Genomic DNA, 54,086 nt, shown 5'->3' with positions numbered 1-54,086 from the left:
CCCGGAGTCGCTGGCCGCGCCGATCGCCTGAAACGAGCGAACCGGTGCGCTGGATGCGAGCCGTGCCCCAGGGATGGGCGGCGTGTGTGTGCATCCAGCGCACCGGTTCGTCGGTTCACACCCCCGCTCGCGGACGTGACCCCGCTCGCGGGTAACCGCTGGCTTCCCGGCACAGCCCCTCGACGTGCCGGGAAGCCCGCGGTTCAGGCGCGCTCTCGGTACTGCGAGACCTCGCTCGGCGCGGTGAGCGAGGACTCCCGGAGCGCGCCCGGTGTGGGTCCCGGCGTCGCGGGGGCAGCGCGACGCCGGGACCGGGATCCGACCCGGCCGGGCGCGGTCGGCCGGTCGGAAAGACTGTGTGGTTCGGAAACGCGGTGGTTTCGCATGGTTTTCGCCCCTGGGGTACGTCGGACGCGCGCGAGGGCGTCACGAGACGTGAAAGAGCCACGGATTACGTACTGGAGCAGGGGATTCGCGGCGTGCGCGAGCGTCCAGTTGATCTTGTTTTGGACGCAGTTCTCCCCGGCTGCCCGGTCGGGGGTCAGTCGGGGGAGGTGGTGGGCAGGGCTGCTTCCCTGCCCGCGCCGTCGACCTCGTGGTCGCGGCTGGCGCCGATGAGCTTCAGCTGGGTGGTGGTGACGTCGTCGGTGTGGACGGCGAACGGGTGGCGGGCACCGCCCGGGCCGTCGTGCCCGGGGGCCGCGCTGGGCGCCGGCGCGCTCGGGGCGCTGGTGCCGCCGGGCAGGCCCGGCGTCGAGTCGCCGCCGCCACCCGAGGCGTGGACGCCCGAGTCGCGCGGCTGCTCCTGCTTGGCGGGCAGCGTGTTCTGGTGCTCGACCAGGTGCACCACCGCGACCCGCGAGGTCTGCTGCGGCGGCTGGGCCGCGGGCTGCTGGACCGGCGCGGTCTCGGTGGCGGCGGGCGTGGTCTGCGTGACGGCGGCGGTCGTGGTGGCCGGGAGCGTCACCGTGACGCCGCCGGAGTTCGAGCCGCCGTTGAGGATCGGGTTCAGGATGTCGTCGAGCGGGAGCACGACGGGCGCGTCCGGGTTGTCCGCGGGCGGCTGCGTGAGCGGCGCGAGCACGGTGTGGGACAGCGTGGTCGTGACCGCGCCGACGGTGTGCGTGACCGTGGTCAGGGTGCCGCCGACGACGTTGAGGACGCCGCCGGCGAGCCCGCCGAGCAGGCCGCCGCCGGACTGCGTGGCCTTCGTGGTGGTGGTGGTCTCGCTGTCCGTTGTGGACTTCGTCTTCGCCGTGGACTGCTTCTGGACGCTCTGCTTCTGCGCGGCCGGCTGCTCTTCGGTCGTCGAGGTGGTCGAGGTGGTCGAGGTTTCGGGCTCGTCCTTCGGCTGCTGCGCGCAGGTGGTGTCGCGGTGACCGCGGTGGTGGCCGAGCGACAGCAGGCCCTTGTGCTCCACAGTGGACGCGGCGGTGTGCTGGCACGCGGTGGCCGGCTCGGCGGCGGCCGCGGTGCTGCCGGACAACGCGCCGGTGAGCAGCCAGCCGGCCAGCGTCAGACCACCGGCGACCGCGATCTTGGCGGCGGGCCGCTGCAGCGCCGCGGTCCAGGCGCGTGGAGCGCGTGCTTCACCCGGAGTGAGCGCAGGTCGTGCGGGGGCGCCGCGGCGCACGTTTGCCGTGCTGCTCACCGCCACCACCACCGTCCGCGCCTGAGCCTCTCGCGACGAACGCTCGAGACTGATCTTGCTGGGGTCTTTCTCCGGCCAGGTCGCAGTTCCCCCGGGGCTGCACTCTTTCTAGCACCGCTCGGGAGTCTTTCATCTCTCCCGCTCCCGATCCAGCCCGTAAGGCGGAACGGCCCTACCGGGCAAGGTATCTGCGGCCGACGAGTTGATCACTCTCAGTGCCGTTCGGGCGTTCTGTTGCGGCCATTCGGAGCATTACTGCAACTTGCACTTTTGGCGCTGACCTGATGTTTGCCGGAGCAGCGTCGCGGTGGGTGTTGCCGCGTGCGCGCTCGGTACCGGATGGCCCACGATCACCCGGAAGTCCGGAATGTGGGACGCGGACGGTCGTCAGACGAGTTTGCGCAATCGGGTGATGGCTTCGTCGATGACGTCGTTGCGCTTGCAGAACGCGAAACGCAGCAGGTGTTTCCACTCGTCCGGGTGATCGGTGAACACTTTGACGGGAACCGCGGCGACGCCGACCCGTTCCGGCAGCTCCCACGCGAGGTCGGCGGCGTCGGTGAAGCCGAGCGGCCGGACGTCGGCGCAGACGAAGTACGTGCCCGCCGTCGGCCGCACCGCGAAACCCGCGTCGGCGAGCCCCGCCGAAAGCCTGTCCCGCTTCTCCTGGAGGCTCTCGCGCAGCCCGTCGACCCAGGGCAGCTCGTGGTCGAGCGCGTGCGCGACGGCCGGCTGCAGCGGCCCGCCCGAGACGAACGTGATGAACTGCTTCGCCGCCTTCACCGCCGCGACCAGCTCCGGCGTCGAGCAGACCCAGCCGATCTTCCAGCCGGTGCAGTTGAACGACTTGCCGGCGCTGGAGATGCTGACCGTCCGCTCGCGCATGCCGGGCAGCGTGACGAGGGGGATGTGCGCTGCGTCGTCGAACACCAGGTGCTCGTAGACCTCGTCGCAGATGGCGATCAGGTCGTGCTCGACGCACAGCGCCGCGAGTGCTTCGAGCTCGGCGCGGGTGAACACCGTGCCGGTCGGGTTGTGCGGCGAGTTGACCAGGATCGCCCGGGTCCGCGGCGTGACGGCGGCACGCAGCCCGTCGACGTCGAGGCCGAAGCGGCCGTTCTCGCCTTCGACCAGCCCGACGACCTTCCGCTCGGCGCCCGCCATCGCGACCGCGGCGGCGTAGGAGTCGTAGTAGGGCTCGATGACGATGACCTCGTCGCCGGCCTCGGTCAGCGCGATCAGCGTCGCCGCGATGGCCTCGGTCGCGCCCGCGGTGACGAGGATCTCCGTGTCCGGGTCGTACTCGGTGCCGTAGCGCAGCCGGTGCCGCGCGATCGCCGCCCGCAGCTCGGGCCGCCCGGGCCCCGGCGGGTACTGGTTCGCGCCGCCGAACAGCGCGTTCTTCGCCGCGTCGAGCATGCCGGCCGGGCCGTCGGTGTCCGGGAAGCCCTGGCCGAGGTTCACGGCGTCGTGCCGGACGGCCAGCGCCGTCATCTCGGCGAAGATGGTCGCGGTGAACGGCCGGAGGCGGGGGACGAGAGCAGGTTCGCGCACGATCACCCATCCTCACGGACAATGGTGATGTGGAGCAACTGACCCCCGCCAAGGTGACCCCGGCCGATCCGCCGGGTGGTGCCGCCGGAGAAGCGGAAAAGCGGCGCGCGCTGCGCAAGATGAAGCTGGTCGCGCTGTCGTTCCTGCTCGGCGCGACGCTCGTGTTCCTGCTCACCAGCTGGGCGCAGTCGGCCGGCTGGCCGGGCTGGGTCGGCTACGTGCGCGCCGCCGCCGAAGCCGGCATGGTCGGCGCGCTGGCCGACTGGTTCGCCGTCACGGCGCTGTTCCGGCACCCGCTCGGGCTGAAGATCCCGCACACGGCGATCATCCCGAACAAGAAGGACGCCCTGGGCAACAGCCTCGGCGAGTTCGTCGGGTCGAACTTCCTCTCCGAGGAGGTCATCCGCGACAAGATCCGGCGCGTCGAGATCGCGCGGCGGCTGGGCGGCTGGCTTTCGCAGGAGGAGAACGCGGAGCGCGTGACGTCCGAGGTGGCCACGATGGTCCGGGCGGCGGTGAAGGTGCTCCGCGACGAGGACGTCCAGGCGATCATGGAGCAGGCGGTCGCGCGCCGGATCATCGACAAGCCGTGGGGTCCGCCGCTGGGCAAGATCCTGCAGGGCGTGTTCGCGGACGGCGCGCACCACAAGCTGGTGGACCTGATGTGCGACCGCGCGTACGAGTGGGTCCGCGACAACCACACGGCGATGCTGCGCGTGGTGTCGGACCGGGCGCCGAGCTGGTCGCCGAAGTTCGTCGACGAGATGCTCGCGGACAAGGTGTACGGCGAGGTGCTGTCGTTCGCGTGGGCGGTGAAGACCGACGTGAACCACCCGATGCGGCTGGCGCTGGACAAGTTCCTCGGCGAGTTCGCCCAGGACCTGCAGACCGACCCGGACGTGATGGCCCGCGCCGAGCAGGTCAAGGGGCAGATCGTGCACCACGAGGAGGTCCAGCGCCTGATCGGCTCGGCGTGGAGCACGGCGAAGGAGATGCTGCTGACGGCGGCGGAGGACCCGTCGAGCGAGCTGCGCCGCCGGGTGCGCCTCGGCCTGATGTCCCTGGGCTCCCGCCTGGTTTCGGACGACCAGCTGCGGGCCAAGGCGGACGGCTGGGTCGAGGGCGCGGCGGCGTACCTGGTGAAGAACTACTCGGGCGAGATCACGACGATCATCACCGACACGGTCGAGCGCTGGGACGCCGAGGAGACGTCCCGCAAGATCGAGCTCCAGGTGGGGCGTGACCTGCAGTTCATCCGCATCAACGGCACGGTGGTCGGCGCACTGGCCGGGCTCGTCATCTACGCGGTGGCGGAGCTGCTGTTCTGAGCCTGGGCGTATACCACACCTGGGGGAGCCTGAAACCAGTTGTCCACAGGAAGCTGAGTTATCCCCGGGGTTATCCACAGGTTTTCACGGTGATGGCCTAACGAGTGTCCACAACGTGTGGGGGGTGGGGATGGCTCGGGCGTGGATATGTGGTGATCCGGCGGGGAGTTGTCCACAGCCGTTCGAGGGCCCGCCGCTCGGATGAGAGCGTCCGCCGTCGCGAGGGGTTCAGCCGGTGGCCGCGCGGGCTCGCCAGCCCCGCGCTTTCTCGCGGTTTCCGCACACCCGCATCGAGCACCACGTGCGTGACCGGTTGCGGGACTCGTCGTAGAACGCCCACAGGCACGTGTCGGCCGGGCAGATCTTCAGCCTGATCCAGTCGCCGCGGACCACCAGCCGCGCGCAGGCCGCGAACACCGCGCCCACCACGTCCTCGGCCATCAGTGCCGGGCCGTCGTCGGTCAGGGAGATGCGGGTGCCGACGTCCAGGCTGCCGCCCGGGAGGCGGGGGTCGCCGATCGCCGCGCGCAGGGCGTCGCGGGCCGCGCGGGCTTCGGGCGCCGGGTTGGGCGTCAGTGCGTGCCCCTTCGCCCAGACTCGCCACTGCCCGGGATCTTCGAGCAGGTCAGTGCCCTCTTCGACGTTGACCGTGTTGAGGAACTCCACCACGAGGGACGCGTCGGTGTGCACCGAACCAGTGTACGGCGAAGGGTGGTTGCCCCCGCGTGCGCTAACCCACATAATCAGTTGACTGGTTACTCACGATCGAGAGGAGCGACGATGAGCGCGGTGCCGACCCTGGGTGTGGTGGCCCTCGACTGCCCCGACCCGGTGGCGCTGGCCGGCTTCTACCGGGCGGTGCTCGAGTGGGGCGCGCCCGAAGTCGCCGAGGACGGGCACTGGGTCACCCTCGCGAACCCCGCCGGCGGCGCGGGCATCGCCTTCCAGCGCGTGCCCGACCACCGGCCGCCGGACTGGCCGTCCGCCGAGAACCCGCAGCAGCTGCACCTCGACCTGAACGTCACCGACCTGGAGGCGGCGCACGAGCGCGTCCTCGGCCTCGGCGCGAAACTGCTGGACGACGGGCCGGAGACCTTTCGCGTCTACGCCGATCCCGCGGGCCACCCGTTCTGCCTCTGCGCCTGCTGAGCCGTTTATGCGTAGGCTCTGATGTGTGATTTGTCCGAAGTGTCAGAACCAGATGCGCACCGTCGACAAGAACGGCGTCCACATCGAGCAGTGCGAGGGCTGCCGCGGGATCTTCCTGGACCGCGGTGAGCTCGAAGCGATCGCCGGTGCGGAGAGCTCCTTCTACGGTCACCAGCCGCCGCCCTACCAGGGCGGACACGGCCGTCCCGACTCGCCGCGGCCGTACCGCGGCGGCTACCCGGATTCGCCGAAGGGCTACCGAGGTGGGTACGCCGACTCGCCGCGGCCGCACCGCGGTGGGTACTCGGACTCGCCGAGGCCGTACGGGCACGGCCACCGCAAGCGCGGCTTCCTCGAGAACCTCTTCGACTGAGGTGGTTCTCGACCTGCGGATCTGCCCGGCGTGCGGCGACCGGGCGGACCGCCCGGTCGTCTCCGGCAGCACGCTCGAATGCGTGCGCTGCGGGCACGCGTGGCCGTTCCGGAAGCTGCCGCTGTTCGCGCTGACCGGCCCGAGCGGCGCCGGCAAGTCGACGCTCGGGCCGCTGCTGGCCGCCCGGTTCGGCGGCGAGGTCGTCGTGCTGGAGCAGGACGTCCTGTGGACGGGCGAAGACGTCGAAGGCTTCCGCGCGACCTGGCTGCGGATGGCGGCGATGCTGCACCAGAACGGCCGCCCGGTCGTGCTGTGCGGGACGGTCGCGCCGCCGGAGTTCGAGCCGCTGCCAGAGCGCGCCTTCTTCAGCGACGTCCACTACCTGGCGCTGGTCAGCAGCCCCGAGTCGTTGCGCAAACGCTTGCGGGCGCGCCCGGCGTGGCGGGAGTGGGACGAGCCGCGGATCGAAGAGATGCTGGAGTTCACCGAGTGGCTCCGGAAGTCCGCGCCGGAGCTGGGCGTCGACGTCTTCGACACGACCGAAGCTTCGCCGGAGGCCGCGGCCGACCACGTCGAGAAGTGGATCCGCGCCCGCCTGCCCTGACCCCAAAGCGGCACTTTCATAGGGAAAGTGCCGCTTCTCAGCCGAGGGGCCAGGTGCGGCCGTCCGGGGAGTCGAGCCAGAAGTGCTGGTGCTCGCCGTCCACCGTGACGCCGAAGCGGTCGCGGTCCGGCTTGCCCAGCTCGCACCACTCGACGTACGCCGCCTCCGCCAGCTCCCACAGCGCGCGCGGGCCGCCCTGCGCGACCTCGTCCGCGCCGCCGCGCTTGCGGTGGTGGACCCACGAGCCGTCCGGGTGGAGCAGCGAGACGCTGTCGTCGGCGTGGTCGCGGACCGGGCGGACGCCGGGCAGGGCCAGGCCGGCGAAGAACTCGAACTTCTCGCGGGGCTGCAGGACCGTCGACATCGGCAGCCGCGTCTGCTCCCAGTCGTCGCGGGCCGGGCGGGGCCGGGGCGCCGCGTCCGGCAGCCGGTGGGCGCGCAGCGGCATGAACCGGCCGTCGCGGGCGAGGACGTGGCCCTGGCCGCTGCCGTCTTCGCCGGCCACCAGCCGGACCAGCCCGGCGCCGATCGGCCGGTTCAACGTCGTCACGATCAGGCCGCCCGGCCGGGTCTGCGCCAGCCACGCCGGCGGGATCGACGACACCGAGGCCGTGCACAGCACCCGGTCGAACAGCATGCCGGCCGGGAAGCCGAGCGCGCCGTCGCCGACCGCGCACGCCGGGCGGTAGCCCGCGGCCGCCAGCCGCTCCTGCGCCTGCGCGACGATCGCCGGGTCGATGTCCACTGTGGACACCTGGCCGGCGCCGCAGCGGTGGCACAGCAGCGCGGCGTTGTAGCCGGTGCCGGTGCCGATCTCGAGCACGCGCTGGCCGTCGCGCACGCGCAGCTCCTCCAGCATGATCGCCATGATCGAGGGCATGCTCGACGAGCTCGTCGGCGTGCCCGCGACCGGGCCGGTGCGCCGGGCGAGGTCCCATCGGTCCGGGTCGTCGTCGAGCTGGGTGATGAGGACGTCGCGGGAGTAGACGGTCTCCAGCCAGCCCGGGTCGTCGCGGTCGACCGCCGCCCACAGCCCGCCCGCCGGCGCGAAGAAGCGCGGCAGGAAGACGTGGCGGGGCACCGCGCGGAAGGCGTCGATCCACTCCGGGGCGTGCAGGACGTCCTCGTCGAGCAGGTGCTCGACGAGGCGCCGCCGCAGCCGGGCCGAGCGCGTCATGGGACCAACTTAGCGGGTGAGCACCACCACACCCGATAGTTGCAAGCAGAGTGCTTGCAATAGCTAGCACTCGGGCGTACCGTCGGAATGGTCGCGAGGAGGTGACCGGATGACAGACACCGGTGGGACGCAGCCAGGATCCGGCAGCCCCATGGAGAAGGTCGCGGACATCGCCTCCGACATCGGCGAGTACATCCGCCAGCAGCGCAACACCGCGAAGATTTCGTTGCGCCAGCTGTCGAAGCTCGCCGGAGTGTCCAACCCGTACCTGAGCCAGATCGAGCGCGGGGTGCGCAAGCCCAGCGCGGAGATCCTGCAGCAGATCGCCAAGGGTCTGCGCATTTCGGCGGAAGCGCTGTATGTGCAGGCCGGGATCCTCGATCTGCCGACGGGTGGTCCGGTGGGCGACGCGATTCGCGCCGACGCCGAGCTGACCGAACGGCAGAAGCAGGTCCTGCTCGACGTCTACGAGTCCTTCCGCAGGGAGAACGCCGCGGCACGGCCGGCCGCCGAATCCCCCACCACAGACACCAAGCCAGCCGCAGACACCAAGGAGTCAGCATGACCACGCCCAAGACCGAAGACGTCAAGAAGGCCGTCACCACCGCCCTCGACCAGGTCCGCACCCCGCTGCTCGCCGCGCTCGGCGCCGGCAACCTGGCCGGCCAGGCCGTCACCGACGCCGTGGCGAAGGCCCGCGAGAACGTGACCAAGGGCAGCGAGACCGCCCGCAAGAACCTGCAGGAGCTGCCGACCGACGTCGAGAGCCTCCGCGAGAAGCTGGACCCGGCCGAGCTGCGCAAGGTCATCGACGAGTACACCGAGGCCGCGCTCAAGCTGTACAACAAGCTGGCCGAGTCGGGCGAGCAGGCGTGGGACAAGTTCTCCGCGCAGCCGCAGGTCAAGAAGGCCATCGAGCAGCTCGAGGAGGCCCTGGCCGGCGCGCAGGGTCAGGTCGAGGGCGTCACCAGCGAGGTCCGCGAGCGCGTCGACGGCGTGCTGGGCACCTTCACCAAGCGCACCCGCTCGGTCGGCGAGAAGACCGCCCGCAAGGTGACCGAGGTCGCCGGCGAAGCCGCCGACGCCATCGAGGAGCTGGGTGACGACGTCGCCCACGAGACCCGCTCCGCGAGCCGCAAGGTCGCGAACAAGACCGCGCCGAAGACGGCCACCCCGGCCCGCCGGACGACGACCAGCACCACCAGCGCCGCCGCGAAGAAGCCGGCCGCGCCGAAGACCGACAAGTGAGCAAGCGGGCCGGCTCCCCGAGCGGCCGGTGACCGGAACTTCGAGGTCATCCGGCCGTGACGGTGGCCGGCCCGCCACTCACCGGCACCGCGGCAACGCCGTGCGCACCCCGGCCCCGCCCCCGTACCCCGGTGGCGGGGCCGGGGTCGTGTGGGCGGTTTGCCGTAAGCTGTCGTCGTGCTAGTCGCCATCTGGATCCTCACCGTCATCCACTGGGGCAGCGCGCTGGCAGGCCTCTTCGCCTTCGTGCACGCGCTGCTGCAGCGTGCCGACGCCTACTCGGCCGCCGATCGGAAGACCAAGCCCATCTGGATGTTGATCACCGGCGGCGCGACGCTCGCGATGGTGCTCTTCTACCCGGATCCCTACAGCCCGGGCCTGATCTTCTGGGTGCCCGCGGCCGCGGCCTCGATGGTCTACCTCGTGGACGTCCGGCCGAAGCTCATCGAGGTGCAGCGCGGCGGCTCCACCTGGTAGCTAGGGTGTTGGCGTGACCTGGACGATTGCCGGGAGCCTCACCGTCGTTCCCGCCCCCACCCGCACCGACCTGCTCGCCGAACCCGTCGCCAAGGCGCTCGCCGCCGTCGCCGCCCCGGATGCCGTCGGCGTCACGGAGATCGACCCGGCGCTCGCCGACACCGCCGCCTTCTGCGAGACCTACGGTTCGCCGCTCGAAGCGTCCGCGAACTGCGTTGTCGTCGCCGGCAAGCGCGCCGGTGAAGTCCGCTTCGCCGCCGCCCTCGTGCTCGCGACGACCCGCGCCGACGTCAACGGCGTCATCAAGCGCCGCCTCGACGTCCGCAAGGCGTCGTTCGCGCCGATGGACGAAGCCGTCTCACTGACCGGGATGGAGTACGGCGGCATCACGCCCGTCGGCCTGCCCGCCGACTGGCCGATCCTCATCGACAAGGCCGTCGCCGACGCCCCCGAACTCGTGATCGGCAGCGGGATCCGCGGCAGCAAGCTGCTCATCTCCGGCGCCGCACTGGCCGCGCTGCCCGGCGCCGAGGTCATCGAGGACCTCGCCAAGTGACCTCGGTCTGGCTCCGGTACCTGACCGGTGCCGACATCGACTCGCTCGGCATCACCGACGCCGACATCGTCGGCGCGGTCGAGGCCGTGCTCGCCGACCACGGCCACGGCCGGGTCGTCTTCGAGCCGCGGACGCACCTCGTGCCGGACAACGGCGGCAAGGGCCACTTCAACATCCTTCGCGGCCACCTTTCCTCGAAGCAGGTCAGTGGTGTGAAGGTCGTCGGTGACTTCGTGGGGAACTTCGAACGGGGCCTCCCTTCGGAAATGGCGTTGATCCTGCTGCTGGACCCGGACACGGGCATGCCGCGGGCGATCGTCGACGGCACGATGATCACCGAGGCCCGCACCGGCGCGATGACCGCCGTCGGCGCGAAGCACCTGGCCCGCCCGGACTCCCGGGTGCTCGGCCACATCGGCGCCCGCGGCACCGCCTGGTGGAACGTCGTGCTGCTGGACTCGCTGTTCGACTTCGCCGAGATCCGCGTGACCAGCAAGCGCCCGGAGTCCCGCGAAGACTTCGGCCGCCGGCTGTCGGAACGGCTCGGCAAGGACGTCCGCGTCTGCGCCACGGCCGAGGAGACCCTGGACGGCGCGGACATCCAGGTGGAGGCCTCCCGGCTGACCGAACCCGAAGCGCTGGTGCGCCGCGAGTTCCTCCGGCCGGGCACCTTCCTGGTGCCCTACGGCACGATCAGCGCGCTGGAGCTCACGCTGCTCGACGACATCGACAAGGTCGTGGTCGACGACTGGCGCGAATCGCAGTCCGGCAACCCGCGGTTCGGCGCCCTGCGCCCGCAGCTCAACGCCGGCCTGCTCACCGCGGACGGGGTCCACGCCGAGATCGGCGACGTCGTGGCCGGGAAGAAGCCGGGCCGCGAGCACGACGCCGAACGGATCCTGTTCTGGCACCGCGGACTGTCCACAACGGACTTGGCGGTGGCGGACATGATCCTCGCCCGTGCCGAGGCTTCCGGCGTCGGCACCATGCTGCCGTACCGATGATCGTCACCGGAAGCGAGTTCGCCGACGGTGAACGGTTGGTTCTGGCCAAAGCGCTGGTCACAGCCCTGCGGGAGCGCCGCCAAGCGCTCTTGACGGCGCTCGAAAAGCGCGAGAAGCCGGTCTACGGCGTCAACACCGGCATGGGCCGGCTGGCCGGGATCGCCCTCGACACGCGGCAGCAGGCCGAGCACCAGCGCAACCTGCTGATCGGCCGCGCGGTCGGCGGCCCGCCGTGGCTGCCGCCCGAGGACGTCCGCGCGCTGCTCGTCGTGCGGCTGCGCGACTTCCTGCAGCCGTGGTCCGGCGTCAGCCCGGAGCTGGTGGGCTTCCTGGTCGACCGGATCAACGACGGCTTCACCCCGGCCGTCCCGCGGTCCGGCCTCGGCAGCTCGGGCGAGATCATCCCGCTGGCGCACGCGTTCCAGACCTTCCTCGGCATCGGCACGGTCCTCGAGGACGGCGTCGAGATCCCGGCCGCCGACGCGCTCGCGAAGCGCGGCGTCGACCCGTACGTCCTCGGGCCCAAAGAAGGTGCTTCGCTGCTTCAGGGTTCTCCGCTGGCCGTGACGCACGCGCAGCGCGGGTTCGCGGAAGCCCGGCGGCTCGTCGAGCTGCAGACGCTCACCGAGGCCATGGCCATCGACGTCCTCGGCGCGCCCCGAGCGGTGTTCGACCCGGTGATGGCGGGTGGCGACGACCACCTGCGAACCACGTTGCAGCGCCTGAACGACCTGGTCGGCGCGGGTCCGGTGCGCGACGGAGTCGTGCAGGCGCCGCTCTCGGTCCGGGTCGCGCCGCGGGCGCTGGCCCACGCGGCCCGCGTCACCGGGGAACTGGACGAGGCCCGGCGGCGCTGGCAGACGATGCCCGGCGACTCGCCGTCGTTCGTCGACGGCGACTTCGTCCCGGGCACGGCGTACCACGCGATCGACCTCGGCCTGCGGATGGACGCGGTGACGGCGGCGCTGGTCCACCTCGGCGAGATTTCCGTCCAGCGCCAGCACCGGCTGCTCGACGAGCGCTTCAGCGGGCTCCCAGCCCAGCTCACGACGGATCCCGGCCCGCGCGCCGGGCTGGTCCCGCTGCACAAGCGGGCGGTTGGCGAGCTGCACGCCCTGCGCCGGCTCGCCACGCCCGCGACGCTCGGTTCGATCGACACCTCCGCGGGCCAGGAAGACGTCCAGGCGTTCGCGTGGGCGGCGGGGGAGCAGCTGCGCGAAGCGGCGAAGCACCTCTTCGCGATCACGGCGTGCGAGCTGGTCACGGCGTCCCAGGCGCGGCACCTGGCCGGCGACCGCGGCGCCCTGGACTACGCGTGGGTCCGGGCGGTGGTGCCGCCCGTCGAAGAAGACCGGCCGCTCGGTCCCGAAGTCACCAGACTGATCTCTCGATTGAAGTGACGCAGGTCACATTCGAAGCTGTCGAGAAGCCGTCAACGGCTGCGTCCCCGCTGTGTCATTCCGACCGGCACAAGGGAGAGACCGATGCAGCAGGACAAGATCGACGAGATCCTGAACCACAAGTACAGCCAGGAGCTGCTGGCGCGTGACCTCGGCCGGCTGGCGTTCACCGCCCTTGACGGCACCCCGCGGGTGATCCCGATCGGCATCTACTGGAACGGCGCCGAGATCGTCATGTGCACCTCGAAGAACGCGCGGAAGCTGGAGATGCTGCGCCGCAGCCCGGCGGTCGCGCTGACGATCGACACCGAGGTGCACCCGCCGAAGATCCTGACGCTGCGCGGCGAGGCCGAGCTCGACGTCGTCGACGGCATCCCGCACGAGTACCTCCAGATGAACGGCACCTACCAGATGACGCCGGAGCAGCGGGTCGAGTGGGAGGCCAACGTGCGTGCCCTCTACGACGGCATGGTCCGGATCGTGCTGAAGCCGACCTGGGTCAAGCTGACCGACTTCGAGACCACGTTGCCCGGCAACGTCGCGGAGCTGATCGAACAGCAGGCCGCCGCCGCTAGCCTGGGCGCGTGACGAGCATGCGCATGGAAAACGTCGGCATCGTGGTCGAGGACCTCGACGCGACGGTGGCTTTCTTCCTCGAACTCGGCCTGGAAGAAGAGGGCCGGATGATCGTCGACGGCCAGTGGGCCGCCCGCATCTCCGGGTTCGACGAGATCGACCTCGACGTCGCGATGCTGCGGACGCCGGACGGCGAGAGCCGGCTCGAGCTGATGTCCTTCCGCACCCCGAAGGCCGTCGGCCACCAGCCGGACGCACCCGCGAACACCCACGGCATCCGGCGGATCCTGTTCTCCGTGCCCGACGTCGAGGACGTTCTGGCCCGGCTCCGGAACCACGGCGCCGAGCTCGTCGGCGAGCTGACGAGGATCGACGACAGCTTCCTGATGTGTTACGTCCGCGGTCCCGAGGGGATCATCGTCGCGCTGGCCGAGAAGCTCGGCTGAGAGGGGCATCGAAATGGCCAAGTACTTGCTGCTCAAGCACTACCGAGGCGGTCCGGCGGCGGTCAACGACGTCCCGATGGAGAAGTGGACGCCCGAAGAGATCTCCGCGCACGTCCAGTACATGCAGGACTTCGCGACGCGGCTGCGGGAGACCGGCGAGTTCGTCGAACACCAGGCGCTCGCCCAGACCGGCACGTACGTCCGCAGCGACGGCGAGGGCCGCCCGCCGGTCACCGACGGTCCCTTCGCCGAGACCAAGGACCTCATCGCCGGCTGGACGGTGATCGACGTCGACAGCTACGAGCGCGCCCTCGAGCTGGCCGCGGAGCTGTCCGCCGCGCCCGGGTTCGGGGGGAAGCCGGTGCAGGAATGGCTGGAGCTGCGCCCCTTCTGGGGTCCGATGCCCACCATCACCGAGTGACTGCCCGCCTGGACGAGGCTCTGCTGCGCAGCCTCACCCCGAGCGTGCTCGGCATCCTCGTCCGCCGTGGCGCCGATTTCGCGGCGGCCGAGGACGCCGTGCAGGACGCGCTGGTCGAGGCCGTCCGCACCTGGCCGGCCGACCCGCCGCGCGACCCCAAGGGCTGGCTGGTCACCGTGTCCTGGCGGCGGTTCCTCGACACGACCAGGGCCGAGACGGCCCGCCGCCGGCGCGAGGAAGTCGTCGACGAAGAGCCGGCACCGGTCTCCGGCGTGGACGACACGCTCCAGCTGTACTTCCTGTGCGCGCACCCGTCGCTCAAGCCGTCGGCCGCGGTCGCGCTCACCCTGCGGGCCGTCGGCGGGCTGACCACCCGGCAGATCGCGCACGCCTACCTGGTGCCGGAAGCGACCATGGCGCAACGCATCAGCCGCGCCAAGCGCACGATCGCCGGGGTGCGGTTCGAGCAGCTCGGCGACGTCACGACCGTGCTGCGCGTGCTCTACCTCGTGTTCAACGAGGGCTACTCGGGTGACGTCGACCTCGCGGCCGAGGCCATCCGGCTCACCCGGCAGCTCGCGGCGGCGAGCGACCACCCCGAGATCGCCGGGCTGCTCGCGCTGATGCTGCTGCACCACGCGCGGCGGGCGTCGCGGACCGCGGCCGACGGCAGCCTGGTGCCGCTCGCCGAGCAGGACCGGCAGCGGTGGGACACGAAGGCGATCGAGGAGGGCGTCGAGATTCTCCAGGCGGCGCTCGCCCGCGATCGGCTGGGGGAGTTCCAGGCCCAGGCGGCCATCGCGGCGCTGCACGCCGACGCGCCCACCGCCGAGGAGACCGACTGGGTGCAGATCGTCGAGTGGTACGAAGAGCTGGTGGCGCTGACCGGCAGCCCGGTCGTGCGGCTGAACCGCGCGGTCGCCGTCGGGGAGGCCGACGGGCCGCGCGCCGGGCTGGCGGCCCTGGCGCAGCTGGACGGCTCGCTGCCCCGCCACACCGCGGTGGCGGCCTACTTCCACGAGCGCGACGGCGACCTGACGACGGCGGAGCGGCTCTACGTCGAGGCCGCGGGCCAAGCCGCCAACCTCGCCGAGTCCGACTACCTGACCCGGCAGGCCGCCCGGCTCAACGCGCGACTTCGCTGATGTGGCGCCAGGTTTCGGCGGACACGCTGAGCGTGCCGGAAGTCGGGGCCTTGGAGTCGCGAACCAGGATCGTGCCAGAGGTGAAGGCGACCTCGACGCAGTCGCCCTGCTGTCCATCGCCAGAGCTGTAACTGCTCTTGCGCCAGCGCAGGTCGGGCACGGCCGTTCGCCTCCAGTCAGATTTCGTCGATCACCTGCCGGATCAGCCGGGTCGAGTCCGGCTCGTCGTACGCGAGATCGGCGAGGTGACGGAAAGCCAGCCTAGCAGCGTTGACCTCCTTGGCTTTCTCGAACTGAAGCGAGCCGAAGCCGTGCTCGATGTAGGCGATGTCCGGTTCCTGGAGGCGCGTGTAGCTGAGGATCGTGAAGCTGCCGTTCCGCCCGGAGTGGCTGCCGTGGTTGGTCGGCACGACCTGGACCGTGACGTTCGGCAGCTCCGCACGTTCGACGATGTGCTCGAGCTGTGCGCACTGCTCGTCCGGGAGCAGATCGGGGCGGCGGAGCACGGACTCGTCGATGATGGCGTGGAGCTTGAGCGGCTCCTCGTCGGTGAGCCGGGTCTGGCGGCGCAGGCGGACCGCGATCTCGTTCTCCAAGCGGCGACCGGACATCGGGTCACGCGCGCCGGCGAAGGTGGCGCGCATCCCGGCTTCGGTCTGCAGCAGCCCGGGCACGTAACCGAGCTGGTACGTGCGGACTTCGTCGGCGTCGGCCTCGAGGGAGATGTAGCCCTTGTCGTTGAGGCCGTAGGCGTGCCACCAGCCCTTCTCCCAGGCCCGATCGTACTGGCGGACCCAGTCGTCGTAGTCCGAGACGATCACGCCGTAGCGGTCGAGCAGCCCCAGGAAGCCGTTGTAGTCAGGCAGGTGCCCCATCTCGATGCGGCTCATCTTGTTCTTGTTGAACCGCAGGGGCGCGCCCGCTTCGACCTGGGTGAGTCCCGCGTCTTCACGCAGCCTTCTCAGCTTGTTCGCGAGCAGTCGCTTGCGTGCGTTCGGCTTGTTGCGCTCCACACAACGGATCGTAAGATGTGACTGCGCAGGGTGAGATTCCTACGACCCGCGGGGGGCGTTCTGCAGGGCCAGACCTCGGGGTGTGGCCAAACGGGTGACGAGCGCGAAGGCGCCGTCGCACACCAACGCCAGGATCACCGCGGCCAGACCGCCCGCGAAGATCTGGCCGTAGCCCTGCGCGCCGAGCGCGAAGCCGTCGACGATGTAGCGGCCGAGGCCACCGCCGTCGTTGACGATCGCGCCGATCGCGACCGTCGCGATCAGCTGCAGGAACGACACCCGCGCGCCGGCCAGGATCACCGGCGACGCCAGCGGCAGCTCCAACCGCAGCATGATCTGCCACTCGCGGTAGCCCGTGCCGCGGGCCGCGTCGACCGTCTCCTGCTCCAGGGACACCACGCCCGCGTACGTGTTGGTGAACAACGGCGGCATCGCCAGCGCGACGAGGGCCAGCAGCAGCGGCCAGAACGTCGTGTCCCACTCCCAGCGGCTGGCCAGGAACCAGAACAGGATGATCAGGCCGAAGCTCGGGATCGCGCGGCCGATGTTCACCGCGCTGCTCGCCAGGAACGCGCCCTTGCGGTAGTGGGCGAGCCAGAGCGCGGCCGGGATCGTCAGCACCGCCGCGATCGCCAGCGCGAGCAGGGAGAACCGGAGGTGTTCGAGGGTCCGGTACGGAACGCCGGCCTTGTCGGTCCAGCTCCAGCGGTTCGGGTCCGCGAGCCACGCGTTCAGCTGGTCGAAGAAGCTCATCGCGCCCGCACCTTCCGGGTCCAGGGCGCCAGCAGGCGCTCGCTGAGCCAGAGCAGCAGGTCCACGACCACCGCCAGCACCACCGACAGCCCCACGCCGACGATGATCTCCGTCGGGTTCGGGGTCGCCGTCTGGATGCCGTGGCGGATGAAGTAGCCGAGGCCGCCGAGGCCGAGCATCGACGTCACGGTGACCAGGCCGATGGTCGTCACCGCGGCGACGCGCAGCCCGGCGATCACCACCGGCAGCGCGAGCGGCAGCTCGATCTGCCACAGCAGCCGGCCGCGCGTGTAGCCCATGCCGATGGCGGCTTCGCGGACTTCGTTCGGCACCTGGTCGACGCCGGTGACGATGTTGCGGACCAGGATCAGCAGCGTGTACGTCGCCAGCGGGATCACCGCCGTCACGAACGACAACCCGAAGAACGGCACCAGCACGGCGAAGGCGCCGAGGCTCGGGATGACGTACAGCGCGCCGGCGGCGCTCAGGACGAACCCGTAGGACCAGCGGAAGCGCAGGGAGAGCAGGGCCAGCGCGATCGACACGACCAGGCCGATGCCCAGCGCGACGGCCGTCAGCGAGATGTGTTCACCGAGGCGCTGGACGATGTCGTCCGCGTTCCGGTCCACCCACTTCCACTGGAAGATCGGCGGCCCGCTATCGGCGGCCAGCGGGGTCACGTGCACCGGGCGACCCTACCCCGTTCGGGCGGCCGGATTCCGCAGAATGGGAATTCTGGACCCTTTCTCTCACCATGTGGAAGGTTGTCGGTGGCCGGGGCTAGGGTCCTTTCGTCTGTTGGAGTGACGAGGGAGTGGGATTCGTGCGCTGGTTCCGGAACGCGTCCGTGGTGGCGGTGGCCCTCGCGGCAACGCTCGGCTTGGCCGCCTGTGGCGGCGGGGACGACAAGCCCGCCGCGGCGGGCAAGGGTGGGGCGCCGATCGTCGTCGCGTCCTTCAACTTCACCGACAGCCAGATCCTGGCCGAGATCTACGCGCAGGCGCTGGAAGCCAAGGGCTACCCGGTCACGCGCAAGCTGAACCTGGGGTCGCGGGAGCTGATCTACCCGTCGCTGAAGTCCGGTGAGCTGCAGTTCATCCCGGAGTACCAGGGCGCGGCGATCACCACGGGCTTCGGCAAGGAAGCCGGCAAGACCGCGCAGGAGGAGCACGAGCAGCTGGCCAAGCTGTTCGAGCCGAGCGGGATCTCGCTGCTGAACTTCGCGGCGGCGGAGGACAAGAACACCTACATCATCAAGTCCGACCTGGCCAAGGAAAAGGGCATCGCGTCGATCAGCGACCTGAAGAAGCTCGACAAGGTCGTCATGGCGGGCCCGCCGGAGTGCGAGAAGCGGCTGCCGTGCTTCCAGGGCTTCAAGGACGTGTACAAGCTGACGAACGCGACGTTCCAGACGATCCAGGAAGCGGGCCCGCGGGTCGAGCAGCTGAAGTCGGGCGCGGTCACGGTGATCCCGGTCGACTCGGTCAGCCCGCTGACCGGTGACTCGAACTACACCGTGCTGAAGGACGACCTGAACATCGTCCCGACGGAGAACGTGGTGCCGGCGGTCACGAAGAAGGTCGTCGACGAGCGCGGCGCCGACTTCGCGAACGCGGTGAACGCGGTGAGCGCGAAGCTGACCACGGACGTGATGCGGGACCTGAACAAGCGCGTCGACTCCGACGGCGAGAAGGCCGCCGACGTCGCGAAGGACTGGCTCTCGCAGGCCGGTCTCTAACCTCCTGCCGCAGTGGTCGTGAGTGTTCAGGGCGGTTCTAACCGCCCTGAACACTCACGACCGGCCTTGGACCACCCAGGCTCGGGCCGAGAGCGGGATCGAGCCGTCCGGGCCGGTCGGCAGCCTGCTGCGCAGCAGCTCGCGGACCTGGTCCCGGCGCGCCCCCGGCAACGTCGCGAGGTACGCCGGGGCCGGGCCCTGCGCGCCCAGGAACGGCCGCCAGTAGTCGTCGAAGTTCGCGAACACGGTCGGGATCTTGACCTCGCCCACCGACACCGCGCCGAAGCCCGCCTCCGTCCACAAGCGACCGAGCGGCTCCGGGCGGCACAGCGTGAACTTGCGGCCTTCGTCCAGCTCCGCGACCCGCGCCGGGTCCAGCTCGGCCGCCGCCTCCCAGAAGTGGCGAATCAGCTCCATGCCGTCGGACAGGTCCCAGACGTACGCCGCCGCGACACCGCGCGTCACCCGGGCGATCTCCGCCGCGGCCTTCGTCGTGTCGGGCACGAAGTTCAGCACCAGGCCCGACACCACGACGTCGAAGCTGTCGTCGTCGAAGGGCAGCTCCCGGGCGTCGGCGACTTCGAACGACGCACGCGGGTCGGTCACCGCGGCGCGGGCCGTCGCCAGGAAGCCTTCGGACGGGTCCACACCGACGACCTCGACGGGATCGGCCGCGGCCAGCACCGCCGACGTCAGCGCGCCGGTGCCGCAGCCGACGTCGAGCCAGCGACGGCTCGCCGGGACGTCCAGCTGCCGGACGAACGTCGCCGCGACGCGCCGGCTCCACCGTCCGATGTAGGCCTCGTACGCGTCGCCCGTCTGCCACATGAATGGGAGTACAGCACAAAACTCCCAGGTCAGCCGTTAGCCAGATCACCCGTCGCGACGGCGCCGGCCGCCTTCGCGCGGCGGAGGAAGTCGGTGATCAGCTCCAGCTCGGCTTCGCTGTACTCGTCGCAGATTTCGTCCAGCGCGGCGTTCATCCCCGCGTAGAGCCGGAACAGCTCGGCGTTGCGGCCGCGGACCGCGCGCACGGCGATCGCGCGCCGGTCGGCCGCGTCCGGGTCGCGCTCCCGGACGATCCAGCCGCCCTTCTGGAGCCGGTCGAGGATCCCGGTCATCGTCGCGGGGTGCAGCCCCGCGCTGCGGGCGAGGCTGCTCGGGCTCAGCGGGCCGAGGCGGGCGATCAGCTCGAGGCAGTCGAGGTCGACGTCCTTGAGCGCCAGGTTGCCGCTGACCTGGTGGTTCAGCAGCGAAAGCTGGTTCCGCAGGTCCCGCAGCGACTCCTTGACGGCCAGGGTCGACCGCCGCCGACGACGAGCGTCACCTCGCTCGCCATCTCCTACGGAACTCATATGATATGCTCCTCGTATCATCTGAACTTCAGGCACAAGCGTAACCCGGGGGAAGGGGTTTTCTCATGATCGTGCTCACCGGGGCGACCGGCTTGGTCGGCCGTCTCCTCGTCGCCGAACTCGAGGGCCGGGAAGTCCGCGTCATCACGCGCTCGCCCGGGGAGGCGGGCTTTCCGGCGGAGGTCGAAGTGGTCGAAGGCGACCCGCAACGGCCGGAGTCGCTCGAGAAGGCGTTACGCGGCGCCGATGCGCTGTTCCTCCACTCGCGTGCCGTCGGCGATGCGGCGTACGACGTCGTCGCGCTGGCGCGGGAGCTCGGTGTCGGCCGGGTGGTCGCGCTCGCCGCGGCCAATGTGGACGACCGGCCCGAAGCGCAGCCGTCGCGGTTCCGCGGCGACCGCAACAAGGAGGTCGACGAGGCGGCCGCGACGAGCGGCCTGGAGTGGGTCAGCCTGCGGCCCAGCTCGTTCGCGCTCAACGCGCTCACCGCGTGGGGCGGGCAGATCCGTGCGGGCGATGACGTCCGTTACGTGCACGCGGGGTTCGAGGAGTCGCCACTGCACGAACGCGACCTGGTAGAGGTGCTGGCCAAGGCGCTCGTCGAAGATGACCTGGTCGGGCGGCGCATCGATCTCACCGGCCCGGAGTCGTTGTCCCACCGGGAAATGGTCCAGCAGATCGGCGCCGCGCTGGGCCGGCCCCTGCGGTTCCACGAGATCCCGGCCCCGAGGGCGGCGGAGGGCATGCTGGCCGGCGGTCTCTCCGAACCGTTCGTCACCGCGATGATGGCCCGGTACGCCGCTCATCTCGCGCGACCGCAGTTCCCACCCACGCCGGACCTCGAGAAGATCCTGGGGCGACCGGCGCGCACCTTCGCCGCGTGGGCGGCCGACCACGCCGCCGAGTTCGGGGCGCGACAATGAAGCTCACGCTCGTCGCCGCGTCCGGGCGGACCGGCGGACACGTGCTCGACCAGGCTCTCGGCGCCGGGCACGAGGTCACGGCCGTGGTGCGGAACCCGGATGCCGTCACGGCGCCGGTCCGCATCGTCCGCGCGGACCTGACCGCGCCCGATCCGGTGGCGCTCAAGTCCGCGGTGGACGGTCGCGATGCCGTGGTTTCCGCGCTGGGGCCCCGGCACAACGGCGAGTACGGCGTCGCGTCGCGCGGCACCCGGGCCATCATCGAGGCGATGGTGGCGGCCGGGGTGCGGCGCCTGGTCGTGGTGAGCGTGGCCGGCATCTCGACGATCCCCACGCCGAGCCGCCCGAACCCGCCGAAGCGGGATCCGGGAGTGGGGTTCTTCACGCGGACAGTGCTCTCACCGCTGGCGAACCTGCGGTTGCGGAAGCACTACGAGGACGTGGCCTTGATGGAGCACGAACTCAGGGTGAGTGGCCTCGACTGGACGTCCGTGCAGTTGCCCCTGCTGACCGACAAGCCGCCGACCGGGCACTACCGGATGGCGTACGAGCAGAGCGTCCGCGGTGGCTTCCGGATCGCGCGGGCGGACGCCGCGCAGTTCGTCCTCCGCGTGCTCGGCATGCCCGAAACCGTGCGGCATTCCGTCGCCGTGGCCTACTGAGGGGAGGCCGGTGCGGTCGCTTCCTGGCCGGCGTCGTGCCCGGTTCGGCCTGGCGAACGGGTTTCTCGTGGTGAACGCCGCTGCCCTGGGGTGCGCGCTTGCGGTCTAGGGTCGACGCTGATCGCGTACCCCGGGCAAAGGAGTGAAATGGGAAAGGTCACGGCCACCGCGGAGCGCACCATCGACGCCCCGGCCGACAAGGTCCGCGCGCTCGTCGCCGACTACGCCGAAACGCGCCCGAAGCTGCTCACCGAGCACTACCGCGACTACGAGGTGACCGAGGGCGGCGTCGGCGCCGGGACGAAGGCCGGCTGGAAGCTGCAGGCGACGTCCAAGCGCGTGCGCGACGTCAAGGCGACGGTCAGCGAGCCGAAGCCCGGCACGCTGGTCGAGACCGACGCGAACTCCAGCATGGTCACCACCTGGACCGTCGCCGAAGCCGGGGAGAAGAGCTTGGTCCGCATCGAGACGTCGTGGGACGGCGCGGGCGGCATCGGCGGCTTCTTCGAGAAGACCTTCGCGCCCGGTGGGCTGAAGAAGATCTACGACGGCGTGCTCGGCAAGCTCGCCGAGATCGTGTGACCAGTCACAATCGGAATGCTCGCCCCGGTTAGCTCGTTGTCCCCGGTGGAATGCGGGGCGCTCGCCCCGCTTGAACGACCTCAAGGAGTTCGACGGTGAACGCACAGGCAACCGAAATCCGGCTGGCATCCCGCCCGCACGGCGTCCCGGCGCAGGAGAACTTCGCCATCGTCGACACCGAGATCCCGGCCCCGGGCGAGGGGCAGATCCTGGTGCGCAACCTGGTGATGAGCGTCGACCCGGCAATGCGTGGCCGCATGCGCGACGTGAAGTCCTACGCGCCGCCGTTCGAGGTCGGCGAGGTCATGTCCGGCGGCGCGGTCGGCGAGGTCGTCGAGTCCCATGTGGACGGTGTCGAGCCGGGCGACCACGTGCTGCACCAGGCGGGCTGGCGCACGCACGCCGTCCTCGACGCGAAGCGGTTCGTCAAGGTGGACGCTTCCGCCGCGCCGCTCTCGACGTACCTCGGTGTGCTCGGGATGCCGGGCCTGACCGCGTACGCGGGTCTGCTGGAGTCGGCGGAGTTCAAGCCGGGCGACACGGTGTTCGTCTCGGGCGCGGCCGGCGCGGTCGGCTCGCTGGTCGGGCAGCTCGCGAAGCTGAAGGGCGCCAAGCGCGTCATCGGCTCGGCGGGTTCGGCGGAGAAGGTGCGGCACCTGGTCGAGGACCTCGGCTTCGACGCGGCGTTCAACTACAAGGACGGCCCGGTCGCCGCGCAGCTGCACGAGGCGGCGCCGGAGGGCATCGACGTCTACTTCGACAACGTCGGCGGCGAGCACCTGGAAGCGGCCATCGACGCGATCAACCTGCACGGCCGGATCGCGGTCTGCGGCATGATCTCGCAGTACAACGCGACCGAGCCGACGCCGGCGCCGCGCAACCTCGCGCAGATCATCGCCAAGCGGATCACCATCCGCGGCCTGCTGGTGCTCGACCACTGGGGCCTGCAGCAGCAGTTCGTGAGCGAGATCGCGCCGCTGGTGAAGTCGGGCGAGATCAAGTACTCGGAGACGTTCGTCGACGGCATCCGCAACGCGCCGGAGGCGTTCCTCGGCCTGCTGTCGGGGGCCAACACCGGCAAGATGCTGGTCCGGATCTAAAGCAGTCCGGCCAGCTCCGGCAGCGTCGACGCGGTGTAGGTGGGCGCGGGCGAGCCGGGCAGCGGGCGCACACCGGGACGGGTGAGCAACGCCGTCTCGAGGCCCGCCGCCTGTGCGCCCGCGATGTCCCAGTCGTGCGCGGCGATCATCACGGCGCGTTGGCCGGGGTAGGCGTCGAGGACCTGCCGGTACGGCTCGGGCGCGGGCTTGAGCCGGCCGGCCTGCTCGGCCGAGAAGATCCGGTCGAAGAGCTTGGCCAGCCCCGAGTTCTGGAGCTGGGCTTCGGCGGTGGCGAGCGGCGAGTTCGTCAGGGCGACGACCGTGTGGTTCTTTTCGCGCAGCTTGGCGAGGCCTTCTTCGACGTCCGGGTGGGCGGGGAGGTTTCGGAGTCCTTCGCCGACCTTCGCGAGGTCGATGGTTTGCCCGTGCCGCGCGGCGACCTCGACGGCGGCTTCGCCGGCGATGCCCGCGAAGTCGCGGTAGCCGCCGGTCGCCGTGACGGTCAGGACGGTGTGGATCGCCAGCCCGAACCACTCGCGGCGTAGTTCGGGGCCGCCGACCAGGGGGTCCATCGCGGTGAGGTCGAGCAGGGTCTCGTTGACGTCGAACACGCACAGCATGCGGACTCCGGAGGTTCGAAGGTTGTCGTACCTCGTCGAAGGTACGACAGCTGCCGTACCATGTCCAGCATGCCCGGTGAACTTCCCGCCCCGCCGATGGCCGACGTCGACCTCGGCGCGGTCTTGTCCGCCCTGGCCGACCCCCACCGCCGAGCGGTGGTGCTGGAACTGGTGGCCGGCGACGGTGGGGAGCGCGCGTGCTCGTCTTTCCCGCTGCCGATCGCCAAGTCGACCCGCACGCACCACTGGCGGGTGCTGCGCGAGGCGGGCTTGGTGTGGCAGCGGGACGCGGGGAACGGAACCTTCGTGCGGCTGCGCCGGGAGGAGTTCGACGCGAAGTTCCCGGGGTTGCTCGATGTGGTGGCCGGGATCAGTATTGCCCGTTCAACGCCCGCTCGTTGAAACCCGCGTCCAGCTCCTCGGCCGAAGTCGGCAGGGACAGCTGGTCGCGCAGGATGGTCCCCAGCGTGGGCAGCGTCGAGCGGTCCGGCCACGTCGACGGGTCCCACAGCGACGACCGCAGGAACGCCTTCGCGCAGTGCATGTACAGCTCTTCCACCTCGATCACCACCGCGAGCCTCGGCCGCTTCCCCCGCACCACCAGCTCGTCGAAGAACGGGGCGTCCGACACCAGCTTCGCGCGGCCGTTGACCCGGAGCGTCTCGTTCATGCCCGGCACCAGGAACAGCAGCCCGGCGTGCGGGTTGTCGATGATGTTGCGGAAGCTGTCGATCAGCTTGTTGCCCGGGCGGTCCGCGAGCACCAGCGTCCGCTCGTCGAGCACCAGCACCGAGCCCGCCGGGTCGCCGCGGGGTGAGACGTCGCAGCTGCCGTCCGGGGCCGCTGTGGCCAGCAGCACCAGCGGTGAGTGCGCGATCAGCGTGCGGGCGTGCTCGTCGATGTGGCCGATGATCTTCCGCCGCGTGGTCGGCTTCGGCTCGCCGAACAGCTCGCGCAGCGCTTCGTGTGTGTCGATGTTTGTTTCGCCGGTCCCCATGACCCCAAGCTAGCGCGGACCACCGACAGTCCGGCCCGCGATCGCGATCCGCGCGGCCTCCGCCGACTTCGCCACCACCTGGTCCACCGAGTACCCGTGCTTCACGAACACGCCGTCGAGCTGGAACGTCCCGTAGCCGTGGGCCTGGGTGAACAGCTGCTCCATCAGCTCCAACGCGATCGCCGGGCTCGGGGCGACCAGCAGGCAGCGCATCAGGAACTCGTCGGTCAGGCGGCGGGTCTGCTCCAGCAGCTCCACGTGTTCCGGGCCGTGCAGGCCGTCGGCGTAGATGACGTTCATGCCCGCCCGGCGCTCGATCAGGTACCGCGTGTACGCGCCCGCGGCCGCGGCCAGGGCGTCCGCCGGATCCTCGTGCTCGCTCGCCGCCGCGGCGACGCGCTCGGCGAGCTGGCACGCGATGTTGCAGGCCACCTCCGCCAGCAAGCTCTCCCGCGTCGGGAAGTGGCGGTACGGCGCGCCCGGGCTGACCTTCGCCCGCCTGGCGACCTGGGCTACCGAGAAGCCCTCGAGGCCCTGCTCAGCGATCAGGTCGAGCGAGACGCGGACGAGCTCGCCGCGGAGGTCGCCGTGGTGGTACTTCCCGCCCATGACCTGGATCACATCTCCCGTTCGAAATATGTAAGACCCCTCTTACGTAGACATGTAAGAGACCTCTTACGAGGGCCAACGGTACTTGAACTTGGAGGGTTCCATGAGCACCACCACGCACGCCATCGCCGCTCCGGCGCCGGGCGCGCCGCTGGCGCCGACCACGATCGAGCGCCGTGACCTGCGCGCGGACGACGTGCTGATCGACATCGCCTACGCCGGCATCTGCCACAGCGACATCCACCAGGCCAAGGAGGACTGGGGCCAGGCGATCTTCCCGATGGTCCCGGGCCACGAGATCGCCGGCGTCGTCGCCGCGGTCGGGTCGGACGTCACGAAGTACCAGGTCGGCGACCGCGTCGGCGTCGGCTGCATGGTCGACTCCTGCGGCGAGTGCGAATACTGCCTGGCCGGCACCGAGCAGTTCTGCGTCAAGGGCAACGTCCAGACGTACAACGGCGTCGGCTTCGACGGCGAGAACACCTACGGCGGCTACAGCAACCAGATCGTCGTGAAGGACGCCTTCGTCTGCCGCATCCCGGAAGGCATCAGCCTCGACATCGCCGCGCCGCTGCTGTGCGCGGGCATCACCACCTACTCGCCGCTGCACCACTGGGGCGCCGGCCCCGGCAAGAAGGTCGCCGTGATCGGGCTCGGCGGGCTCGGGCACATGGGTGTCAAGATCGCCGCGGCGATGGGCGCCGAGGTGACCGTGCTGAGCCAGAGCCTCAAGAAGCAGGAAGACGGCCTCAAGCTCGGCGCCACGGACTACTACGCGACCAGCGACGAAGCGACGTTCGACGTCCTGCGCGGGAAGTTCGACGTCATCCTCAACACCGTGTCGGCCAAGCTGCCGATCGACAGCTACCTCGGCCTGCTGAAGGTCGGCGGCGCGATGGTGAACGTCGGCGCGCCGGGCGAACCGCTGTCGTACAACGCTTTCTCGCTGCTGGGCGGCAACAAGGTGCTGGCCGGCTCGATGATCGGCGGCATCGCCGAGACGCAGGAGATGCTGGACTTCTGCGCCGAGCACGGTATCGGCGCGGAGATCGAGACGATCTCGGCGGACAAGGTGAACGAGGCCTACGAGCGCGTCGAGAACTCCGACGTGCGCTACCGCTTCGTCATCGACGCCGCGACCATCGGGGCGTGAGCTCGTGAGTGTTTAGGGTGGTTCTAACCGCCCTAAACACTCACGACCGGCGTCAGAACACCACTGTCCGGTTGCCGTGCACCAGCACGCGGTTCTCCAGGTGCCACCGGAGACCGCGGGCGAGGGTGACTTTCTCGATGTCGCGGCCCTTGCGGACCATGTCCTCGACCGAGTCGCCGTGGTCGACGCGGATGACGTCCTGGTCGATGATCGGGCCCGCGTCGAGGTCCGCCGTCACGTAGTGGCAGGTCGCGCCGACCAGCTTCACCCCGCGCGTGTGCGCCTGGTGGTACGGCTTCGCGCCGATGAACGACGGCAGGAAGCTGTGGTGGATGTTGATCGCGCGGCCCGCCCAGTCGCGGCACAGGTCCGCGGGCAGGATCTGCATGAACCGGGCCAGCACCACCGCGTGCGGGTCGTGCTCGTCGACCAGCTTCCGGACCTCCTCGAACGCGGCTTCCTTGCCACCGGTCGGGAACGGGACGTGGTGGAACGGGATGCCGTGCGCGCGGGTGATGTCCGCGAGCGACTCGTGGTTGCCGATCACCGCCGCGATGTCGACGTCGAGCTCGCCCGACGCGACGCGGCCGAGCAAGTCGTACAGGCAGTGCCCGGCCTTCGACACCAGCACGACCGCGCGGCGCCGCTCCCCGGTGTCGCTGACCTGCCAGCTCGACTCCGCCGACAGGTCCGCGGCCACCTCGCCGAACCGCGCGCGCAGCTCGGCGGCGTCGAACGGCAGCGAGTCGGCCCGGACGACCTGGCGGGTGAAGAACCAGCCCGTGTCCGGGTCGGTGTGGTAGGCCGCTTCGACGATCCAGCCGCCGTGTTCGGCGAGGAACCCGGAGATCCGGGCGATGATGCCGGTGCGGTCGGGGCAGCCGAAGGTGATGACGTAGCGGCGTTCGGGAGCGGTCACCACGGCATTGTCCCCCGCGCTGGTCAGACGGCCGGGAGCCGGTCCCCGCTGATCGCCGCCCGGTGCGGGCGGCCCCACACCGCCCGGTAGACGTCGTCGGCGTCGCCGGTCACCTCGGTCCCCGGGGTGCCGACCGTCCACGTCCGCTCCGGCGTCGTGATCCGCACGCCGATGGCGAAGCCGCGACGCGGGACGACGAAGGTCAGGAACTCGTCGATGCCGTCGTTGGCGAACTCGGGGGAGAAGCGGGTCTCCGGCGGGTGGGGCAGGGCGGATTCGGCGTCGAGGCGGTGGATTGCCGTCTCGTGGGCCATCCGGCGGGTCCACGGTGTGTCCGGATTGCGCGTCAGTGCTTCGCGCAGGGCCAGGCGCCGGCCGTCCCACCACCCGAGGACGTCTTCCCACTCCGGCGGCGGCTCGGGGCGTGGCGGCCGGCCCATCGCCAGGCTGGTGATGGTGTCGTGGACGAGCGCGATGTGCGACACCAGGTCATGGACAGTCCACTTCGGACAGTTCGGGACCGGTCTCGTCGGACCGGCGCTCAGCGCCGCCCGCTTCAGCGCGTCCGCGTGGATGTCGATCGCTTCGAGCATGGATCGACCGTAGCCGCCGGCCGGCCTCGATCGCGAAGACCAGGCCCAGGCCGAGGCTGAAGGACAGCAGCAGGCCCTTCACCGGCTCGTCGGCGAACGCGGCGCCGCCGGCCAGGCCGATCAGGACGCTGTACACCGCCCAGATCGCCGCGCCGGCGAGGTCGAGGGGCACGAACCGGCGCAGGGGATAACCGAGGCTGCCGTTCGCGAGCGCGCTGGCCACGCGGCCGCCGGGCAGGTACCGCGCGGCGATGATCAGCAGGCCGCCGTGGTGCCGCACCTGGTCGCGCGCCCATTCGTAGCGCCGCGGCCCGTCCGCGCCCCGCTGCAGCCACGCGACCGCCCGCGGCCCGGCCGACCGCCCGACGGCGTACCCGAGGCAGTCACCGGCCCAGGCCCCACCGGCCGCGACGGCGGCGAGCAGCGCGAGCTGCGCGGGATCGGGCCCGAGCAGCACGGCGACGGTGACGACGGTCGTCTCACTCGGCATGAACGGCAGCAGCGCGTCCAACCCGGACACGGCGAAGACGAGCACCCACAGCCACGGCGAGCCCACGGCGTCGCGCAGCAGGTCGGTGACGTGCGCCAGCAGTTCCACGGCTCAATGGTGATCACCCCAGGTCACTTCGAGGTGACGCAGCGGGGGTGCACCGATGAACAAGCGCCCCAATGTGGCCTTGGTTGCGTCTGACGCACCCAAGGCGGCCTTCGGTGCGTCAGACGCACCGAAGGCCACATTGGGGCGAATTAGGCCGGAGCGACCGAAGTCCAGGGGACCGTCAGCTCGCCGAGCCGCACTCGCGACGGGGGGCCCAGCACCGGCCAGCCCCGCGCGGCCAGCAGCCGGACCGTCTCCAGCCAGCGCGACCGCACCCCGAACGCCTGGTGCGGGGCCGCCGTCGCCCAGCAGACGTCCAACGCCGACAGCAGCGCGTGCACCCGCTCGCCCGGGACGTTCCGGTGGATCAACGCCTTCGGCAGCCGCTCCGCGATCGTCGACGGGCGGTCCAGCCCGGCCAGCCGCATCGAGAGCGTCAGCGAAACCGGCCCGGACGAAGAGACCAGGACCCACGTCGACAGCCGGCCGATCTCGTCGCACGTGCCCTCGACCAGCAGGCCGCCCGGGGCCATCGAGTCCAGCATCAACGTCCACGCGCCCGGGACCTCGTCCTCCGCGTACTGCCGCAGCACGTTGAACGCCCGGACCAGCACCGGCCGCGTGCCGGCCAGCTCGAAACCACCCCGGCGGAAGTCGAGCGAAGGCGGCGACGCGGCGGGCAACGCAGCCGCCACGCGCACGGGGTCCAGCTCCAGGCCCAGCACCCGGACGTCCGGCCGGACGCGGCGGACCCAGCGGGCCAGCTCGACCGTGGTCACCGGGGACGCGCCGTAGCCGAGGTCGACGACCAGCGGTGCGGCGGCCGTGCGCAGCAGCCGGGACGTGCGCGGGGAAGCGGCGATCCACCGGTCGACCCGGCGGAGGCGGTTCGGGTTGGTCGTGCCGCGGGTCGGCGCGCCGACCGGGCTCAGGCGGCCCCGGCCAGCCACTTCGCGGTGAATTCGGCTTCGCGCTCCAGCAGCTTCGTGACCTGCTCGGCGATCACGGCCTCCAGCTTCCCGCCGAACAGCGGGATCCGGACGGTCACCTCGCCGCTGATCCGCAGCACCGTCTTGTCGCCGTTGGCCAGCAGCGCCGTGCGCGCGGTGATCTCGCCCGGGACGCCGCCGACCTCGACGGTCGCGTCGCCCTGCCGGCCGGTGCCGTCCTTGCTCACCCGCCAGGTCTGCGTGCGGGTCACCAGCAGGTCGCCCTTGTGCAGCGTCCGCACCGCCTGCGGCAGCTTGTCCGCGCTGATCCCCTGCCGCAGCTCGTACCGCAGGTCCGTGCCGGACTCCTCGTACGACAGCAGCGCCGCGCCGTGCCCGCCGAGCTGCTCCAGCCGCGCGCGCAACGCGTCCTCACCGGCTACCGCCGCGTACGTCGCGGCGACGTCGGCGAAGAACTCAGCACGGTGCTCGATCCGGGAACCCATGAGCCGGACAGTACCGTCAGACGCGTGAACTCCGCCCGAACTCCCGCACTCCCGAAGCTCGCCGCGTACACCACGCTGCGCCTCGGCGGCCCCGCCCGCCGGTTCGTCAGCGCCGTGACCAGCGAAGACATCGTCGCGGCGGTCCGCGAGGCGGACACGGCGGGCGAGCCGGTGCTGCTGCTCGGCGGCGGCTCCAACCTGGTGGTCGGCGACGCGGGGTTCGACGGCACGCTCGTCGAGGTGGCGAACACCGGCTGGCGCCGCGAGGGCGACGTCGTCGAGGTGGAAGCCGGCCAGAACTGGGACGGTTTCGTCGCCGGCCTGGTCGAAGCGGGCCTGGGCGGGCTCGAATGCCTCTCCGGCATCCCCGGCAGCGTCGGCGCGACGCCGATCCAGAACGTCGGCGCGTACGGCTGCGAAGTGGCGGAGTCCCTGGTCAGCCTCGACCTCTACGACCGCCGGACGCGCGAAGTGCGCACGCTGAAGGCCGACGAACTCGGCTTCGCCTACCGCACCAGCGTCCTGAAGGGCACCGACACCGGGGTGGTGCTCTCGGTCCGCTTCACGGTCCGCGAAGACGGCCTGTCCGCACCCATCCGTTACGCCGAGCTGGCGCGCACGCTCGGCGTCGAGATCGGCGCCCGCGTCCCGGCCGCCGACGCGCGCGAAGCCGTGCTGAAGCTGCGTCGCGGCAAGGGCATGGTGCTCGACCCGGACGACCACGACACGTGGAGCGCGGGCTCGTTCTTCACCAACCCGATCGTCCCCTCCGCCGAGGCCGAAGGGGTGCTGGCGCGGATCGCCGAGAGCGTCGGGGCCGACGCGCCGCAGTACCCGGCCGACGGCGGCGTGAAGCTGTCCGCGGCCTGGCTGATCGAGCGCGCCGGCTTCGCCAAGGGGTACCCCGGGCCGGGGAACCGCGTCTCGCTGTCGACGAAGCACACGCTCGCCCTGACCAACCGCGGCGACGCGACGACCGAGGACCTGTTGTCGCTGGCCCGCGAGGTCCGCGACGGCGTTTTCCAGCGTTTCGGCGTCCGGCTGCACCCCGAGCCGCTCTTGATCAACTGCCACATTTGAGCCGAACCGGGCAACCTGGACGTGTGTAGGACGTCTTTGTCGACAAAGGCGCTCGCCACCTGATCGGTTGGTCTTTACCTTTCAGGCGGTAACGTCGGACGGGCCACCAGCGCTAAGGGCGTGGACCCGCTGGTCGGTGGGGGTCACATTGCTTTGGGGGGTCCGGGGGGGCGAAGCCCCACGGTGCGGGGTGCGGGGGCTCGGCCCCCGCAAGACACGGGAGGTTTCGGTGATCGAACGGCGCACGGTCTTCAAGGCCGCACTCGCGGCGGGGGCCGCCCTGGTCGCCGCGGCGTGTTCGAGCACGAACGACGGCACCGCGCTGCCCACCGGCGCCGCGGGCGCCGACGGCGAGAGCGCGCAGCCCGTGGCGAAGATCACGGCCGAGCCCGCCGTCAACGCCAAGGACGCGCCGGTCCTCAAGCCCGTCACCGTCAAGGTCGCCGAGGGCAAGCTCACCGAGTGCAAGGTGACCGCCGACGGCGGCAAGGCCGTCAAGGGCGACACCGCGCCGGACGGCCTCACCTGGACCAGCTCCGAGCCGCTCGGCTACGGCAAGACCTACACCTACGCGGCCAAGGCCACCGGCGCCGACGGCAAGCCGGTCGAGCTCACCGGCAGCTTCACCACGATCAGCCCGGCCAAGCAGGTCCGCGCCACGCTCAACCCGGCCGACAACGCCCAGGTCGGCGTGGCCATGCCGATCAGCGTCAAGTTCCAGTCGCCGGTCAAGGACCGCGCGGCCGTCGAGAAGGCGCTGTCGGTGAAGACGGACAAGGACGTCGAAGGCGCGTGGGGCTGGCTGTCCGACAGCCAGGTCGACTACCGGCCGAAGGAGTACTGGCCGCAGAACATCACCGTGAGCGTCGAGGCGAAGCTCTACGGCGTCGAGCTCGGCGGCGGCGCGTACGGCAAGGCCGACGTCACCACGAAGTTCAAGATCGGCCGCAACCAGGTCGTCAAGATCAGCACGCCCGAGCACCAGATGCACGTGTACCGCGGCGGCTCGCAGGTCAAGAGCTACCCGTGCGCGAACGGGCTGGACGCCGAGGTCGACCGCAACACCCCGAACGGCACGTACATCGTCATGAGCAAGGAGCCGTCGGCGATCTTCGACAACGCCCGCTACGGCTACACCAACGTCAACAAGAAGTGGGCCTGCCGCTTCTCCAACCACGGCGAGTTCATCCACGAGAACCAGGACAACGCGGCCAACATCGGGAAGACCAACAACTCCCACGGTTGCGTCAACCTGCTCGAGGCCGACGCCAAGGACTACTTCGACTCCGCGCTGGTCGGCGACCCGGTCGAGATCACCGGCTCCAAGCTCGGCGCGCCGATGGCCTCCGACGTCAAGGACTGGAACTACAGCTGGTCCGCCTGGAAAGGGCTGGGTGCGAAGTAACCCGTGCGCACCGAAGTCGTCGGGCACGGCGGGGTCCGGCTCGGCCTGCGGGTCGAAGGCGCCGAGCACAGCCGGCCGATCGTGTTCGTGCACGGCTGGGCGCAGTCGTCCGCGTGCTGGGCGGCGCAGCTCGCCGACCCCGCGCTGACCGAGCGGTTCCGCCTGGTCGCGATGGACCTGCGCGGCCACGGCGCGTCCGACGTCCCGGTGTCGGGCTACGACGACCCGGTCGCCTGGGCCGGGGACCTCGCCGCGGTGCTGGACTTCGCCGGGCCGGACGCGATCGTCGTCGCCTGGTCCTACGGCGGCCTGGTGCTCGCCGACCACGTCCGGGTGCACGGCACCGCACGCCTGCGCGGCGCCGTGCTCGTCGGCGCCATCACCGAAATCGGCCGTGACCGCCCGGGCGGGCGCGTCGGCCCGCTGATGCGCGAGCACATGCGTGCGATGCTTTCGGACGATCCGGGCACCGCGGTCCCGGCGCTCACCGCGTTCAGCCGCGAGATGGTCACCCGTCCGGTGCCCGGAACGCAGGCCCAGGCCCTGCTCGGAGCGTCGTTGAGCGTGCCGCCGGCGGTCCGCGCGGCGCTGTTCCGCCGGGACGTCGGCAGCGAAGACGTGCTGGCCGCGATCGACAAGCCGGTCCTCGTCGTGCACGGCACGGCCGACCCCGTGATCGAGCCCTCGGCGGCCGAACACGCCATCGGGAAGATTCCGGGGGCGGTCGGGCGTTGGTTTGCTGAAGGGGGCCACGCGCCCTTCGCCGAGTCCGCGGACGAGTTCGACGCGGTGCTGCGGCAGTTCGCCGAGGAATGCTGACGTAACGCGGGAGACGACCAGGTGACCAGCTCCATCCGGGGGTTCCGTGCTGCGCCGCGCCGGGTCGCGGTGCTGTCCGTGCACACCTCGCCTTTAGAGCAGCCAGGGACCGGCGACGCCGGCGGGATGAACGTGTACATCAGCCAGACGGCGATCGAGATGGCCCGCCGCGGTGTCGAGGTCGAGGTGTTCACCCGCGCGACGGCGTCCGACCAGCCGCCGGTGGCGGAACTCGCGCCGGGGGTGACCGTCCGGCATGTGCAGGCGGGCCCGTTCGAGCCGCTCAGCCGCGACGAGCTGCCCGCCCAGCTGTGCGCGTTCACCTCCGGGGTGCTGCGCACCGAGGCCTTCCACGAGCCGGGCCACTACGACCTCATCCATTCGCACTACTGGCTCTCCGGTCAGGTCGGCTGGCTCGCCCGCGACCGCTGGTCGGTGCCGCTGGTGCACACCGCGCACACCCTCGCCAAGGTGAAGAACGCCGCGCTCGCCGAAGGCGACAAGCCGGAGCCGCGCACCCGCGTCATCGGCGAGGAGCAGGTGGTGGCCGAGGCCGACCGGCTCGTCGCCAACACCGCCGTCGAAGCCCGCCAGCTCGTCGACCTCTACGACGCCGAGCCGCACGCCGTGCACGCCGTGCCGCCCGGCGTCGACCTCGAACGCTTCACTCCGGGCCCGCAGGGTCTCGCGCGGGCCGAGCTGGGCCTGGCCGACGACGACGTCGTGCTCGCCTTCGCCGGCCGCATCCAGCCGCTGAAGGCACCCGACGTGCTGCTGTACGCGGCCGAGGCCCTGCTGCGCCGCCGGCCCGAGCTCGCCTCGCGGCTGGTCGTGCTGGTCGTCGGCGGGCCGTCCGGCACCGGGCTCGAGCAGCCGCAGGCCCTGCGCGAACTGGCCGTTTCGCTCGGCATCGAGCAGCAGGTCCGGTTCCTGCCGCCGCAGCCGGGCGAAGCGCTCGCCCGCGTTTTCCGCGCCGCCGACGTCGTCGCGGTGCCCAGCTACAACGAGTCGTTCGGGCTCGTGGCGCTCGAAGCGCAGGCCTGCGGCACTCCGGTGGTCGCCGCCGAGGTCGGCGGGCTGCCGGTGGCGGTGCCGCACGGCGTGTCCGGGCTGCTGGTGCCGGGGCACGGCGCCGAGGAGTGGGCGGACGCGCTGGCCGCGGTCGCGCTGCGCCCCGACCGGCGCGCCGAGCTCGGCACGAACGCGATCGTGCACGCACGGCGGTTCTCCTGGCGTCGCACGACGGACGCGCTGCTGGAGATCTATGCTCAGGCCACCAGCGCGTTCCGGAGTGCGCTGGAGGTGCGAGCGGAGGTGGCGGTGTGAGCCTGGACGAACTGCTTCAGTCTACTTTGGACTCAGCGGAGCTGAAGTACGACAAACGTGGTCCGGGCAAGTACTTCGTCACGCTGCCGGGCACGAAGAAGCTGCAGACGAACGCCTGGCTCGTCGATGGCGACCACGCGTTCTCCGTGGAGGCCTTCGTCTGCCGCCGCCCCGACGAGTCCCATGAGGACGTTTACCGGTTCCTGTTGCAGCGCAACGCGAATCTCTACGGCGTGCACTACACAGTGGACAGTCTCGGCGACATCTACCTGGTCGGCCGGTTCGGCAAGGACACCATCACCGCCGACGAGCTCGACAAGGTCCTCGGCCAGGTCCTGGAGGCCGCCGACGGCGACTTCAACACGCTGCTGGAGATCGGCTTCGCGACGTCGATCAAGCGCGAGTGGGACTGGCGCGTCTCCCGCGGCGAGTCGCTGGCCAACCTGCAGGCGTTCAAGCACCTCGTGGCGCCCGAGAAGCCGCACGAACCGGGCTTGACCGAGTCGTGACCCGGGCCGTGCAACGGCCCTGAACCGGACATCCGTCTCACTGCCAGTCGAACTTTTGAACTGGACGGAGATTCAGGATGCGGACTCGATGGAGAGCGGTGCTGGCCGGCGCGGTGGCGGTTTTCGCGCTGGCCGGGTGTTCGGCGGGGGAGAACGCGACTTCCACTTCTGCGGACAGCGCGGGATCGGGGCGCGTGCCTGCGGCGCCGCAGCAGGGGAAGCCCGAGTCGAAGGTGACGGCGCCGCAGGCCGGTGCCACCGATCGGAAGCTTTCGCGCAGTGCCCGGCTGGAGCTGACCGCTACCAAGGTGGTCGATGTCGTTGCCCAGGCTCGCGGGGTTGCGTTGGGGGCCGGGGGTTATACGGGGCAGGAGAGCACGTCCGATGACTCCGCGACGCTTTCGCTCGCCGTGCCTTCGGACAAGCTCGATCCGGTTTTGGATCAGCTTTCGCATCTTGGTTCTTCGCTGGTCAAGCGGGAACTGAGCACTCAGGACGTTACTGAGCAGGTTGTCGATGTCGAGGCTCGGTTGACTACTCAGCGGAAGTCTGTCGAGCGGATTCGGGCTCTGCTTTCGCAGGCTACTTCTGTTTCGGACATCACTTCCATCGAGGCCGAGCTGACTACGCGTGAGTCCGCTTTGGAGTCGCTTGAGCAGCAGCGGAACTCTTTGGCCGGGAGTGTTGCCATGGCGACCGTTGCCATGAGTATTCGGAGTGTTGCTGCTCCTCCGCCGCCTTCTGAGGACCACAGTGGGTTTCTGGGTGGGCTGGCTGGGGGTTGGGATGCGTTCTTGACCTTTGGTGGGGGTTTGCTGACTGTGCTGGGGGCTGTTGCGCCGTTCCTGCTCATCGTTGGGCCGTTGGGGTTTGTGGCTTGGTGGCTTAACCGGCGGCGTCGTCTTGCTAAGCCTGAGCCGGCCTCGGGCCAGGTCTGAGTTTCCCGCTCCTCGTCCTCGATTGTTCAACACCGGAGACCCGGCCTCAAGGGCGCCTTCGGCGTCGCTTCGCGATTCGCTTCGCGAACCCTTGACCCCGGGTCTCCGGTGCTGACTGCGGCTGGGACGAGGGGCGGGGGAGGGCTAGGGCGGGGCTGGGGTTGGGGTGGTGCGGAGCCGGAGCCGGAGCCGGGGCTGGGGCCGGAGCCGGAGCCGGGGCGGGGGAGGTCTAGGGCGGGGCTGGGGTTGGGTGGTGCGGAGCCGGAGCCGGAGCTGGGGCCGGAGCCGGAGCCGGGGCGGGGGAGGTCTAGGGCCGGGCTGAAGCTGGGGTCGCGCGGAGCCGGGCTGGGGCCGGAGTGGGGACCGGGCCGGGCCTGAGCCGGAGCGGGGCAGGCCTGGGCTTGAGCCGGAGCCGGGCAGCGGCGGGCTTGGGCTGGAGTGGGAGCGGAGCCGGAGCGGGGCGGGCTTGGGTCTGGGCCGGAGCCGGGCAGGGGCGGGCTTGGGCCGGTGTGGGGCGGGCTTGGGCCGGAGCCAGCGCTTAGCGGGGCAGGCGGGACGGCTCGAGGGAGGGGGGAGTCGCGATCTCGAGCCGCCCCGCTGAAGTTCCCGCCGATCAGGACCCGGTGACGAGGGGGATGCCAACGGGGCCGGCGGGCCGCGGCTCGGCAGGGGGGAGACGAGCCGCGGTCAAAGCCCGAAACCGGCCGGGGAGTGCGTGGAATCCGGCCGCTCGGGACGTAGTCAACCTGTCAGATCTCGACCTGTAATCACAAGACTACTCACTAGTCCGTTCGAGTGAATTTACCGGTCAGCGATAACAGTGTGCAGTCCGTTGCCCGGATTTTGCGCGTTGTTGGCGTTCGGACTTGTCTGAGGGTGAGGTGTTACTTCGCAGTAACACACTCTGCGTAGGACACGAGGTCACCGGTCGATCGAGTGGTCCGGTCTGGCAGGCTGGAGCGCATGGCTGAACTCGGGACGTTGGTGCTGCTCCGCCACGGGCAGAGCACGTGGAACGCGGAAAACCTGTTCACCGGCTGGGTGGACGTGCCGCTGTCGGAACAGGGCGAGGCCGAAGCCCGCCAGGGTGGCCGGCTGCTGGCCGACGCCGGGCTGCTGCCCGATGTGCTGCACACCTCGCTGCTGCGGCGCGCGATCGCCACCGCGAACATCGCGCTGGACGCCGCCGACCGGCACTGGATCCCCGTCAAGCGCGACTGGCGGCTCAACGAGCGCCACTACGGCGCGCTGCAGGGCAAGGACAAGAAGCAGACCCTGGCCGAGTTCGGCGAGGAGCAGTTCATGCTCTGGCGCCGCTCCTACGACACCCCGCCGCCCGCGATCGACCCCGGCGACAAGTGGAGCCAGGCCGGCGACGCCCGGTACGCGAACCTCGGTGACCAGGCGCCGCTGACCGAGTGCCTCAAGGACGTCGTCGCGCGGCTTCTGCCCTACTGGGAGTCCGCGATCGTGCCCGACCTGCGTGCCGGCAAGACCGTGCTCGTCGCCGCGCACGGCAACTCGCTGCGCGCGCTCGTCAAGCACCTCGACGGCATCTCCGACGCCGACATCGCCGGCCTCAACATCCCCACCGGCATCCCGCTGCGCTACGACCTCGGCGACGACCTCAAGCCGCTGAAGCCGGGCGGCGAGTACCTCGACCCCGCCGCCGCCAAGGAAGCCGCCGCCGCGGTCGCCAACCAGGGCCGCTGACTCACTCCGCGGTGACCGTGCGCACCGCGGTCACCTTCCAGCCGGTCCCTGCCCGGACGAGGTCCAGCTCGACCGTGTAGGGCCGGCTGGTGGCCTGGCCCGCCGCGTCGGTCACCTTCAGCGTCGTGAAGAACAACACGCTCGCGGTGCCGCCCGTCAACGCCGTCGCCCCGGCCATCGGGTCCGGGCCGAGGGCGACCTTCGTGCCGCTCTTGCGGATCGCCTCGACGTAGGTGGCCTTCTTCGCGCGGTAGTCGCTCAGCAGCGGGTCCGCCGCGATCGCTTCGGCCCGGGTGTAGGAACCCTCGGGATCGGCGCTGTCCGTCGTGAAGAGCGCGTTGGCCACCTGGCGCGCGCCCGCCAGCGCGGAGTCGCGCAGCCCGGCCGGGGTGCCGTCGTCCGGGTGCGGCGCCGGCGGCGGCTGCGCCGGGTTGACGGCGATGTCCGACAGCCGCCAGTGCCCGCCCTCCTGAAGCGCCGTGAGCGCGACCGTGGCCAGGCCTTTCGTGGTCCCGCTGGTCTGGTCCAGCACGGCCAGCTCCCGGACCCGGCCGCCGGCCAGCTCCAGGGGTGCGTCCCGCAGCACCCGGGTGGTCAGGCGCACCGGCTGCGGGCTCTTCCTGACCTGGTCGAACAACGTCGTCAGCTGGCCTTTCGCCGCTCCCGTGACGTTCGCCGCGACCGCCTGGTCGAACGCCGCCGGGTTCGCCGAGTCGTAGCTGAACACCGCCTCGGCCGCCGTCCTGACCCCCGCCAGCGCCGCCGCCGTGCCGGGCCCGTTGACCAGCGCTAGGTTGCCGGTCAGCGGCGTCGCCGTGCCCGAGACGGCCGACGAGCACGCCGACGTCGTCAAGACCAGCGCGAGCAGCGCCCGCTTCACAGGAGTCCGGCTTCGCGGGCCCTCGCGCCGGCCTGGAACCGCGACGAGGCGCCGAGGATCTCCATCAGCTCGGCCACCCGCCGCCGGTAGGTGCGCAGGCCGACGCCGAGGGCGCGGGCCGCCGTCTCGTCCTTGCAGCCCGACGCGAGCTGCTCGAGGATCTCCCGCGCGCCCAGCTCCGTGAACCGCGCCTGGTAGGACTCGAGGTCGGTGCCGCCCGCCCAGGCCGCCTCGAACAGCGACTGGATGCCCTGGACCAGCTCCGGGCTGCTGACGACCGTGTAGCTCCGGACACCGCCGACGTGGTCGCCCGCCACGATCGCGATCCGGCGGTCCAGCAGGATCGTCTCGTTGACCTCGCGCTCGGTGATCCGGACGTGCGCGCCGTGGTCCGCCATGAACCGCAGGTGCTCGGCGATCGCCGGGTCGAGCAGGACACCCGGCTGGTACATCTTGCGCACGGTCATCCCCTGCAGCGACTGCTCCCGCTCGGGCGTGGTCGGCTGCGCCACCGACCAGGTGTGCAGGTCACGGGCCGCGCACGAGATCTCCGTCGCGACCGCGAACAGGTGCTTCGTGCGCTCGAACAGCTCGGCCTCGCCGCGCACCACGACGACGTCACTGACTCTCTCCACGTATTCCAGTTTGGCAGCAAAGTGCCATTCCCGGCGGCTCCCGGGCCAGGTCGGAAGGCTGGAGCCATGACCACCACCCTTCCCGCCGCCGCGGCGGGCACCTGGAAGCTCGGCTCCTTCGAAGTCAACCGGCTCGGCTTCGGCGCGATGCGCCTGATGTCCGCTTCGGACGGCGGCGTCCGCGACCGCGAGACGTCGATCGCCGTGCTCCGCCGCGCCGTCGAGCTCGGCGTCAACCACATCGACACCGCCGTCTTCTACTTCGCCGGCCCGCGGTCGGCGAACGAGCTGATCAACAGCGCGCTGGCGCCCTACGACGACCTGACGATCACCACCAAGGTCGGCCCGGGCCGCGACTTCACCGGCGCGTTCTACACCGCCCGGCCGGACCAGCTGCGGGCCCAGGTCGAGGAGAACCTGCGCGAGCTGGGCCTCGACCACCTCGACGTCGCCAACTACCGGATCGGCGAAGGCCTCGACCGCGGGGAAGGCTCACTCGCCGACGGCTTCGGCGCCCTCGCCGAGCTGCGCGAAGAGGGTCTCATCCGCGAGCTGGGCATCTCCAACGTCGCGCCGCACCACCTCACCGAGGCGCTCGAGATCGCCCCGGTCGTCTGCGTGCAGAACCAGTACGGCCTCACCGCGCGCCGGGAGGACGACGAAATCGTCCGGATGTGCGCCGAACGCGGCATCGCCTTCGTGCCGTTCTTCGCCGTCGCGAGCGGCCAGGGCGCGGACGCCCGCGTCGCCGAGGTCGCCCGCCGGCACGACGCCACCCCGGCGCAGGTGCGCCTCGCGTGGACTCTCCACCAGGGCCCGCACGTGCTCGCCATCCCGGGCACCGGCGACCTCGCGCACCTCGAGCAGAACGTCGCCGCGGCGGCGCTGTCGCTCACCGAGGACGATCTCGCGACGCTCGACGCGAACGGGTGAAATCACCCGGAATGTCTCGCCGCGGAATCGATCGGGTGAACGCCGGCTGAAGCACCGGCGAACATGTCCTCCCCAGGTGTCGCGGTGCTCACGACAAGGCGGACAACGCTAGGCCGAAGGGCCACTTCTCAGCTTACGATCGGCCTGTGACCACGCCTGTTTCACTCGCACTGGCCATCGGCGCACTGGTGGCCGGTGCGGTGGTCGGCTACTTCGTCGCGCGGGGCCGGACCCGGCGCGAGGAAGCCCGGCCGCCGGGCCCGACCGTCGCCGAGCTCCTCGAACGGCTGGTGCGCTCGTCGGCCAACGGCGTCGTCGTGCTCAACAAGTTCGGCGACCTCGTCCTGCACAACCCGCGCGCGTACGAGCTGGGCCTGGTGAAGGTCAACCAGCCCGACCCGCGGGCCCGCAAGGCCGCCGAGCAGGTCGTCGAGACCGACGAGCCGTTGGAGATCGACCTTTCGCCGCTCGAAGCGCGCGGCCGCCAGCCGGAGGCGGTGCTCGGCCAGGTCCGGCCGCTCGGCGACGGCTTCACCGTCGTCGAGGCGATCGACCACTCCGAGGCCATCCGGCTGGAGGCCGTCCGCCGCGACTTCGTCGCCAACGTCAGCCACGAGCTCAAGACCCCGGTCGGCGCGATCGCGCTGCTCACCGAGGCCGTGCTCGACGCCGCCGAGGACGTCGAGGAGGTCCGCCGCTTCGGCGGCAAGATCCTGCGCGAGTCCACCCGGCTCGGCCAGCTCGTCACCGAGCTGATCGCGCTCTCGCGGCTGCAGGGCGCCGAGCGGCTGCCGGACCTCAACGTCGTCGAGGTCGACGCCGTCGTCCGCGAGGCGCTCGGCCGGACCACGCTCTCGGCCGAGTCCGCCGAGATCACCATCACCACCGACGCGGCCAGCGGGCTGCTCATCGAGGGCGACCGCACGCTGCTGGTCACCGCGCTGTCGAACCTGCTGGAGAACGCCGTCGCGTACTCGCCGGCGGGCAGCCCGGTGTCCATCTCGCGCCGGCTCGCCGACGGCATGGTCGAGGTCGCCGTCACCGACCGCGGCATCGGCATCGCCGAGGACGAGCAGCAGCGCGTCTTCGAACGCTTCTACCGCGCCGACAAGGCCCGCTCGCGCGCCACCGGCGGCACCGGGCTGGGCCTGGCGATCGTCAAGCACGTCGCGGCCAACCACGGCGGCTCGGTCGGGCTGTGGAGCCGGCCCGGCACCGGGTCGACGTTCACCCTGCGCATCCCCGCGCACGTGCGCCCGGAGCCGGCGACCGAGCCCGCCCGGGCCGCCAAGACCTCGCCGGCACCGCGGCAGGAGAAGACCCCCGAGCGCACCCCCAAGCTCGTGGTTACCGGGCAGGACAGCCCAGATCATGGAGGAAACCTGTGACCAGGGTTCTCATCGTCGAGGACGAGGAGTCGTTCGCCGACCCCCTCGCCTTCCTGCTGCGCAAGGAAGGGTTCACCGCGGCCGTCGCCGGCACCGGCCAGGCCGCGCTGGAGGAGTTCGACCGCAACGGCGCCGACATCGTGCTGCTCGACCTGATGCTGCCCGGGATGAGCGGCACCGACGTGTGCAAGCAGCTGCGTCAGCGCTCGGCCGTGCCCGTCATCATGGTGACCGCGCGTGACAGCGAGATCGACAAGGTCGTCGGGCTGGAGCTCGGCGCGGACGACTACGTCACCAAGCCGTACTCGGCGCGGGAGCTGATCGCGCGGGTGCGGGCCGTGCTCCGGCGTGGTGGTGAGCCGGGCACGGATGGCGAGCTGGCGCCGCTGGTGCTTTCGGCCGGGCCCGTTCGGATGGACGTCGAGCGGCACGTCGTGACCGTGGACGGCGGTGAGGTGTCGCTGCCGCTCAAGGAGTTCGATCTGCTCGAGTACCTGCTGCGCAACGTCGGGCGGGTGCTTACTCGTGGGCAGCTGATCGATCGGGTCTGGGGTGCTGACTATGTCGGCGACACCAAGACTTTGGACGTTCACGTGAAGCGGCTGCGGTCCAAGATCGAGCCTGATCCTGGGTCTCCTCGGCATCTCGTCACCGTTCGGGGGCTGGGGTACAAGTTCGAGACGTGAGGTCTTTGTCCGGTCGCTGGAAAAGCGTCCTCGCCGGACGGGCAGGCTCCGGGATGACCTTGGCTCTGCTGTTGGCTCGCCTTCGCGTGTGGGTCGCTGGTGGTCATCCCGTCGCCTGAACGAGGCCTATCACTTTGAGCCAGGCCCGCAAGCTTGCGTACTCGGGTTGCCGTTGGTCCTGTGGTTGCGGGCCTGGCTCAAAGTGATTTTGTGGCCTCAGGCGACGGGATGACCACCCGCTGCTTTTTCGGGGGTCTTGGTGTCCCTTTTGTGCTGTTCGCTTCGGTGCTCGTAGGCGCGCCGGGGCGGTATCGCACCGAGTGTTGTTGGTTACATGTTCGAGACCTGACGCTTGGGCCGGTACGCTGGACCCCCGTGCGCCTAGGGGTACTCGACGTCGGTTCCAACACCGTCCACCTGCTCGTGGTCGACGCCCACCGTGGCGCCCACCCGACGCCGATGCATTCCGAGAAGTCCGTGCTGCGGCTGGCCGAGCAGCTGACCCCCGGTGGGGAGCTCAGCAAGGCCGGCGCCGACGATCTCGTCACCGCCGTCGAATCGGCCAAGGACGCCGCCGCTCGGCTCGGGTGCGAAGAGGTCATGGCCTTCGCCACCTCCGCCGTCCGCGAAGCCAAGAACTCGGCGAAAGTGCTGGCCCGTGTGGCCGACCGGACCGGCGTCGACCTGCAGGTCCTTTCCGGCACCGACGAAGCGCGGCTCACCTTCCTCGCCGTCCGCCGGTGGTACGGCTGGTCGGCCGGGCAGCTGCTCGTGCTCGACATCGGCGGCGGCTCGCTCGAGATCGCGATGGGCCGCGACGAAGAGCCCGTCCTGGCCGAGTCGCTGCCGCTGGGCGCCGGCCGGACCACGCGCACCCGCTTCAAGCACGACCCGCCGACGCGCTCCGAGCTCGTCGCGACGTCGGCCTGGCTCGACGACCAGCTCACCGAGCTCGCCCGGAAGGTCACCAAATGGGGTGAACCCGATCGGGTCGTCGCCACGTCGAAGACCTTCCGCTCGCTGGCCCGGCTGACCGGCGCCGCCCCCTCGGCGGCCGGCCCGCGCGTGCGACGTACGCTCACGGACACCGCGTTGCGCCAGCTCCTGGCCTTCATCTCGCGGATGCCGTCGGCCGACCTCGCCCAGCTCGAGGGCGTCAGCTCGAGCCGGGCGCACCAGCTGGTGGCCGGCGCGCTCGTCGCGCAGGCCACGATGCGGGCGCTCGGATTGCCGGAACTCGAGATCTGCCCGTGGGCTCTGCGAGAAGGTGTCATCCTGCGGCGGCTGGACCATTCCAACGGCGCGGATGAAACTGGGGCGGCCCTCGTGGCGCGCTTCGGCGCACAGGAGGACCGGTGAAAGCACGCGGCTGGACTTCGCACACGGATGACGGGCACGGTGAAGAGGTGACGGACATGCAGAAGACGGCGTACAGCGCGCGCTGCGCCGCCGGGATGCCGTCGGGTACCTCTTCGCGAGGTGCCGAGGAACCGGAGCGCGCAGGGGAATACCAGGTATGACGGACCAGACCGGAGGCGACCAGCCGCAGAAGACCGTGGCTGAGCTGCTCGCCCAGCACGGCGCCCAGGCCGAAGGCGGCGGACGCCGTCGTCGCCGGCGTGCGGCCGAGGACGACGACGAGCCGGGCACCCCCGAGGCCCCTCCGGGCGCGACCGGCTCCCACCGGCGCCCTGGCGTGAGCGACACCGGCCCGCAGGCGATCATCGACCGGGTCGCGGGTGAAGGCACCCCGCCGCCGCCGAACCGGCCCGCCGGCCGCCGCCGGGCCGAGCCGCCGCCTCCGCCGCCACCCGCGCCCCGCGCGGTCCCGCAGGACTCCCAGCCGCTGCCGCGGCCGGTGCCGCCGCCCCCGGCGCGGCCCGCCCCCGGTGGTGCCGAGTCCGGCCAGTACCCGCGGCCGCAGGAATCGGGCCAGTACGCCCGGCCGCCTCAGGAGTCCGGGCAGTTCAACCGCCCGCAGGAGTCGGCGCAGCTGCCGGTGCCGCCGCGCGCGCCCCGGCGCCAGCCGCCGCCACCGCAACCTTCCCAGCAGCTGCCGACGCCGCCCCAGCCGTCGCAGCAGCTGCCGACCCCGCCGGCCGCCGAGGAGACCCGTGGGGCCGTCCCGCCGGTGCCGCCGCGCGCGCCCCGGCGGCAGCCGCCGCCACCGCCGCAGCCGTCGCAACAGCTGCCGACGCCCCCGCCGCCCGCGGGTCCGCTGTCGGCCCGCCTCGACGGGCTCAACGGCACCCCGGACGCCGACGTCGACGGGCCGCCGGGCCCGATGGTCAGCGGGACGTTCGCGCCCCCGCCGGCCGCGCCCGGCCGCCCGCGCCGCACGCCTGGCCGTCGTCCGCAGCCTCAGCAGGAGGCCTACACCGAGCAGTTCGACGCGGTCGCCGGCGAGCGGCCGCCGCTGCCCAAGGCCGAGGTGCCGGAGCCGTCGTCGCCCGCCGGGCTCGCCAACTGGCGCAAGCGCCGCCAGAAGGAGCAGATGGAGGACACCGAGATCGGCGTGATGCCGGTGGTGCCCACCGAGACCCCGGACGACGGCTACCCCGACGACGACTTCGAGCCCGAGGGCAGCGGCTACCAGCAGGCGCCGGCCTACGACGCGGGCCCGCCGACGGGCGCGTACCCGCCGCCGATGCCGTTCGCGCCCGGCGACCGCGCCGCGCGCACGCCGATCCCGGACGACCTCGAGCCCTACGAGCGCGAGTTCGCCGACGGCTACCCGGCCGACGGCCCGGACTTCGAGCAGGACGACTACGGCTACGAGCAGGGCGAAGGCTACGAGGACGACGAGTACGACGACGCCCCCGAGCCGATCGCCGAGCCGGAGCCGGCGGCCTCGCCCGGCAAGCAGTGGCTGGCGCTGGCCGGCCAGCTGGCGCTGGGTGTCGTCGGCGGCGCGGCCGTGTGGCTCGGCTTCAACTGGCTGTGGGTGAACATCCCGGCGGCCGCGCTGGTCGCGGCGCTGCTGGTGGTCGTCGCGCTGGTCTGGATCGTGCGGAAGATCCGCCGCGCGGAGGACCTGCAGACGACGGTGCTCGCGGTGCTGGTCGGCCTGGTGGTCACGGTGTCCCCGGCGGCACTGCTGCTCGTCGGCCGCTGACCGCACACGTTCGGTGACGGGGCAGGATGGCGCCCGTGACAGACGAGAAGCCGGTGCCGGTCGGGCTCAGCACGGCGTCGGTGTGGCCGCTCAAAGCCGGCTCGGCCTTCGAGCTGGCCGCCGAGCTCGGCTACGACGGCGTCGAGGTGATGGTCTGGGCCGACGCCGTCAGCCAGGACGTCAGCGCGCTGCGGCGGTGGTCGCGGCGGACCGGCGTGCCCGTGCTGTCCATCCACTCGCCGTCACTGCTGATCACCCAGCGGATCTGGTCACCGGACCCGGTCGTGCGGCTGCGGATGTCCGTCGAAGCCGCCCAGGAGCTCGGCGCGCGGACCGTCGTCGTGCACCCGCCGTTCCGCTGGCAGCGACGCTACGGCGACGCGTTCGGTGATCTCGTCGACGAGCTGGAGGAGTCCAGCGGCATCGAAATCGCCGTCGAGAACATGTTCAAGGTCCGCCCGCCCGGCGGTTCGCGGAATTCCCGGGTGTCGGCGTTCCGGCCGTCGATCGACCCGACGGACGTCGGTTTCCGGCACTACACGCTCGACCTGTCCCACACAGCGGCAGCCCGGATGGACGCGCTGGCGCTGGCGGAGCGGATGGGCGAAGGCCTCTCGCACGTCCACCTGGCCGACGGCACCGGCGTCCCGAAGGACGAACACCTGGTGCCCGGCCGCGGTGGCCAGCCGTGCGCCGAACTGCTCGAGAAGCTGCTGAGCAGCGGTTTCGGCGGGCAGATCGTGCTCGAGATCAACACGCGCCACGCCGTCACCGCGGCCCAGCGGATCCGCGATCTGGCGGAGGCATTGTTGTTCGCGCGATTCCACCTCGGCCAGTAATTGCGCACGTTCGGACAGGACACGACTACTCCCGGGTCCATTTACCGGCCACGAACACGTAAAGTTCCGACTGTGAACCCGTCGCGCTGGTTGATCGTCACCTCTCCGAATTCCTCCATTGGTACGGCGCGTTCGTGAGCGGAACGGACGGCACCGCCGCGTCCTTCGACACGGCGAGTGCGGCGCGGTCGCTGGGGGACGGCACCTTCACCGCGGTGCTGCGTGCGGAATGGGCCATCGGCTCGCACCCGCACGGGGGTTTCCTGCTGGCCCTGCTGGCCAAGGCGGCGATCGCCGCCCTGCACGAACGCGGTGAGCCGCACGCCGAGCCCCTGGTCATCAGCGCGGAGTTCCTGCACGCGCCGGCGCTGGGGCCGGTGCTGCTGCGCACGGACGTCCGCAAGGTCGGCCGCCGCGCGACGGTCGTCGAGGTCCGGCTGGAGCAGCGCGGCCGCAGCTGCGTCGAGGCCCGGGTGACGACGGGCCGGCTGCCGATGCGCCGCCCGGAGTGGACGGACGTGCCGTCGATGCCGGCCGAGCCCCCGCCGGGCGCGATCGCCATGGCCGAGAGCACGGAAGGGCCGTTCAACCTGGCGAAGGGCTGCGAGGTCCGCCTCGACCCGGCGACCGCGGGCTACCTGGCCGGGCGCACCGGCGAGCCGCCCCGGATGCGGCTGTGGGTCCGGCCCCGCCAGGGCCTGGTGGACCCGTACTTCGCGCTGCTGGCGTCCGACGTGAACCCGCCGGTGGTGATGAACCTGGGCCGCATCGGCTGGGCGCCGACGGTCCAGCTGACCGCTCTGCTGCGCACCCGCCCGGCCCCTGGTTGGCTGCGCGTGGTGGTGGAGTCCCGGTCGGTGCATGAGTCGTGGTTCGACTCGGACGCCACGGTGGTGGACGCGCAGGGGCGGCTGGTGTGCCAGGCCCGGCAGCTCGGGCTCGCCCCGGCACCGGGCGGCTGAGGACATGGTTGGCTGTCGTGAGTGTTTAGGAGGGTTAGAACCCTCCTAAACACTCACGACCACTGCGGCAGGGGTGGCACTGGGGGCCTGAGGCGCGTTTGGCACGCTCTACGCCATGACGGTCATCGCGGTGCTGGGTGCGGGAAAGATCGGCGAGGCGTTGCTCTCGGGGCTGCTGCACGGCGGCCACCAGCCGGGCGACCTGCTCTTCACCGAGCGGTACCCGGCGCGCGTCGAGGAGCTCACCGCGCGCTACGGGATCCGCGGCGTCGAGGTCGAAGAGGCCGCCAAGCAGGCCGATGTCCTCGTCGTCGCCGTGAAGCCGCAGGACATCGACCCGGTGCTCGAAGAGCTCGCGCCGCTGCTCGGGCCGTCGTCGCTGGTCGTGTCGCTGTGCGCGGGGCTGCCGACCTCGCTCTACGAGCGGCGGCTGGCCGAGGGCGTGCCCGTCGTGCGGGTCATGCCGAACACGCCGATGCTGGTCAACGAGGCCATGAGCGCCATCTCCGCCGGTCGCTGGGCCTCCGCCGGCCACCTCGACGTCGTGCGTGACCTGCTCTCGCACGTCGGCAAGGTCGTCGAGGTGCCCGAAGGCCAGCAGGACGCCGTCACCGCCCTCTCCGGCTCGGGACCGGCGTACTTCTTCTTCCTGGTCGAGGCCATGATCGACGCTGGGATCCTGCTCGGCCTCCCGCGGGCGCTGGCGGGGCAGCTGATCATCCAGTCGGCCGTCGGCGCGGCGAAGATGCTCGCCGAATCCGAAGAGCACCCCGTGCTGCTGCGCGAGGCCGTGACGTCGCCGGCCGGGACGACCATCAACGCCATCCGCGAGCTGGAGAAGCACGGCGTCCGGGCGGCGCTGCTCGACGCGATCGAGGCGGCGAAGGACCGCTCCGAGGCGCTGGGCAAGGCTCACGAAGGCTGACGCGGCCGCCAGCCGTTCGCCCAGGTGTCCAGCTCGACGAGCGTCGTGAACAGCGACCTGCCCTGCTCGGTGAGCGTGTAGCCGTCGGCGTGGTCGACGAGGTCCGCGTCGCCCAGCTCACGCAGCCGGGTGGTCAGGACGCTCGACGAGACGCCGTCGCAGCGCTGCTGCAGCTCACGGAACGTCGGCTTCGCGTCGTCGCGCAGCTCCCAGAGGATCCGCAGCGCCCAGCGCCGGCCGAGCAGGTCGAGCAGGGCCATGACCGGACGGCCGGTCGTCGACCCGCGGACGGGACGGCCGGGTAGTGGTGTCATCGTGCTTTCCTTTCCGAAGCGCCGATGCTAGCGTCCCGCCATGCCTCTGAAATCGAAGCAGGCGCGGATCGCGCCCCTCGAGCCGCCGTTCGACGCCGAAACCACGGCCGCGCTCGGGCAGCTCGGCCCACCCATCCAGCTGTTTCGTGTCTGGGCGAGGCGGCCCGAACTCGCGAAGGGGATCTCGGGCTGGGGCCGGTACTACTTCTCGCGGGACTCGGCACTCACCGTCCGGCAGCGTGAGCTGGTCATCCACCGGACGACCGCCCGCTGCGGCGCCGACTACGAGTGGGGCGTCCACGTCGCCACCTTCGCGGCGAAGGCGGGCTTCGACGAGCCGCAGCTCCGGTCGCTGGCCACCGGCAGCCCGGCGGACGCCTGCTGGGACGCGGCCGACCGCGCGGTGCTCACGGCCGTCGACGAGCTGCACGCCACGAGTGACCTCGGTGACGGGACCTGGGCGGACCTGGTGGCCGCGGCCGGCGAGGACGGCGCCCTCGACCTGCTGCTGGTCTGTGGCTGGTACCACGCCATCTCGTTCACCGTCCGGGCGCTGCGACTGCCTCTCGAACCGGGCACCACGGGCCCGAATTCGCCGTAATGGGCGATTACGGCGGTCTTGCACGCGCGGGTGGCTGTGCGTTAGCGCTGGTAGGGGCCCATCTCGGTGACAGGCGTCGCATTAGTCCCACCAGTCCCGCTACTCTCGATAGAGCACGTGCGTGTCGATACCACAGGTGGGGAAGCCTCGTGGCGCGACACGTGTCGAAGGACGCGGTAAACATGTCGCCGAACAAGAAGGAGGATCTGCCGGCAGTCGGGCAGGTCCAGTTCCTGACGGTCGCCGAGGTGGCCACGCTGATGCGGGTCTCCAAGATGACCGTCTACCGTCTCGTGCACTCAGGTGAGCTGCCCGCCGTCAGGGTCGGGAAGTCCTTCCGGGTGCCGGAAAAAGCAGTGCACGAGTACCTCCAGGGCGCTTACTACGACGTGGGTTGAGCCACGCCGCGGCCGGCGGCACGTCGCCTTACGACGTGCCCGCCGACCGGCCCGCGCCGGGTGACGGGTAACCTGGAAAACCGCTCGTGCCTGTGCGCTCCACCCGTTGGACGCTGCGCCGGGCAGCGTGACCGACGACGACCTAAGGAGCGCCCATGGGCTCTGTGATCAAGAAGCGCCGCAAGCGCATGTCGAAGAAGAAGCACCGCAAGCTGCTGCGCCGTACGCGCGTCCAGCGTCGTAAGGCCGGCAAGTAAGTCTGCTTGCCTGAGCGTGACCGTGGCCCGTCCAGTCTCTGGACGGGCCACGTCCATGTGGTGGGCCGCTTCCCCCCGTTCGAGTGAGGTCTTCGTCGCATTCCGGCGCGAAGCGGTTAATAGCACGTAAGACACCCCGGAGCTACCACTGAAGAGCGGTAACATCTCAAGGGTGTCCGCGCGATGCTTCCAGTGAGTGCAGGCCCGCGCACTTCGGGTGATCGTCCACCCCCACCACGCCCTACGCCGCAGGGAGTCGCATGCCGTCGAACATCGTGCTCGTCACCGGGGTCGCCGGCGAACTGGGCGGGAAACTGCTCGCCCGGCTGGGCAACAACCCCGATTTCGAGCGGGTCATCGGTGTCGACACGGTGGCACCGGACAAGACGGTGCTGCAGCGCATGGGCCACGCCGAGTTCGTCCGCGCCGACATCCGGAACCCGCTGATCGCCAAGGTGATCAGCACCGCGAAGGTCGACACGGTGGTGCACGCGTCCTGCACCGCGCACCCGGCCGGGCCGGGGCGCCGCACGGCGATCAAGGAAGTCAACGTCATCGGCACCATGCGGCTGCTCGCCGCCTGCCAGCGCTCGCCGCTGGTCCGCAAGCTGGTGGTCAAGTCGACGGCGGCCGTCTACGGCGCCGGCGCCCGCTCGCAGGCGGTGTTCACCGAGGACTCCGAGCTGATCCCGACGTCGTCGAGCGGGTACGCGAAGGACGCCGTCGAGATGGAGGGCTACGTGCGCGGCCTGGTGCGGCGCCGCCCCGACATCACCACGACGTTGTTCCGCTTCGCCAACATCATCGGGCCGGAGACCGACACCGTCCTTTCGCGCTACTTCGCGCTGCCGGTCGTCCCGACGGTCTTCGGCTACGACGCCCGCATCCAGCTGCTGCACTCTTCCGACGCGCTGGCCGTGCTGGAACGCGCGACCCTGACCGACAAACCCGGCGTGTTCAACGTCGGCTCGGAAGGGGTACTCACCCTCTCGCAGGCGATCCGGCGAGCGGGCCGGGTCGAGCTGCCGATGCCGCGGACCGTGGTGCCGTCGGTCGGCAAGGTCCTGCGCGGCGCCCGCGTCGTGGACTTCTCCGCCGACCAGGTCCGGTTGCTGAACTTCGGCCGGGTCGTCGACATCACCAAGCTGAAGACCGAGTTCGGGTACACCCCGCGGTGGACCACGCGTGAGACGTTCGACGACTACATCACCGGACGTGGGCTCCGGCCGGTGCTCGACGGCGGGAAGCTGGCGGGCCTGGCCGGGAAGGTGCTCGTCGCCGCGGCGACCGGGCAGAGCCGATGACCAAACCGTACGACCTGGACGAGTTCGGAAGCGAGGCGGAGACGGTGAGCGGTGCCGAGGCACAGGTCATCCCCCTGCACGGACCGGGCCGTGAAAAGCCGGTCGAACAAGACATCCGCGAGCAGGACGCGCCGGTCGTCGCCTTTCCCGGCGCCGACAAGGAGACTCCGGAAGAGCCGCTGTCGGACGTCGCGCGCTCGGCGCTCGGTTTCATTCGCGACCGCCTGACCGGCGACTACACCGTCGACGAGTTCGGCTTCGACGCCGAGCTGACCGACGCGGTCTTCCTGCCGCCGCTGCGCGCGCTGTACAAGAAGTGGTTCCGCGTCGACACGTTCGGCGTCGAGAACCTGCCGGCGGCCGGTGGCGCGCTGCTGGTGTCGAACCACTCGGGCACGGTGCCGCTCGACTCGCTGATGACGGCGGTGGCGGTCCACGACGAAACCGGCGGCCGGCACCTGCGCGGCCTGGGCGCCGACCTGGTGTTCCAGCTGCCGCTGGTCGGGTCGTTCGCCCGCAAGTCGGGCCAGACGCTGGCCTGCAACGCGGACGCGGAACGCCTCCTGCGCGGCGGCGAGCTGGTCGGCGTGTGGCCGGAGGGCTTCAAGGGCGTCGGAAAGCCGTTCTCGTCCCGCTACAAGCTGCAGCGCTTCGGCCGCGGCGGCTTCGTGTCGGCGGCGCTGCGCGCGGGCGTGCCGATCATCCCGGTGTCGGTCATCGGCGCCGAGGAGATCTACCCGAAGCTGGGCGACATCAAGATCCTGGCCCGGATGTTCGGGCTGCCGTACTTCCCGGTGACGCCGCTGTTCCCGCACTTCGGCCTGCTGGGCGCGCTCCCGCTCCCGACGAAGTGGAGCATCGAGTTCGGCGAGCCGATCCCGACGGACTCCTACGGCCCGGACGCGGTGGACGACCCGATGCTGGTGTTCCAGCTGAACGACCAGGTCCGCGAGTCGATCCAGCAGACGCTCTACCGGCGGCTTTCGCAGCGCAAGTCGGTCTTCCGCGGCTGACCCTCAAGCGCCCCAATGTGGCGTTGGGTGCGTTGGACGCACCCAATGTGGCGTTGGGTGCGTTGGACGCACCCAATGTGGCGTTCGGTGCGTTGAGCGCACCCAATGCCACATTGGGGCGCATCGGGCCTGGGTCAGCGGCGGCGGTAAGCCATTCCCGCCGCCACCGCGCCCGCCAGCGCTCCCGCGCCGAGCACCGAAGGCACGCCGATCTTCGCGGCCTTCCGGCCGGTCCGGAAGTCGCGGATCTCCCAGCCACGCGCCCGCGCGACGTCGCGCAGGCCGCCGTCCGGGTTGACCGCCACCGCCGTGCCGACGGCGGACAGCATCGGGATGTCGTTCGCCGAGTCCGAATAAGCCGTGCAGCGCTTGAGGTTCAGGCCCTCGCGGGACGCCAGCGCGCGCACCGCGTGCGCCTTGGCCCGGCCGTGCAGCAGGTCGCCCACCAGGCGGCCGGTGTACACGCCGTCGCGGGTCTCCGCGACCGTGCCCAGCGCGCCGGTCAGGCCCAGGCGGCGGGAAATGATCGCCGCCAGCTCGATCGGGGTCGCCGTGACCAGCCAGACGCGCTGGCCCGCGTCGAGGTGCATCTGGGCCAGCGCGCGCGTGCCCGACCAGATCTTGTCCGCCATCAGCTCGTCGTAGATCTCTTCGCTGATCGACGTCAGCTCGGCCACCGTGCGACCGGCTACAAAGGACAGTGCGCGCTCGCGGTGGGTCTTGATGTCTTCCTTGTTCTCACGGCCGCCGAGCCGGAACTTGATCTGGCCCCAGACGAAACCCGCGAGGTCGGACGACGTGAAGAACTTCCGCGCGGCGAGGCCGCGGGCGAAGTAGAAGATCGACGCGCCCATCATCATCGTGTTGTCGACGTCGAAGAACGCGGCCGCGGTGAGGTCCGGCGGTGCGGGCGGGGAAGGCGGTTCGGAGAGCGCGTGCGCGGCTTCGGCCGACGCCTCGCCCGCGAGCGCGGCGAGCCGTTCGAGCTCCTGACTCTTGTCCCTGCCACGCCAAGCTGACACGCACACCGCCTCCACGTCTCCTGCGCACAGCGTAGCGAGCCGCCCACCGAGTCGTCGCGGGTGTGGCCCGGACCTCAGCCGATCACGATCGGCGGCAGGCCCGGGAGCAGCGGCGGGATCGAAACCAGCGGCGGCGGCTGCGTGGTCGACGTCACCGGCGGCCGCGGCGTGGTCGTCGGCACCTGGCCGTACACGGGCGGCGGCGTGACCCCGCCGGTCGGCGCGGGCAGGCCCCGCGTCGACGCGGCGTTCGACGGCGGCAGCTGCGTGCCCGTCGGGGCCGTCTCCGTGCTCGGCGTCGACGATTGAGGCGCCGCCGACGTCGGCTCGCCGCCGGACGAAGGCGCCGGCCGCTGCGTGCAGGCGCCGGTCGCCGGGATCAGGCCCAGGTCGTCCGACGTCCCGGTGGTGATCTGGTAGCAGTTCATCCGGGCCGCCAGCCCGCTCGTGCGCTCCTGGACCTTGCCGAGTAGCTCGCGGACTTCGCCGAGCACGGGAGCCGCGCCGGCCGGCAGCGCCGCGAGCCGCGCCTCCTGGTTGCGGGCCCACAGCCGGACGTCGGACAGCGCCTGCGCGCCGCCGCCGTCGCTGGTCGCCACGGTCGCCATCTGGGTGACACCGGCCTTCAGGTCGGCCGCGAAGTCGTCGTACGCCGTCCGGTAGTCGGCGTCGCTCGCGCCTTCCGAAGCCAGCTCACCCAGCTCGGTGACGCGGTTGGTCGCGAACTCCAGGTGCTTGCGGGCCTTGGCCTCGTCGCCGAAGGTCAGGCCCAGCGCCGTCGACTCCCCGGCGCGCTTCACGCCGTACAGCGGGTCGCCCGGCAACGCGCTGCGCGAAAGCACGAGAGTCAGGCCGGAAAGCACGA

65 protein-coding genes (2 of these 65 cut by a window edge) are annotated in these 54,086 nt (G+C 71.1%); 42 read left to right on the top strand and 23 right to left on the bottom strand.

Going from position 1 to position 54,086, the window contains the following annotated elements; translation table 11 throughout:
• Positions 1 to 31, top strand: the 3' end of a protein-coding gene (gene yczR / locus M8542_RS21940; RefSeq protein WP_257922073.1) for a MocR-like transcription factor YczR. It extends 1,415 nt beyond the left edge of the window; 31 of the gene's 1,446 nt are visible here — the last part of the coding sequence; its start codon lies beyond the left edge, outside the window; it ends in the stop codon at positions 29 to 31.
• 510 nt (positions 32 to 541) lie between these two features.
• Here the strand turns inward: yczR and M8542_RS21935 are convergent.
• Together M8542_RS21935 and M8542_RS21930 are read right to left on the bottom strand one after the other, a co-directional pair.
• Positions 542 to 1,651, bottom strand: coding sequence for a hypothetical protein (locus tag M8542_RS21935; RefSeq protein WP_257922072.1), 1,110 nt, complete (start codon positions 1,649 to 1,651; stop codon positions 542 to 544).
• A 387-nt stretch (positions 1,652 to 2,038) separates the two neighbouring features.
• The gene (locus M8542_RS21930; protein WP_257922071.1) at positions 2,039 to 3,205 is read right to left on the bottom strand and encodes a pyridoxal phosphate-dependent aminotransferase; all 1,167 of its coding nucleotides are present in this window, start codon (positions 3,203 to 3,205) and stop codon (positions 2,039 to 2,041) included.
• A gap of 29 nt (positions 3,206 to 3,234) precedes the next feature.
• On the opposite strand from M8542_RS21930, the gene M8542_RS21925 reads away from it, so the two are divergent.
• Entirely contained in the window at positions 3,235 to 4,533 is a 1,299-nt protein-coding gene (locus M8542_RS21925) for a DUF445 domain-containing protein (RefSeq protein WP_257922070.1), read from the top strand.
• A 228-nt stretch (positions 4,534 to 4,761) separates the two neighbouring features.
• Here M8542_RS21925 and M8542_RS21920 read toward each other — a convergent pair whose 3' ends face one another.
• Positions 4,762 to 5,223, bottom strand: a complete 462-nt coding sequence (locus M8542_RS21920) for a CGNR zinc finger domain-containing protein (protein ID WP_257922069.1) — start codon at positions 5,221 to 5,223, stop codon at positions 4,762 to 4,764.
• 90 nt (positions 5,224 to 5,313) lie between these two features.
• Here M8542_RS21920 and M8542_RS21915 point away from each other — a divergent pair, with 90 nt between their 5' ends.
• The 3 genes from M8542_RS21915 to M8542_RS21905 are packed head-to-tail and all read left to right on the top strand — an operon-like array spanning position 5,314 to position 6,659.
• Positions 5,314 to 5,682, top strand: a complete 369-nt coding sequence (locus M8542_RS21915; protein ID WP_257922068.1) for a VOC family protein — start codon at positions 5,314 to 5,316, stop codon at positions 5,680 to 5,682.
• Between the two features lie 28 nt (positions 5,683 to 5,710).
• Positions 5,711 to 6,055 (top strand): TFIIB-type zinc ribbon-containing protein, encoded by a 345-nt coding sequence (locus M8542_RS21910; RefSeq protein WP_257922152.1) that lies wholly within the window; start codon positions 5,711 to 5,713, stop codon positions 6,053 to 6,055.
• Position 6,056: 1 nt separating this feature from the next.
• Positions 6,057 to 6,659 (top strand): P-loop nucleotide/nucleoside kinase family protein, encoded by a 603-nt coding sequence (locus M8542_RS21905; protein WP_257922067.1) that lies wholly within the window; start codon positions 6,057 to 6,059, stop codon positions 6,657 to 6,659.
• Between the two features lie 37 nt (positions 6,660 to 6,696).
• On the opposite strand, the gene M8542_RS21900 is transcribed toward M8542_RS21905, so the two are convergent.
• The gene (locus M8542_RS21900; RefSeq protein WP_257922066.1) at positions 6,697 to 7,836 is read right to left on the bottom strand and encodes a methyltransferase domain-containing protein; all 1,140 of its coding nucleotides are present in this window, start codon (positions 7,834 to 7,836) and stop codon (positions 6,697 to 6,699) included.
• A 151-nt stretch (positions 7,837 to 7,987) separates the two neighbouring features.
• Here M8542_RS21900 and M8542_RS21895 point away from each other — a divergent pair, with 151 nt between their 5' ends.
• From M8542_RS21895 to M8542_RS21850, 10 genes are all read left to right on the top strand, one after another.
• Positions 7,988 to 8,401: a helix-turn-helix domain-containing protein gene (locus M8542_RS21895; protein ID WP_257922065.1), complete on the top strand. Its 414-nt coding sequence runs from the start codon at positions 7,988 to 7,990 to the stop codon at positions 8,399 to 8,401.
• A complete protein-coding gene (locus tag M8542_RS21890) occupies positions 8,398 to 9,084 on the top strand; it encodes a hypothetical protein (RefSeq protein ID WP_257922064.1) in 687 nt (228 codons plus the stop codon). Before M8542_RS21895 ends, M8542_RS21890 begins: the two co-directional genes overlap by 4 nt.
• Positions 9,085 to 9,261: 177 nt before the next feature.
• Positions 9,262 to 9,561, top strand: a complete 300-nt coding sequence (locus M8542_RS21885; protein WP_257922063.1) for a DUF2516 family protein — start codon at positions 9,262 to 9,264, stop codon at positions 9,559 to 9,561.
• Between the two features lie 13 nt (positions 9,562 to 9,574).
• Complete coding sequence (locus M8542_RS21880; protein WP_257922062.1) at positions 9,575 to 10,117, top strand: YbaK/EbsC family protein; 543 nt, start codon at positions 9,575 to 9,577, stop codon at positions 10,115 to 10,117.
• Positions 10,114 to 11,121, top strand: coding sequence for an ornithine cyclodeaminase family protein (locus tag M8542_RS21875; RefSeq protein WP_257922061.1), 1,008 nt, complete (start codon positions 10,114 to 10,116; stop codon positions 11,119 to 11,121). The genes M8542_RS21880 and M8542_RS21875 overlap by 4 nt, the downstream gene beginning before the upstream one ends.
• A complete protein-coding gene (locus M8542_RS21870) occupies positions 11,118 to 12,521 on the top strand; it encodes an aromatic amino acid lyase (protein WP_257922060.1) in 1,404 nt (467 codons plus the stop codon). Before M8542_RS21875 ends, M8542_RS21870 begins: the two co-directional genes overlap by 4 nt.
• Positions 12,522 to 12,605: 84 nt before the next feature.
• Positions 12,606 to 13,109 carry a pyridoxamine 5'-phosphate oxidase family protein gene (locus M8542_RS21865; RefSeq protein ID WP_257922059.1) on the top strand — a complete coding sequence of 168 codons (504 nt, stop codon included), beginning with the start codon at positions 12,606 to 12,608 and terminating at the stop codon, positions 13,107 to 13,109.
• 5 nt (positions 13,110 to 13,114) lie between these two features.
• A complete protein-coding gene (locus M8542_RS21860; protein ID WP_276586861.1) occupies positions 13,115 to 13,543 on the top strand; it encodes a VOC family protein in 429 nt (142 codons plus the stop codon).
• Positions 13,544 to 13,556: 13 nt separating this feature from the next.
• Positions 13,557 to 13,964 (top strand): YciI family protein, encoded by a 408-nt coding sequence (locus M8542_RS21855; protein WP_257922057.1) that lies wholly within the window; start codon positions 13,557 to 13,559, stop codon positions 13,962 to 13,964.
• Positions 13,965 to 13,972: 8 nt separating this feature from the next.
• Complete coding sequence (locus M8542_RS21850) at positions 13,973 to 15,109, top strand: RNA polymerase sigma factor (protein WP_257922151.1); 1,137 nt, start codon at positions 13,973 to 13,975, stop codon at positions 15,107 to 15,109.
• Here the strand turns inward: M8542_RS21850 and M8542_RS21845 are convergent.
• Genes M8542_RS21845 through M8542_RS21830 form a run of 4 tightly spaced genes read right to left on the bottom strand, consistent with a single transcriptional unit; the run spans position 15,090 to position 17,561 of the window.
• The gene (locus tag M8542_RS21845) at positions 15,090 to 15,269 is read right to left on the bottom strand and encodes a DUF397 domain-containing protein (RefSeq protein ID WP_257922056.1); all 180 of its coding nucleotides are present in this window, start codon (positions 15,267 to 15,269) and stop codon (positions 15,090 to 15,092) included. The two genes, M8542_RS21850 and M8542_RS21845, sit on opposite strands and share 20 nt — an antisense overlap.
• A gap of 16 nt (positions 15,270 to 15,285) precedes the next feature.
• Positions 15,286 to 16,122 carry a helix-turn-helix domain-containing protein gene (locus tag M8542_RS21840; protein ID WP_257922055.1) on the bottom strand — a complete coding sequence of 279 codons (837 nt, stop codon included), beginning with the start codon at positions 16,120 to 16,122 and terminating at the stop codon, positions 15,286 to 15,288.
• Between the two features lie 39 nt (positions 16,123 to 16,161).
• On the bottom strand, positions 16,162 to 16,875 hold the full coding sequence (locus M8542_RS21835) for an ABC transporter permease (protein WP_257922054.1): 714 nt from the start codon (positions 16,873 to 16,875) through the stop codon (positions 16,162 to 16,164).
• A complete protein-coding gene (locus M8542_RS21830) occupies positions 16,872 to 17,561 on the bottom strand; it encodes an ABC transporter permease (RefSeq protein ID WP_257922053.1) in 690 nt (229 codons plus the stop codon). Before M8542_RS21830 ends, M8542_RS21835 begins: the two co-directional genes overlap by 4 nt.
• A gap of 137 nt (positions 17,562 to 17,698) precedes the next feature.
• On the opposite strand from M8542_RS21830, the gene M8542_RS21825 reads away from it, so the two are divergent.
• The gene (locus M8542_RS21825) at positions 17,699 to 18,613 is read left to right on the top strand and encodes an ABC transporter substrate-binding protein (protein ID WP_257922052.1); all 915 of its coding nucleotides are present in this window, start codon (positions 17,699 to 17,701) and stop codon (positions 18,611 to 18,613) included.
• A gap of 54 nt (positions 18,614 to 18,667) precedes the next feature.
• Here M8542_RS21825 and M8542_RS21820 read toward each other — a convergent pair whose 3' ends face one another.
• The gene (locus tag M8542_RS21820; RefSeq protein WP_257922051.1) at positions 18,668 to 19,441 is read right to left on the bottom strand and encodes a class I SAM-dependent methyltransferase; all 774 of its coding nucleotides are present in this window, start codon (positions 19,439 to 19,441) and stop codon (positions 18,668 to 18,670) included.
• Positions 19,442 to 19,470: 29 nt separating this feature from the next.
• Positions 19,471 to 19,968: a MarR family transcriptional regulator gene (locus M8542_RS21815; protein ID WP_257922050.1), complete on the bottom strand. Its 498-nt coding sequence runs from the start codon at positions 19,966 to 19,968 to the stop codon at positions 19,471 to 19,473.
• A 65-nt stretch (positions 19,969 to 20,033) separates the two neighbouring features.
• Here M8542_RS21815 and M8542_RS21810 point away from each other — a divergent pair, with 65 nt between their 5' ends.
• The 4 genes from M8542_RS21810 to M8542_RS21795 all read left to right on the top strand — a co-directional run bounded on the left by M8542_RS21810 (position 20,034) and on the right by M8542_RS21795 (position 23,235).
• Complete coding sequence (locus M8542_RS21810) at positions 20,034 to 20,891, top strand: SDR family oxidoreductase (protein WP_257922049.1); 858 nt, start codon at positions 20,034 to 20,036, stop codon at positions 20,889 to 20,891.
• Positions 20,888 to 21,553, top strand: a complete 666-nt coding sequence (locus M8542_RS21805) for an NAD(P)-dependent oxidoreductase (protein WP_257922048.1) — start codon at positions 20,888 to 20,890, stop codon at positions 21,551 to 21,553. Before M8542_RS21810 ends, M8542_RS21805 begins: the two co-directional genes overlap by 4 nt.
• A gap of 147 nt (positions 21,554 to 21,700) precedes the next feature.
• The gene (locus M8542_RS21800) at positions 21,701 to 22,135 is read left to right on the top strand and encodes an SRPBCC family protein (RefSeq protein ID WP_257922047.1); all 435 of its coding nucleotides are present in this window, start codon (positions 21,701 to 21,703) and stop codon (positions 22,133 to 22,135) included.
• 95 nt (positions 22,136 to 22,230) lie between these two features.
• Positions 22,231 to 23,235, top strand: a complete 1,005-nt coding sequence (locus tag M8542_RS21795) for an NADP-dependent oxidoreductase (protein WP_257922046.1) — start codon at positions 22,231 to 22,233, stop codon at positions 23,233 to 23,235.
• Here the strand turns inward: M8542_RS21795 and M8542_RS21790 are convergent.
• Positions 23,232 to 23,855, bottom strand: coding sequence for a haloacid dehalogenase type II (locus M8542_RS21790; RefSeq protein ID WP_257922045.1), 624 nt, complete (start codon positions 23,853 to 23,855; stop codon positions 23,232 to 23,234). The genes M8542_RS21795 and M8542_RS21790 overlap by 4 nt on opposite strands.
• A gap of 69 nt (positions 23,856 to 23,924) precedes the next feature.
• Here M8542_RS21790 and M8542_RS21785 point away from each other — a divergent pair, with 69 nt between their 5' ends.
• Positions 23,925 to 24,257: an ArsR/SmtB family transcription factor gene (locus tag M8542_RS21785; protein WP_257922044.1), complete on the top strand. Its 333-nt coding sequence runs from the start codon at positions 23,925 to 23,927 to the stop codon at positions 24,255 to 24,257.
• On the opposite strand, the gene M8542_RS21780 is transcribed toward M8542_RS21785, so the two are convergent.
• Positions 24,226 to 24,852 carry a pyridoxamine 5'-phosphate oxidase family protein gene (locus tag M8542_RS21780; protein ID WP_257922043.1) on the bottom strand — a complete coding sequence of 209 codons (627 nt, stop codon included), beginning with the start codon at positions 24,850 to 24,852 and terminating at the stop codon, positions 24,226 to 24,228. The genes M8542_RS21785 and M8542_RS21780 overlap by 32 nt on opposite strands.
• 9 nt (positions 24,853 to 24,861) lie before the next feature.
• Positions 24,862 to 25,461, bottom strand: a complete 600-nt coding sequence (locus tag M8542_RS21775) for a TetR/AcrR family transcriptional regulator (protein ID WP_257922042.1) — start codon at positions 25,459 to 25,461, stop codon at positions 24,862 to 24,864.
• Positions 25,462 to 25,564: 103 nt separating this feature from the next.
• Here M8542_RS21775 and M8542_RS21770 point away from each other — a divergent pair, with 103 nt between their 5' ends.
• Positions 25,565 to 26,614 (top strand): NAD(P)-dependent alcohol dehydrogenase, encoded by a 1,050-nt coding sequence (locus tag M8542_RS21770; protein WP_257922041.1) that lies wholly within the window; start codon positions 25,565 to 25,567, stop codon positions 26,612 to 26,614.
• A 52-nt stretch (positions 26,615 to 26,666) separates the two neighbouring features.
• Here the strand turns inward: M8542_RS21770 and purU are convergent, their stop codons facing one another.
• The 5 genes from purU to M8542_RS21745 form a co-directional block, all read right to left on the bottom strand.
• Entirely contained in the window at positions 26,667 to 27,533 is an 867-nt protein-coding gene (gene purU, locus M8542_RS21765; RefSeq protein ID WP_257922040.1) for a formyltetrahydrofolate deformylase, read from the bottom strand.
• Between the two features lie 23 nt (positions 27,534 to 27,556).
• Positions 27,557 to 28,126, bottom strand: a complete 570-nt coding sequence (locus M8542_RS21760; protein ID WP_257922039.1) for a maleylpyruvate isomerase family mycothiol-dependent enzyme — start codon at positions 28,124 to 28,126, stop codon at positions 27,557 to 27,559.
• Positions 28,023 to 28,724: a DedA family protein gene (locus M8542_RS21755; RefSeq protein ID WP_257922038.1), complete on the bottom strand. Its 702-nt coding sequence runs from the start codon at positions 28,722 to 28,724 to the stop codon at positions 28,023 to 28,025. Before M8542_RS21755 ends, M8542_RS21760 begins: the two co-directional genes overlap by 104 nt.
• A gap of 149 nt (positions 28,725 to 28,873) precedes the next feature.
• On the bottom strand, positions 28,874 to 29,674 hold the full coding sequence (locus M8542_RS21750) for a class I SAM-dependent methyltransferase (RefSeq protein WP_257922037.1): 801 nt from the start codon (positions 29,672 to 29,674) through the stop codon (positions 28,874 to 28,876).
• Positions 29,653 to 30,159, bottom strand: a complete 507-nt coding sequence (locus M8542_RS21745) for a DUF2505 domain-containing protein (RefSeq protein WP_257922036.1) — start codon at positions 30,157 to 30,159, stop codon at positions 29,653 to 29,655. Before M8542_RS21745 ends, M8542_RS21750 begins: the two co-directional genes overlap by 22 nt.
• A gap of 24 nt (positions 30,160 to 30,183) precedes the next feature.
• On the opposite strand from M8542_RS21745, the gene M8542_RS21740 reads away from it, so the two are divergent.
• From M8542_RS21740 to M8542_RS21710, 7 genes are all read left to right on the top strand, one after another.
• Entirely contained in the window at positions 30,184 to 31,239 is a 1,056-nt protein-coding gene (locus tag M8542_RS21740) for a UDP-N-acetylmuramate dehydrogenase (RefSeq protein ID WP_257922035.1), read from the top strand.
• Between the two features lie 229 nt (positions 31,240 to 31,468).
• Entirely contained in the window at positions 31,469 to 32,644 is a 1,176-nt protein-coding gene (locus M8542_RS21735; protein ID WP_257922034.1) for a L,D-transpeptidase, read from the top strand.
• Positions 32,645 to 32,647: 3 nt separating this feature from the next.
• Entirely contained in the window at positions 32,648 to 33,463 is an 816-nt protein-coding gene (locus M8542_RS21730) for an alpha/beta fold hydrolase (RefSeq protein WP_257922033.1), read from the top strand.
• 21 nt (positions 33,464 to 33,484) lie between these two features.
• The gene (gene mshA, locus M8542_RS21725) at positions 33,485 to 34,789 is read left to right on the top strand and encodes a D-inositol-3-phosphate glycosyltransferase (protein ID WP_257922032.1); all 1,305 of its coding nucleotides are present in this window, start codon (positions 33,485 to 33,487) and stop codon (positions 34,787 to 34,789) included.
• Entirely contained in the window at positions 34,786 to 35,298 is a 513-nt protein-coding gene (locus M8542_RS21720; RefSeq protein WP_257922031.1) for a type III secretion system chaperone family protein, read from the top strand. The genes mshA and M8542_RS21720 overlap by 4 nt, the downstream gene beginning before the upstream one ends.
• A gap of 77 nt (positions 35,299 to 35,375) precedes the next feature.
• Positions 35,376 to 36,236 (top strand): DUF4349 domain-containing protein, encoded by an 861-nt coding sequence (locus tag M8542_RS21715; RefSeq protein ID WP_257922030.1) that lies wholly within the window; start codon positions 35,376 to 35,378, stop codon positions 36,234 to 36,236.
• A gap of 963 nt (positions 36,237 to 37,199) precedes the next feature.
• The gene (locus M8542_RS21710) at positions 37,200 to 37,949 is read left to right on the top strand and encodes a phosphoglyceromutase (protein ID WP_257922029.1); all 750 of its coding nucleotides are present in this window, start codon (positions 37,200 to 37,202) and stop codon (positions 37,947 to 37,949) included.
• A gap of 1 nt (position 37,950) precedes the next feature.
• Here M8542_RS21710 and M8542_RS21705 read toward each other — a convergent pair whose 3' ends face one another.
• Together M8542_RS21705 and M8542_RS21700 are read right to left on the bottom strand one after the other, a co-directional pair.
• Entirely contained in the window at positions 37,951 to 38,829 is an 879-nt protein-coding gene (locus M8542_RS21705) for a hypothetical protein (protein ID WP_257922028.1), read from the bottom strand.
• Complete coding sequence (locus tag M8542_RS21700; RefSeq protein WP_257922027.1) at positions 38,826 to 39,464, bottom strand: helix-turn-helix domain-containing protein; 639 nt, start codon at positions 39,462 to 39,464, stop codon at positions 38,826 to 38,828. The genes M8542_RS21705 and M8542_RS21700 overlap by 4 nt, the downstream gene beginning before the upstream one ends.
• 66 nt (positions 39,465 to 39,530) lie before the next feature.
• Between M8542_RS21700 and M8542_RS21695 the strand changes: the two genes are divergently transcribed.
• The 8 genes from M8542_RS21695 to proC all read left to right on the top strand — a co-directional run bounded on the left by M8542_RS21695 (position 39,531) and on the right by proC (position 48,312).
• The gene (locus tag M8542_RS21695; protein ID WP_257922026.1) at positions 39,531 to 40,397 is read left to right on the top strand and encodes an oxidoreductase; all 867 of its coding nucleotides are present in this window, start codon (positions 39,531 to 39,533) and stop codon (positions 40,395 to 40,397) included.
• 146 nt (positions 40,398 to 40,543) lie between these two features.
• The gene (locus M8542_RS21690; protein ID WP_257922025.1) at positions 40,544 to 41,785 is read left to right on the top strand and encodes a sensor histidine kinase; all 1,242 of its coding nucleotides are present in this window, start codon (positions 40,544 to 40,546) and stop codon (positions 41,783 to 41,785) included.
• Positions 41,782 to 42,471, top strand: a complete 690-nt coding sequence (locus tag M8542_RS21685) for a response regulator (RefSeq protein ID WP_257922024.1) — start codon at positions 41,782 to 41,784, stop codon at positions 42,469 to 42,471. Before M8542_RS21690 ends, M8542_RS21685 begins: the two co-directional genes overlap by 4 nt.
• A gap of 375 nt (positions 42,472 to 42,846) precedes the next feature.
• Complete coding sequence (locus M8542_RS21680; protein ID WP_257922023.1) at positions 42,847 to 43,830, top strand: Ppx/GppA phosphatase family protein; 984 nt, start codon at positions 42,847 to 42,849, stop codon at positions 43,828 to 43,830.
• A gap of 157 nt (positions 43,831 to 43,987) precedes the next feature.
• The gene (locus M8542_RS21675) at positions 43,988 to 45,586 is read left to right on the top strand and encodes an Rv0497 family membrane protein (protein WP_257922022.1); all 1,599 of its coding nucleotides are present in this window, start codon (positions 43,988 to 43,990) and stop codon (positions 45,584 to 45,586) included.
• A 26-nt stretch (positions 45,587 to 45,612) separates the two neighbouring features.
• Positions 45,613 to 46,425, top strand: coding sequence for a sugar phosphate isomerase/epimerase family protein (locus M8542_RS21670; RefSeq protein ID WP_257922021.1), 813 nt, complete (start codon positions 45,613 to 45,615; stop codon positions 46,423 to 46,425).
• Positions 46,426 to 46,559: 134 nt separating this feature from the next.
• Complete coding sequence (locus M8542_RS21665) at positions 46,560 to 47,387, top strand: thioesterase family protein (protein ID WP_257922020.1); 828 nt, start codon at positions 46,560 to 46,562, stop codon at positions 47,385 to 47,387.
• Between the two features lie 115 nt (positions 47,388 to 47,502).
• Positions 47,503 to 48,312: a pyrroline-5-carboxylate reductase gene (gene proC, locus M8542_RS21660; RefSeq protein WP_257922019.1), complete on the top strand. Its 810-nt coding sequence runs from the start codon at positions 47,503 to 47,505 to the stop codon at positions 48,310 to 48,312.
• Here the strand turns inward: proC and M8542_RS21655 are convergent.
• Positions 48,300 to 48,626 carry a winged helix-turn-helix transcriptional regulator gene (locus M8542_RS21655; protein ID WP_257922018.1) on the bottom strand — a complete coding sequence of 109 codons (327 nt, stop codon included), beginning with the start codon at positions 48,624 to 48,626 and terminating at the stop codon, positions 48,300 to 48,302. The two genes, proC and M8542_RS21655, sit on opposite strands and share 13 nt — an antisense overlap.
• A 40-nt stretch (positions 48,627 to 48,666) precedes the next feature.
• Here M8542_RS21655 and M8542_RS21650 point away from each other — a divergent pair, with 40 nt between their 5' ends.
• The 5 genes from M8542_RS21650 (at position 48,667) to M8542_RS21630 (ending at position 52,199) form a co-directional block, all read left to right on the top strand.
• The gene (locus tag M8542_RS21650; RefSeq protein WP_257922017.1) at positions 48,667 to 49,227 is read left to right on the top strand and encodes a carboxymuconolactone decarboxylase family protein; all 561 of its coding nucleotides are present in this window, start codon (positions 48,667 to 48,669) and stop codon (positions 49,225 to 49,227) included.
• Positions 49,228 to 49,409: 182 nt separating this feature from the next.
• Positions 49,410 to 49,625 (top strand): helix-turn-helix domain-containing protein, encoded by a 216-nt coding sequence (locus M8542_RS21645; protein WP_013222402.1) that lies wholly within the window; start codon positions 49,410 to 49,412, stop codon positions 49,623 to 49,625.
• 155 nt (positions 49,626 to 49,780) lie between these two features.
• Complete coding sequence (locus M8542_RS21640) at positions 49,781 to 49,882, top strand: 30S ribosomal protein bS22 (protein WP_007030867.1); 102 nt, start codon at positions 49,781 to 49,783, stop codon at positions 49,880 to 49,882.
• A gap of 260 nt (positions 49,883 to 50,142) precedes the next feature.
• Positions 50,143 to 51,186, top strand: coding sequence for an NAD-dependent epimerase/dehydratase family protein (locus M8542_RS21635; RefSeq protein WP_257922016.1), 1,044 nt, complete (start codon positions 50,143 to 50,145; stop codon positions 51,184 to 51,186).
• The gene (locus M8542_RS21630) at positions 51,183 to 52,199 is read left to right on the top strand and encodes a lysophospholipid acyltransferase family protein (protein ID WP_257922015.1); all 1,017 of its coding nucleotides are present in this window, start codon (positions 51,183 to 51,185) and stop codon (positions 52,197 to 52,199) included. Before M8542_RS21635 ends, M8542_RS21630 begins: the two co-directional genes overlap by 4 nt.
• A 134-nt stretch (positions 52,200 to 52,333) precedes the next feature.
• Here M8542_RS21630 and M8542_RS21625 read toward each other — a convergent pair whose 3' ends face one another.
• Together M8542_RS21625 and M8542_RS21620 are read right to left on the bottom strand one after the other, a co-directional pair.
• Positions 52,334 to 53,221, bottom strand: coding sequence for an HAD family hydrolase (locus M8542_RS21625; protein WP_257922014.1), 888 nt, complete (start codon positions 53,219 to 53,221; stop codon positions 52,334 to 52,336).
• Positions 53,222 to 53,295: 74 nt separating this feature from the next.
• A protein-coding gene (locus M8542_RS21620) for a DUF5667 domain-containing protein (protein ID WP_257922013.1) crosses the window boundary here: on the bottom strand, positions 53,296 to 54,086 show its 3' portion. The gene runs 268 nt beyond the window's last position; the window shows 791 of its 1,059 coding nt (coding positions 269-1,059); its start codon lies off the right edge, out of view; it ends in the stop codon at positions 53,296 to 53,298.

This window comes from Amycolatopsis iheyensis, from assembly GCF_024703995.1.
GTDB lineage: Bacteria > Actinomycetota > Actinomycetes > Mycobacteriales > Pseudonocardiaceae > Amycolatopsis > Amycolatopsis iheyensis.
This window is presented reverse-complemented; position numbering and strand designations above follow the sequence as displayed.

Excerpts from the sequence above, each read along its gene's own strand:
- M8542_RS21775 (WP_257922042.1), bottom strand. The coding sequence starts at position 25,461 with ATGGGCGGGAAGTACCACCACGGCGACCTCCGCGGCGAGCTCGTCCGC.
- M8542_RS21890 (WP_257922064.1), top strand. The coding sequence starts at position 8,398 with ATGACCACGCCCAAGACCGAAGACGTCAAGAAGGCCGTCACCACCGCC.
- M8542_RS21745 (WP_257922036.1), bottom strand. The coding sequence starts at position 30,159 with ATGGGTTCCCGGATCGAGCACCGTGCTGAGTTCTTCGCCGACGTCGCC.
- M8542_RS21655 (WP_257922018.1), bottom strand. The coding sequence starts at position 48,626 with ATGACACCACTACCCGGCCGTCCCGTCCGCGGGTCGACGACCGGCCGT.
- M8542_RS21650 (WP_257922017.1), top strand. The coding sequence starts at position 48,667 with ATGCCTCTGAAATCGAAGCAGGCGCGGATCGCGCCCCTCGAGCCGCCG.
- M8542_RS21865 (WP_257922059.1), top strand. The coding sequence starts at position 12,606 with ATGCAGCAGGACAAGATCGACGAGATCCTGAACCACAAGTACAGCCAG.
- M8542_RS21810 (WP_257922049.1), top strand. The coding sequence starts at position 20,034 with ATGATCGTGCTCACCGGGGCGACCGGCTTGGTCGGCCGTCTCCTCGTC.
- M8542_RS21715 (WP_257922030.1), top strand. The coding sequence starts at position 35,376 with ATGCGGACTCGATGGAGAGCGGTGCTGGCCGGCGCGGTGGCGGTTTTC.
- M8542_RS21695 (WP_257922026.1), top strand. The coding sequence starts at position 39,531 with ATGACCACCACCCTTCCCGCCGCCGCGGCGGGCACCTGGAAGCTCGGC.
- M8542_RS21790 (WP_257922045.1), bottom strand. The coding sequence starts at position 23,855 with ATGCTGTGCGTGTTCGACGTCAACGAGACCCTGCTCGACCTCACCGCG.
- M8542_RS21670 (WP_257922021.1), top strand. The coding sequence starts at position 45,613 with ATGGCGCCCGTGACAGACGAGAAGCCGGTGCCGGTCGGGCTCAGCACG.
- M8542_RS21645 (WP_013222402.1), top strand. The coding sequence starts at position 49,410 with ATGTCGCCGAACAAGAAGGAGGATCTGCCGGCAGTCGGGCAGGTCCAG.
- M8542_RS21635 (WP_257922016.1), top strand. The coding sequence starts at position 50,143 with ATGCCGTCGAACATCGTGCTCGTCACCGGGGTCGCCGGCGAACTGGGC.
- M8542_RS21895 (WP_257922065.1), top strand. The coding sequence starts at position 7,988 with ATGGAGAAGGTCGCGGACATCGCCTCCGACATCGGCGAGTACATCCGC.
- M8542_RS21870 (WP_257922060.1), top strand. The coding sequence starts at position 11,118 with ATGATCGTCACCGGAAGCGAGTTCGCCGACGGTGAACGGTTGGTTCTG.
- M8542_RS21675 (WP_257922022.1), top strand. The coding sequence starts at position 43,988 with ATGACGGACCAGACCGGAGGCGACCAGCCGCAGAAGACCGTGGCTGAG.
- M8542_RS21805 (WP_257922048.1), top strand. The coding sequence starts at position 20,888 with ATGAAGCTCACGCTCGTCGCCGCGTCCGGGCGGACCGGCGGACACGTG.
- M8542_RS21630 (WP_257922015.1), top strand. The coding sequence starts at position 51,183 with ATGACCAAACCGTACGACCTGGACGAGTTCGGAAGCGAGGCGGAGACG.
- M8542_RS21820 (WP_257922051.1), bottom strand. The coding sequence starts at position 19,441 with ATGTGGCAGACGGGCGACGCGTACGAGGCCTACATCGGACGGTGGAGC.
- M8542_RS21835 (WP_257922054.1), bottom strand. The coding sequence starts at position 16,875 with ATGAGCTTCTTCGACCAGCTGAACGCGTGGCTCGCGGACCCGAACCGC.
- M8542_RS21900 (WP_257922066.1), bottom strand. The coding sequence starts at position 7,836 with ATGACGCGCTCGGCCCGGCTGCGGCGGCGCCTCGTCGAGCACCTGCTC.
- M8542_RS21770 (WP_257922041.1), top strand. The coding sequence starts at position 25,565 with ATGAGCACCACCACGCACGCCATCGCCGCTCCGGCGCCGGGCGCGCCG.
- M8542_RS21800 (WP_257922047.1), top strand. The coding sequence starts at position 21,701 with ATGGGAAAGGTCACGGCCACCGCGGAGCGCACCATCGACGCCCCGGCC.
- M8542_RS21915 (WP_257922068.1), top strand. The coding sequence starts at position 5,314 with ATGAGCGCGGTGCCGACCCTGGGTGTGGTGGCCCTCGACTGCCCCGAC.
- M8542_RS21640 (WP_007030867.1), top strand. The coding sequence starts at position 49,781 with ATGGGCTCTGTGATCAAGAAGCGCCGCAAGCGCATGTCGAAGAAGAAG.
- M8542_RS21815 (WP_257922050.1), bottom strand. The coding sequence starts at position 19,968 with ATGAGTTCCGTAGGAGATGGCGAGCGAGGTGACGCTCGTCGTCGGCGG.
- M8542_RS21780 (WP_257922043.1), bottom strand. The coding sequence starts at position 24,852 with ATGGGGACCGGCGAAACAAACATCGACACACACGAAGCGCTGCGCGAG.
- proC (WP_257922019.1), top strand. The coding sequence starts at position 47,503 with ATGACGGTCATCGCGGTGCTGGGTGCGGGAAAGATCGGCGAGGCGTTG.
- M8542_RS21785 (WP_257922044.1), top strand. The coding sequence starts at position 23,925 with ATGCCCGGTGAACTTCCCGCCCCGCCGATGGCCGACGTCGACCTCGGC.
- M8542_RS21855 (WP_257922057.1), top strand. The coding sequence starts at position 13,557 with ATGGCCAAGTACTTGCTGCTCAAGCACTACCGAGGCGGTCCGGCGGCG.
- M8542_RS21760 (WP_257922039.1), bottom strand. The coding sequence starts at position 28,126 with ATGCTCGAAGCGATCGACATCCACGCGGACGCGCTGAAGCGGGCGGCG.
- M8542_RS21860 (WP_276586861.1), top strand. The coding sequence starts at position 13,115 with ATGCGCATGGAAAACGTCGGCATCGTGGTCGAGGACCTCGACGCGACG.
- M8542_RS21710 (WP_257922029.1), top strand. The coding sequence starts at position 37,200 with ATGGCTGAACTCGGGACGTTGGTGCTGCTCCGCCACGGGCAGAGCACG.